The following is a 57,671-nucleotide window of genomic DNA, read 5'->3' as shown; positions in this document are numbered from 1 at the left end:
TTGTTAGCGCGTTTGCATGATGTGTCTCAACAAAGCGGACAGTTGCGGAATGCCTTGCTTAACAAGTTTGAAGGGCAGGCGCGGACCCAGTTTGAAACCGGCGCAATTCTGCTAAGCAAGGTGGTTAAGTCTCTGACTTTATGCCTGCGGTCGTTGCTGGTGGCCAGCGAACGCCGCCACAGTGATATCGGTAAACTGAATAAAGTCGAATTTTCCCGGGTATTTGACCCGGCCGTCTCTCTGCTCACCTTTGCGCGGACATTTATTATTACCGCCGCAGTGGGTTTGTTGTGGGTTAACAGTCATTGGCAGTCGGGCGCAACCGCCGTCTTCATCGTTGTGGCTTTAAGTATGATGATGGCGCCGCTGCCAAACCCTTTAGCGGCCATTAAAGTGGCGGTTCTCGGCCACAGCACAGCCCCGTTTATTGGCTTAATCTGTTTTATTTTATTACCCACTTTTACTACCTATCCCATGTTCGTGATTGGTACCGCGCCTTTCTTAATGGTGATGTTTTATATTGCCACTATTCCTGGCGGCATAGGGCTGGCTATTCCCACGTTAATGGGGTTTTTGGTGGTATTGAATATTGGCCCGGTGGTGAGTTTGGATTACACCCGCTTTTTTAACGAAATGATGGCGTCTATCGTTGGGGTAATTTCGGCTTTGAGTGGCTTTTTGCTGATGCCAAAAGTCTCTGGTACCGCCGCTCAGTTTAACCGTTATCAGGCAATGCTCGCAGACAGTGTGGTGATGGCAACCCGCGAAGCTGAGACGAGCCTGAGTCAGCGCTTACAGAGCCGGAATCGCGATATCACGGTGCAAATGACACAGAATTTTGCTCAGCAGCCTGAGGCGCTTGATCGCTTTTTAGCCTCGGCGTTGCTGACTAACGAGCTGTGCTATGTGGTATTAGCACTGCGGGAAGATCTGCGGTTAGCGAGCTTTACGGCTTCCCATCGGGACCAGGTTAAACAGATTCTATCCTTTATCAAAAGGCTACATAAGAAAAGTAAGTACTCACAAAGTGAGCTGGTTGCCTTGCAGCTGATGATTACGGATACGCTGAACAGTCTGCCGGATTCCACCGCAGGCAACGGGATTCGCGAGCATCTTTACTTACTGTCAGCCGCGGTTAAGGAACCGCTTTACGCAGAAGAGCATTCTTATCAAGGAGTCACCCAATGCCTTTAGCATTTTCTTTGGCCGGCGTTTATTTGCCCGGGGCGACGTTATTGCTACTCGCCCTGATCCCCGTTTACGTAGTGTTGGACCGAATCCTGGTTGTCACCGGGTTATATCGCTGGCTGTGGCACCCGTCGTTATTTCGGATGGCGTTAGTTATTAGTTTGTATGCCCTGGGCATTATCGTTTTTTTAGGTTAAGTAGTTATGAAACAGGTTTTATCAATGCGCGTTCTTTTAACATTACTCATGGTCATTGCTGCCGGATATGCTGCCTACAACGCCTGGCTGCACTTTACCACTCAGCCCTGGACCCGTGATGGCCGGGTACGGGCTGATATTGTAAAAGTGGCCGGGGATGTATCGGGGCTGGTTACCCAGGTTGCAGTTAAAGATAATCAGGTGGTTAAACAAGGCGATTTATTATTCGTGATCGATCCTGCCCGTTACGAACAGCGTGTGTTGGCTGCTAAAGCCGATCTCGCAAAGGCGCGCGCGGCGGTAAATGCCTCTAAAGCCAGCGAGGCCATCGCGGAGTCAGCTGTGACTGCCAGCCAGACCTATTACGACAATCTCCAGGAGCGCGCTGAGCGTCGGGCAAGATTAAACAAAGCGGTTTCCAGTGAGGAAATTCACGACAGCAAAGCGTCGGCCGACGAAGCCTTTGCGCAACTGCAACAGGCGCAGGCCGAAGCGAATCTGGCAATCGCCAATACCTTGCGCGCCGAAGCGGAAGTAAAACAAATAGAGAATCAACTGGCTCTGGCAGAGCTTGATTATGCCCGCACCGAAGTCCGCGCGGCGGCAGATGGTATTGTGACCAATCTGAATGTTAAACAAGGTGACTACGTCACCGCCGGCGTTGCCAGTCTGGCACTGGTAAAACGTGAGGGCATGTGGGTATACGGCTATTTTGAAGAAACCAAATTACCATCGATTCATGTGGGCGATAAAGCCGAGGTTATTCTGATGGCCGGTGATATTAAAATCCCCGGACGGGTAGATAGTATTGCCCGTGGTATCGCCGATAACGCGGCGGCAACCAGTAGTGATATGTTAAGTGATATTACGCCAACTTTCAGCTGGGTGCGTTTAGCGCAGCGGGTACCGGTGAGAATTCATCTGGATACCTCGGTATTACCAGCAGATTACACGCTGGTGTCGGGTATGACTGCAACCGTAACCATTATGGGTAATGGCGCTTAACCGTGCGTTAGTCCAGGTCTTCGCTGTCGTTAAGTTCGAGGACCGACATATCCTGATCGATGGCATTGGAAATATGCGTGTGCATGGCGTTTTTTGCGCGCTGAGGATCGCGGACTTTTAATGCATTTAATATCTTGCGGTGTTCATCAACATAGGGATGAACACCCAGCTCTCGCACGCGTTTGTGAAAGGTCGAACTGAGTACAGACTGATTGCGTAATTCCCACAGCCACTTAATGGTGGAAGCCAGGGCGCTGTTATTGGTGGCCTGGGCAATGGTGACATGAAACAGTTCGTCGGCTTTTTCTTTCTCCAGCTCTGTGGAGTCTGCCGCGCCCATCACCCTGACCGCCTGTTCAACTATTTTAAGCTGCTCTTTATTGATTCGGGCTGCCGCCAGACTGGCTGCCTCGGGTTCGATTAAAAGTCTGGCCTCAAGTACTTCAAAAGGGCCGGGCACATCATCAAGAGTGCCGGGGGAAAGCGCATCCGACTGGGCCAGCGCATAAATGCCAGAACCCGTCTTAATTTCAACTAAGCCTGCTATCTCAAGCGCAATCATGGCTTCGCGGATGGTTGGCCGGCTCACTTCAAAGCTGGCGGCAAGGTCGCGCTCAGAGGGCAGGCGATCGCCGGGTTTAATGTGTCCGTCACGGATCTGTTGCTCAATCTGGGTAGCAACCTCAAGGTACAGGCGACGAACTTTTACGGCATCCACTTTCATAACGGCTACAGACAGACCTTTGTTTTTGTGTTTTCAAACGACCTTCGAGAATATCGCCAACCACCGAATAGTCAAGCGCTTAGGGATTGCGACTGCTCCCGGTATTGCCGCGGAGCAATGCCGGTTTGTAGTTTAAATGCCTGACGAAAAGCGCGATCAGAGTGAAACCCTACCTGCTCGGCGATTTCGGCAATCGGTAGCTGGGTTTTGCTCAGTAATGCCTGGGCCTGATTGATTCGGTGACGGTTAAGATAAGCCATGGGGGATACGCCCACCAAACGCTTAAAGCGCGCCATAAAGTTACTGCGTGACATGTTGGCGACCTGAGCCAGATAGTCAACCGGGAGATCATGCTGGTAGCTGTCGTGGATTTCCTGTAATGCTTTGCGTAACTGGCGGTCAGTCAGGGCTTTCAGGGCCCCCGTCGGAAACTCATCCTGGTTGGTGATAAACGTGCGTAATGCACTGATAATAATGAGTTCTGCCAGTTGCGTCGCAACGGCAAAATAACCGGGTGCTTTGTCGGTAAAAATATGCGAAATCAACGGCTGGAACTGTTGTAACAGCAGGCTCTGCTGGGCTCGTATTGGTATGTAAGGCGGTAAACATTCGGCGATTAACGAGGCATGGGTTAATTCCAGTTCGAAGGCCACACCAGCGAGAATGCTGGGTCTGCCGCGACTACCCACGGTTACGGTCATAGCCTGACCCAGATGGGCATGAATATCATACTGGTCACTGTCCTGCCCCTGCCATTCCAGCGCCTCGATGGGGGCAAAGTTGCTGGCCCCGACAGAACAAATCTGACATTTTCCTCCGCGCGGAGCCAGTAAAGCATCGCCCTGGTTAAGCACTATCTGCTGGTTGTTAATATTGAGGTGTATGGGCGGGCCATCCAGCAGCGTTAAAAAATAGCCCGGCGCAAAGTCATCCACGTTGACGCCCCAGGGCGAATGAACCTGCCATTTTGAGATGGTGGCGGCATCAACGCTGACAGCCGAAAGGTAGTGACTAAACAGATCCATTAATAAAAACGCCCTAAATATTTAACTATTGTTAAAATAAGTTTAAATATTAGATTATTATTCCGCTTTTTAATAGTTTTGCGGATAACTAGTCTTATTGAAGAGCCCGTATGCTGTGCGTACTCAATAATAAAAAGGTGATCAGCATGGCATGGCAAAAAGGTAAACGAGTCGCAATCGTGGGCGCAGGCCCGGGCGGTATCTCGGCTGCGTTGGCATTTATTCAGCGCGGCTTTGATGTAAAAGTGTTTGAAAAGCGTGCAGAACCCAAAGCGCTGGGCGGGGCAGTTTTATTAAGTGTTCCGGTGCTTGCCGTACTGCGGGAGTATGGTATTTCGCTGGATAATTTTGGCAGTTACACTAAGGTTGAGTTTCATAACAATAAGGGTAAATGCCGGGCCAGTCTGCCGTTTAATCCTAATATTGAGAAGCTTTTTAATATCAAGGGCTGGCACTATGGCGTGTTGCGAAAAAGCGCCTTCGGTAAAATGCTCGATATTATGCCGGATGGCATTATAGAAGGTGATCGCGGATTTTCTCATTATGAAGAAACCAGCGATGGCGTAACGGTGCATTTTGACAAAGGTGAGCCGGTAGAAGCCGATTTGCTTATTGGTGCCGACGGCATCAATTCTAAAGTGTCGGCGCAGGCGTTTGGCGATCCGGGACTATTTCATGTGGGCCTGCGGGTGTGGCTGGCGTGGTGCGATCCTATCGATGGGATCCCGCCTAATTTTGGCGTTATTTCTCACTCCAATAAATATCAGGCAAGCTACTTTCCCATGCTGCACGATGGCAAGCCCGGATATGAGTGGTGGATTGTTGAGCCGGTAAAAGAGCATGCGCCGCAGCCGGATAACGTGCGTGAACATGTGCAGGGTATTCTGGACAAATTTGCCGATCCACTACCGAGATTTCCTGCGGCTACGGATTTTGATTCGCAGATATTTTGCTGGGATGTGTACAACCGGCCTTCGCTTGATAGCTGGTCTACCGGGCGCGTGGTGTGTTTGGGCGACGCGGTACATCCGGTTTCCCCCTATGCTGCCTACGGCATGGGCATGGCGATAGAAGACGGTTATCAGCTGGCTAAATTTATGGACGGCAGGGACCTGGCAAATCAGGCCGAACTGCAAATGGGCTTTGATCAGTATGAAAAAGACCGTGTGGCTTATGTTAACCACAATGTAGAGTTCGCCAGAAAGTTGGGTAATGTGTTTCATCAGCAGTCTGCGCCTATGGCAAAGCTGCGTGACTTTGTGTTTGATAACACATCGATTCTGCAAAAAATGATTAAGAAGGATTACCTTGAGACCCAGGAGATCATGTGTCTTTCACTTAAGGATCTTCACGTTTAACTCGTTTAGTACTGGTGTTTGTATTGAGGGGCTTGCCGTGTGGCAGGCCCTTTTTGTTTGCCGAAAAGCTATTTCAGAATCCCTGCAAGATAACTTAAACTGAACAATTCAGGTTTGCCAGTTAACTATCAGGATTGGTTGTGGATCACACTTCATTTAATGCCTTTTGCCGCAGCTTTAAAGCCACCAGTCACGTTGTCCAGTGGGGCAATTCTGAAGTGTGGAAAGTGGGCGGCAAAGTGTTTGCGCTGGGCAGTACCAGTAAGCAGGGCACACCTGCTTACACCTTTAAAACCTCACCGCTTAATTTTGAGTTTTTGTGCCAGGCCGACGGCTATATTCCGGCGCCTTATCTGGCCAGTCGCGGCATGAAGTGGATCCAGCAGGTGGATACTGCCGGCCATCTCGATGACGACCTAAAATACTATCTCAGCGAGTCCTATCGAATTGTTGCCCTGGGCTTGAGTAAGCGTAAAAGGGCCGAACTTGGCTTAGCGGATTTGGCCTGAATACCAACGCCGCCGTTAACCCGCCAGCCTAAAGCTTTTTCTCCAGTTCCAGAATACGGGCACCGGCACCGGTTTCGCCCAGCTTATCGTCGGGGTTTCGCAGCGGGCAATCCCGCAAAGACAAGCAGCCACAGCCAATACAGCTATCCAGCTTATCCCGCAGTTGGGTCAGGTTGGTAATGCGCTCATCAAGCATGGCCCGCCAGTCTGAACTCATTTGTTGCCAGTCGGCCGGCGACACCTCTTTGGTAGGGAATTTTTCCAGATGCGCTTTGATAAGTTGCAGTGAAATGCCAGCCTGTTTGGCGATGCGAATAATGGCCACCCGGCGCAGTATACTGCGGTGGTAGCGGCGCTGATTACCGCTGGTTCGCATACTTTTAATGAGCCCTTTTTCCTCGTAATAGTGCAAGGTTGATACGGCGATGCCACTGCGTTTGGCAACTTCTCCCACACTCAGCGTACTATCCATAAAAATCTCCGGAAGATAAAAATAAGCTATTGACCTCAAGTATACATGAGGTTTTAGTATTCGTGTCGGCTTGTTGTCACAAGCAAAGTATTTAGTCACTGTAATTCAGGAGCCGACATGAACCACACTTTCCGTCAGATGATGTTGAGTCGCACTATGGGTGCACTCGTCTGGGAGTCAGAATTCCCCATTCAGCGTGCCTTTGCTCAGCAGGGAGGTGCGCGATGAATCCATTCACCACAAAACAAGCCGGTGCAGTAAAGGTCGGTTCTTACCTGATTACCCTGGCCGCGCTGGCAGTTATACTGGGCGGCTTGTTTTTCTGGCGTAGCCAGACTGTCGCTCAGGCTCAGGGCTGGCCACAGCATGCGGTGCCGGTAACCGCCCTGGCAGTTACCGCGCAAACGCTGGCCGAAACCCAATCGGCCATGGGGACCTTAAGTGCAGTACAGGAAGTGGTGCTGGCACCGGAGGTCGCCGGGCGGGTTACCTCAATCAATTTTGCCTCGGGGGATAACGTCAGCGCCGGTAAATTACTGGTACAGCTTTATCAGCAAACCGAGCTGGCCAATTTAAATGCGGCAAAAGCCGATAAAAAGCTGGCGGATGCACAATTGGCTCGTACGCAAAAATTAGCGCCCTTGGGAGCCGAATCAAAAGAGTTGCTGACTCAGCGGGAAGCCGAGAGCGACCGCGCCGATGCTGCCGTAGAGCAAGCTCAGGCGCAGCTGCAATTGAAGAAAATCATTGCGCCCTTCTCAGGTCGTCTGGGTATTCGTCAAATCAACGAAGGGGAATACCTTAATCCCGGCGATAACGTGGTGACCTTAACCAACCTGAATCAGCTCTATGTTGACTTTGCCGTGCCGCAACAACAGCTGGCTAAACTGAAAGTGGGCGCGCCCGTTTCCGTGACCACCGATGCCTATCCGCAAAAGACCTTCAACGCCGTCATCGAAACCATCGAGCCACAAATCGACGCGGCTACCCGCAACGTGATTGTGCAGGCCAAACTGGATAACCCCGATGCACTGTTACGTCCTTCAATGTATGTAAATGTATCGGTAACCGTGGCTGAGTCTTCACAGGCCTTGTTAATTCCGGTCACCGCAGTGCTGACATCCGCTCAGGGTAGCAGCGTAGTCTTGGTACGTGGAGATAACCCAACGAAAGAAGGGCAGGCCGAATTTGTTGGCGTGACGCTGGGTAAACGGCTTGGTAATCAGATAGAAGTGGTTAGCGGTTTACACAGCGGCGACGTGGTTGTTACGGCTGGTCAGAACCGTATTCAGCCCGGTGCTGCACTGAGTGTCAGTGCCGATAGTACGGGGGCAATGTAATGGCATTCACCGACATTTTTATAAAGCGGCCAACCCTGGCCATTGTGGTGAGTCTGCTGATTTTGCTGATAGGCATCAGTGCCACCTACAATCTGCAAATTCGCCAGTATCCACAAATGCAAAGCGCCACCATTACGGTGTCTACGTCGTTACCGGGGGCAACCCAGGATATGATGCAAGGCTTTGTTACCACACCCATTGCGCAGGCTATTGCCACTGCCAGTGGCATTGAGTACCTCAAGTCTACGTCCACCCAGGGGCACAGTATGGTGGCGGCGAAACTGGTGTTAAATGCCGATGCCGATAAAGCCATGACCGAGATTTTAGCCAAGGTACAAACGGTAAAATATAAATTGCCGGAAGGGGTAACCGACCCGGTAATCAATAAGATTACCGACGGTGCTTCGGCTATCCAGTATGTGGCATTTGTCAGTGACACCCTGGCGCCATCACAAATTGTTGATTTTGCCACACGCGTTGCCCAGCCTCTGATGACCTCTGTTGAGGGCGTTGCCTCGGCAGATATCGCTGGTGGTGCGCCGCTGGCCATGCGGATCTGGCTTGACCCGCTAAAAATGGCGGCCCGCAATTTAACCGCGTCGGATATTACAGCCCGCTTACAGCAAAATAACGTGCAGGCAGCACCGGGCCAGCTCAAAGGCGGTGGTACGGCAATCAACATTACCGCGAATACCGATCTGCGCGATGTGGATGCCTTTCGTAATATTGTGATTAAGGAGAGTTCCCGTGGCGGCGTAAAACTTAAAGACATCGCAACGGTGGAACTGGGCGGGCAGAATTATGATTCGGCGGCGATGGCGTCGGGCCAGCCAGCGGTGTTCATCTCTATTACACCTACGCCAGATGGTAATCCACTCAATATTGTGGCTGATGTAAAAGGACTGCTGGAAGATATTCAGGACATTGCGCCACCCGGTTTAACGGTAATCAACCGTTTTGATGTGGCTCATTTTGTTGAGGCTTCCATTGAGGAAGTGAAAGCCACCCTGCTTGAAGCCGTACTGATTGTAGTTGCAGTGATCTTTTTATTCTTAGGTTCGTTTCGTGCCGTAATCATCCCGGTGGTAACTATTCCACTGTCGTTACTGGGTACCGCGGCGCTGATGATGGCAGCGGGATTTTCACTGAACCTGCTGACGTTGCTGGCCATGGTGCTGGCCATTGGGCTGGTGGTAGACGATGCCATTGTCGTGGTGGAAAACATTCACCGCCACATCGAAGAAGGCCTGCATCCGATTAAAGCCGCGCTGCTTGGTACCCGTGAAATTATCGGGCCGGTAATTGCCATGACCATTACCCTGGCCGCGGTGTACACGCCGATTGGCTTGATGGGCGGATTAACCGGCGCACTGTTCAAGGAATTTGCCTTTACGCTGGCCGGTTCGGTGATCGTATCGGGTATTGTGGCATTAACCCTGTCGCCCATGATGAGCAGCCGCTTACTGGATGAAAAGCAGGGTGAGTCTAAGCTGGCGAAAGCCGTAGAAGCGGTGATGACCGGTTTTACCCGGCGCTACAGTGCCATGCTGGATAAAACCCTGGCCGCGCGGGGCGCGGTATTAATGGTGGGTGTGGCTATTCTGGGGACCATTGTGGTGTTCTTCACTAGTGCGCAGCGTGAGTTAGCGCCGCAGGAAGACATGGGCTATGTGTTTGTGCAAACCAAAGCGCCACAATACGCCAGTGTCGATTACACCAAGCGTTATTCAGAACAGGTCGACGCGCTGTTTCAGACCATTCCTGAATTTGCCGGTAGCTTTTTTACCGTTGGTCTGGAGAACACCGCAAACGTTGGTTTTGGCGGCATGATCCTCACCGAATGGCAGGAGCGCGATCGCAGCGTAAACGACATTCAGGGCGAGCTGATGGCAAAAACAGCCGGGATCACCGGGGTCTATTCCACCGTATTTCAGGATAGTCCGTTACCGGCCAGCTCCGGCGGATTACCGTTTCAGATGGTGATCCGGTCGCCGGAGTCCTTCGATGCGATATTCGGTACCTTACAACAGCTTAAAGGCGCAGCCTGGGGCAGTGGTTTGTTCGCCTTTGTCGACAGCGACCTAGCTTTTGACAGCCCGGAAGTACACCTGACAGTCGACCGCGAAAAAGCCGGTGAGCTGGGCGTTAGCATGGGCGCTATTGCCGATACGCTGGCCGTGCTGGTGGGCGAAAACTACATTAGCCGGTTTAACTGGTTTGATCGCTCCTATGACGTTATAACCCAGGCCAATGATGGCCAGCGCCTGACCGAGTCAGATCTGACCGGTTATTATGTCCGTACGGCCGGTGGTGAGCTGGTGTCACTGGCAACCGTAGTGAACGTACAAAAACGTCAGCAAGCTAACCTGTTACCCCAGTTTAATCAGATGAACTCGGCTACGATCTCAGGTGTGTTGCTGCCGGGTGTCACCATGGGGCAGGCGGTCGACTTTATGCAGTCTCAGCCATTACCAGACAACATGTCGGTGGATTGGCTGTCTAACAGCCGTCAGTTTGTTAAAGAGGGCAACCGACTGACTACCTCATTTGCTTTTGCCATGATCGTTATCTTTCTGGTGCTGGCCGCGCAGTTTGAGAGCTTCCGCGACCCACTGGTGATTCTGATCACTGTGCCACTGGCGGTGTGTGGTGCGCTGGTGCCGCTGTATCTGGGCTACACCACGTTAAATATCTACACTCAGATTGGCCTGGTGACTCTGATTGGCCTGATCTCCAAGCACGGTATTCTGATGGTCTCCTTTGCCAATGATATTCAGCGTGACGAAGGGCTAAGCAAGCTGGAGGCAATCCGCCGTTCTGCCGCGGTGAGAATGCGCCCGGTATTAATGACGACCGCGGCCATGGTGGCCGGGCTTATTCCACTGCTATTTGCCGTTGGCGCAGGGGCGTCCAGCCGCTTCGCTCTGGGTATTGTAGTGGTAATGGGCATGCTGGTGGGCACGTTCTTTACCTTGTTTGTACTACCAACCTTATATGTGTTGCTGGCTGGCGATCACCGTCAGCATAACACTACCCAGGATGAAGTAGCGGTTACGGAGGCAGCGCACAATGTTTAAGTTAAGTCAGATTGTTATAGCCGGCCTGCTGGTTCAGCTGAGCGGATGCGCCGTGGACGTAACCCGGCAGGATGGGGAAAAGGCATTCGCTGCCATTCCCGCGTTATCCGCCGAGGAGGCCTATTTTGATACCAATACAGCGCCGCAGGGTAACTGGTGGCAGCTGTATAACGATGCTGCGCTTAATCAGATAGTGAGCGAAGCATTACAAGCAAACAAAGATTTAAGTGCTGCCGAGGCTAACCTGAAACGCTCGCGTAGCGTGTTACAGGAAGTCGACGCCAGACGGTTACCGGGTACGGATATCAACGGCGGAGTGTCTTATGGCGATGGCATTCCGGCCACCGGCATGAGTATTGGTGACACCCAACTGACCCAGTACGGCACATTCTCGGTGTCGTGGGAGGCGGACTTATTTGGTCGGGTCAGCGCTGCTATCAATGCCGCTAATGCCGATGTGGCCACCGTGCAGGCGGCGCGCGACAGTGTGCGTATTACCGTTGCAGCAGAAACCACCCGGGCTTATTTAAATGCCTGCTCTTATGCCTTTTCGCTGACGGTAGCAGAGCAGTCACTGGCAGCCAGTCAGGAGCAATTGTGGCTGGTTGCCGCCATGGAACAGGCCGGCAGCGCCGTGCAGGCAGATATTGAACGGGCTAAAGGCGTGGTTGCCAGCGCCCGGGCTGATATTCCGTTGCTTACCGCGCAGCACCGCAATGCGCTAATCCAGCTCGCTGCGCTCATGGGCCGCACGCCTGATAATATCCCGGCTGCCGCCAGTGAGTGTGAAGCGCCGCCGCAAATGAGTGCTGTGTTACCGGTAGGCGATGCACAGAGCATGTTACGCCGCCGCCCGGACCTACGGCAGGCCGAAATGCAGCTTAAAGCAGAAGCCGCCAGAATGGATATTGCTATTGCTGACATGTATCCGCAAATTTCACTGGGTGCAGGGCTTAATTATTTTAACAGTGAAGCCATCAGTACCAGCGACGCCTTTTCCTTTTCGCTGGGGCCGCTGATTTCCTGGCGTTTCCCCAATCAGCAGCAAACCAGAGCGCGCATTCGCCAGGCCGAAGCGCAGCAGGAAATGGTCTTTGCGCAATTAGAAGGCGCGGTGCTCAATGCATTAAGCGAAGTTGAACAGGCGCTGCAAAACGTGGTGGCGCAACGACAGCGCGAAGCCGCTTTGCAAAGCGCCATGGCGGCCTATGAACGGGCATTTGATATGACGCAGACCCGTTATCAGGCGGGGGCCAGTTCTTACCTTGATGTACTGACCGCGCAGCAGGACTGGCTCACAGCCCGGGCCAGCCATGCCGCCTCGTTACAACAACTTACCGCACAGCGCGTGACCTTGTTTAAAGCGCTGGGCGGCGGCTGGGAACAAGACAACACGCCGCAAAACGAATCAACCCTCTCATTAACAAGCTCACGTTGAGCGAGGAGATCACCATGAAAATTACGTTACCTGAATTACCTTATGCTATGGATGCACTGGCACCGCATATGTCACAGGAAACCCTCGAGTATCATTACGGTAAACATCACGCTACCTATGTGAACAAACTAAATGATCTGATTGCAGACACCGAGTTTGCGGATGCTGACCTTGAAACCATTATTGCCAATAGTTCAGGGCCGTTATTTAACAATGCTGCCCAGGTGTGGAATCACACGTTTTTCTGGCACTGCCTGACGCCCAATGGTGGTGGCGAGCCGCCGGCAGAAATTAAAGCCGTAATTGAAGAAAACTGGGAATCAGTAGAGGCATTCAAAGACGCCTTTACGCTGCAAGCTATTAACAATTTTGGTTCTGGCTGGACCTGGCTGGCGCTTAACGCCGCAGGCGAGCTGGTAATTGTGAATACCGCTAATGCCAACACGCCGATTGCCCATGAAGGCCTGAAGCCTTTACTTACCGTAGATGTCTGGGAGCACGCCTATTATATTGATCATCGAAATGCCAGACCGGCTTATCTGGATGCCTTCTGGCAACTGGTTAACTGGGATTTTGCGCTGACCAATCTTACTGGCGAATAAGTCTGTAATAGCAGCTTGAGTGAGCTTTGGCTTGCTTGAGTTGCTATTTAATCACCGTTTTCCCCATTGCCTTAAACTATTCCTCTAAGCCCGATTTCCTTGATCCAAATTAACCAAATACGAATTATTTAACAATCTAAATGAGAATTACTATCGTTTGCATTGACTTTGTGTTTTAGTTGGTTAGTATAAGCCACCATAACAACACACACTGAACAACGCATACACACATAGGAATCTCATGAAATCTCGTTTTGGATATTCTTGTTTGGCACTCGCCATCCAGTTAGGAATGATGCCCGCCGCTCTGGCTACTGCAGTACCAGATAGCGAAGATATTGAACACGTAGTGGTATCAGCGACCGGTTTTGAACAAAAAATTACCGAAGCCCCTGCCAGTATTTCTGTGATCACCGCAGAGGATCTTAAAACCCGCTCATTTACTTCTTTACTTGATGCGGTGCAGTTTCAGGAAGGTATTGATATCGGCACGAGCCGTGATAAAACCGGCAAAGGTAGCGTTAGTATGCGTGGGCTTACCGGTGAGTACACGTTACTACTGATCGATGGGCGTCGTCAGAACAACCATGGTGATATTTATCCTAACAACTTTGGTGGCAACGCATTCAATCATATGCCACCGCTGGATACCATTGAAAGAATCGAAGTTATTCGTGGACCGGCGTCTACTCTATACGGTGCGGATGCGCTGGGTGGTGTGATTAACGTAATCACCAAAAAGCATCGCAGTGAGTGGGGCGGCAATATTACCTTTGGTCGCAGCCTGCAAACGGATAATGACTTTGGTGATGACATCACTACCGATTTCTCAGTCACCGGCCCGCTGATTGAAAACCTACTTAGCCTGGGTATTCGCGGCAGTGTTTATGAGCAGCAGGCGTCTACGCCGCAACTGGCACCGGCAGTCGATCCCAATGGCGTTGTGCACATGCGCTCGCTTGGCTTTGGTGGCGGTGGTCGCACGGTCGATAACGATAGCAAACATTATGGATTCAGCCTGACCTATACGCCAGCGAGAGGCCACGAAATTGGCTTCGATTTTGATGACTCTCACCAGCAATACGACAACACGCCACAGTTTAACCTGGATACCGGCGAAATTATCTATCCGTTAGGGACTCGCGACAGCATTGAAAGTTTGTGGCAGGACCGCCGCGGTCGGGTAAATCCGCGTGCCGGTTATGCTGCAGAGCAGGAGTTTGATCGTCAGTGGTGGTCATTAACTTACGACGGCAAACTGGACTTTGGTACGGTTGCCGCTTCACTGGCCTACGTGGATACTCAGAACAATGGCCGTACCTTACCGCTGAGTGTGGCGGAACGTCAGCTGCTGCAAACCATGTACGACGGTACCGGTGAATATGAAGGTATGAGCGAAGAAGCCCGCCGCGATCTGGCCGAACAAACGTTTCTGCCGCGTCCGGCGCGTCCGCTCGACAGCAGTCAGTATACCTTCGACTTACGTTTTGATATTCCGGTTGAAGACTTAGCTGGCGACCATAACTTTGTACTGGGCGCGCAGGTTATCGACGGCGAGCTTAAAGACGGCGTATTTGGTCTGGAGTCCGGCCAACCCGGTGCTGTACAGGAACAAAAAATGTATTCCCTGTTTGCCGAGGATAACTGGGGCGTTATCGATAACATGACGCTGACCGCAGGTTTCCGTTACGACGAGCACGATGTGTTTGGTAGCCAGACCTCACCGCGAATTTATGCGGTGTATAACATCACCGATTACTGGACGGTTAAAGGCGGTGTGAGCACGGGTTACAAAACGCCGCAAACTACTGACTTGTATGACGGTATCATCGGTTTTGGTGGTCAGGGCACCAGCCCCTTCGCCGGTAACCCGGACCTGAAACCAGAAACCAGCGTTAACTCGGAAATCGCTGTGTACTGGAGTCGTGACGAGCACAACTTCAATATCACTTACTTTAAAACTGACTTTGAAGACAAGATTGCCCGGGGCGACACAGTACAAAGCTGTAACACTACCGGTGGTGTTCGCCCATGTGTAAACCTGGGTGAATATGACGAGCTCGGTTACGACACTTACAGCCAGCGCATTAACATCGATGAAGTTGAACTGCAGGGCATCGAAATGGCCGGCCGTTACGGTATTACCGAAGACTGGTCTGCTTACGTTAACTACACCTGGACCGACAGTGAACAGAAGAGCGGGCGTGAAGCAGGCTTACCTCTTACCAACACGGCAGAGCACATGGTTAATGGTAATATTACCTGGCAGGTGAATGCCGACTTAAACGTGTACCTGCAGGGTGAGTACCGCTCGGATCGCTACCGTGGTTATGATTCAACGCTTGAGCGTGAGCTGTATTTCAAAAACTTCGCCATGCTGCACTTAGGCGCGCGCTGGCAGTTAAACGACAGCGTGATCCTGAATTTACGGGTGAACAACTTGCTCGACAGAGACTTTACAACCTACACGGTAACCTATGACGATCTCAATGGTGATGGTCAGTACGAATACCTGACCGGTCGCGGTGTGGTAAGTGAAGTTAACTTTACCGACGATTACAACGTTAAAGACAGAGCCAGAAACTTCTGGGCCGGTGTAACCGTTAGCTTCTAATTACGCTAATCCGGATACTTCTGCATAAGCGGCCTGCGGGCCGCTTTTTTTGTGGCTGGGCGAGCGCATCCACTGGTGGTTGTTTAAAAAATAAACTGGCAGGCTAACCTAAAGGGTGTTACTATGCGCCCGCCTTTGAAAGGTACTATTTCAATTTGCTTCACGCTTCTTCCGTTAGTCCGAGTAAGTCCCCGTAGAGATTCACATTCTGACCGTCTGATATGAGCAAGGTAAACACCGATAGCCTTTTTCTTTCGTGCAACTGCGAGTCGTGCATGGACTCATTATTTCGTACTAACTAATACACCGAGGTATTATGTCTTTTAGTCAACTAGGGCTGTGTGACCCACTTCTTAAATCTATCAAAGAGAAGGGCTACAGCTCGCCTTCGCCGATTCAGCAAGAGGCGATCCCGGCTATTTTAACCGGCCGCGATGTGCTGGCTGCAGCACAAACCGGTACCGGTAAAACCGCAGGCTTCGCACTGCCTGTATTACAACGTTTGGCAGCAGGTCCGAAAACGAACGCTAACAATGTGCGCGCCTTAATTCTTACTCCCACGCGGGAGCTGGCGGCACAGGTAGAGACAAACATTCGCGAATATAAAACCCACTTACGCTTAAAAAGCGCCGTGGTATTCGGCGGTGTGGGTATTAACCCGCAAATGAAAATTCTGCGCTCTGGTGTGGATGTGCTGGTGGCCACGCCGGGTCGCTTGCTGGATCTGTATCAGCAAAATGCCGTGAAGTTTAATCAGCTGGAAATTCTGGTGCTGGACGAAGCCGATCGCATGTTGGACATGGGTTTTATTCACGACATAAAGCGTATTTTAAAACTGTTACCCGCACAGCGTCAGTCGTTATTGTTTTCCGCTACTTTTGCCCCGAATGTGATGGAACTGGCGGAATCGATTACGAACAACCCGATTAAACTGGCGGTAACGCCCGCCAATACCACGGTAGAAAAGATTGAGCAGCAGCTGGTTGCAGTGGATAAATCCCGCAAAATTGCGGCATTAATTGGCTTAATCAAACAGCAACAATGGCAGCAGGTGCTGGTATTCAGCCGCACCAAGCACGGTGCCAACCGCATTGCGGCTAAGCTGGAATCCGCTGGATTACCGAGCGCTGCAATTCATGGCAATAAAAGCCAGGGCGCGCGTACCTCAGCGCTTAAAGCGTTTAAAGACGGCTCGATTAAAGTACTGGTTGCTACCGATATTGCCGCCCGCGGCATTGATATCAGTGAGCTGCCGGTGGTGGTTAATCTGGATTTGCCCAATACCGCAGCTGATTATGTTCACCGTATCGGGCGCACTGGCCGTGCCGGTGCAGCCGGACAAGCCTGGTCTCTGGTGAGTGCTGATGAGTTGGAATCACTGCAGGACATCGAGCGTCTTATTCAACAGTTGATACCGCGTACCGTGCTGGCCGGATTTGAACCCAATCAGCCGCTGGCTGAAACCAAACTGCAGCCACCAAAGAAAATCAAAAAACCTAAGAAGCCAAAAGCTCAAGCGGCAGACAGTGCACCTCAGGGGCAGCGTAAAGACAATAAACCCAAAGCCAATGCGGGAGCGAACAGAAACAGTAAGCCCCGGCCACAACGCCGCCGCAATGGTAGTGGCAATGGCAATGCCAGCGGACGGAGCAGACAAAAAGCCCCGGCAGCGGCTGGCGTTTAATTCCAACACCCAGAAAAGCAGGCTCAAACGCCTGTTTTTAAGCTAAACGTGTGTGGCGCTATGTTGCGCCCACACGCACATTCTGAGTTCATCCCCCTTCTTTGTTCACGCCATTTTTACCACATGTACAGGTAAATACCGGCCTGAAATGTTTGGTAACAGTTGCAATTTGTCCAGCTTCTTTGGGCTCGTTAGGGTTATCAGCAATAATTAATGACAACGGAAGGAATCAAAAATATGCATCGTAAAACGGCTTACTGGGTTGGCGTGGTGTGCATCTTGCTGATTGTCGTATCATGGCTGGCCAGAGCGACCAGCATTTCTGAACAAACAGCCCTGGCGCTGGTGAATCAGCAGTTACAGGCCCAGGCTAACTTTGATGCCGGTGTGCTGGAACAAATCCTGGCTGACACCTACACGGAGGTGTCGCCGGTCGGAGAAATCGATCCCAGAGCGAAAGTCATCGGATTTTATGATGCCAGCAATAAGCGCCCGGGCCCTACCGTTGCGCTGGAGGATGTAAATGTCCGCTTGTTCGGTGATATAGCCGTAGTAATTGCCAGAGCCGTTTTTAGTTTAACCTTACCGGATAATGAACAGCGCGTTTTCAGTATGACCGGTACCTGGGTTGTACAGGCAGAAAAGCAAAAAGCCGTGATCCTGTCCTCGCAGTTTACCCCCGTGCGAAAGTAAGGCAAAAAAAAGCCCCGTCAGTGATTCACTGGCGGGGCTTACGCAAAGGTTAACGTTTAGCGTAAACGTAATTCAAAAGTATTGGAGTAGGCCGACAATGCCCCCTCTTTAAAAGCCTGTATACGATAAGCATAGGTGCCACTGGCGAGTGCGCCGGCATTATCTGTGGTGGCAGTGATATTCTGACCGACCACGCCAATGCGCTCAAACACAATTTTGCCTTTGCTTTTCATGCCGCGTTCAATATAGAAGCCGGATTCATCGTCACTGTTGTCATTCCAGCTCAGCGCCACAGTGTCGCCGTTCTGATTAACCGTGAGGCCATCAGGAGTTGCTAACAAGCCTGGTTGCGGATCCGGCTGGTCGCTGGTGTCACTAACCGAAACCTGGATGCTGGCAGAGGTTGCACTGTAAAGCGCGTTTACTGCCGTTACCTGATAGCGATAGTTGCCGGTAGCTGGAACCGTATCAGTGAAATTGCTGCTGCCTGCGGCGGCGGTGCCGACCTGTTCATAGCGGATTTTACCGCGCTGTTTTACTCCGCGCTCAATCACAAAGTAATCTTCGCTGCTGGTGTTGTTGGTCCAGCTTAAGGTTACCTCGCTGCCATTGGTTGTGGCGCTTAAGTCTGCTGGCGCACTCAACGCGAGTGGGTCTTGCACAACCAGGGCGATACTGGCGTTGTTCATTGAGCCGGCGTTATCGGTCACGGTTAATGAAACCGTATAATTACCACCTTCGGGATAGCTGTAACTCAGGGTTTGACCGCTGGCGCTCTGACCATTGCCTAAGTCCCACTCATAACTCACGATGCTGCCATCGTTATCAAATGAACCCGTCGCGCTAAATAACACGGTATCACCAATGTTATACACGGTGGGCATACTGTCGATCACCGCTACAGGCAGCTCATTGGTGACCTGTACAACGGTGGTCGCAGAGTTGGTTAATCCATCATTATCAGTGACAGTCAGGCTAACCTGATAGCTGCCCGCCGTAGCGTAGGTATGAGAGAGTTCAGCACTAGTAGCAGTGGTGCCATCTCCCAGATTCCATTGGTACGCCACCACAGAGCCATCGGCATCCGACGAATTTAATGCACTGAAAGTAATTGCTGAACCAAAAGGTACGGATGTTGCACTTGATGAAATGCTGGCCACTGGCGCAATAAAGCTACCCAGATTTAACGCGTAACTAACTGCGGCCTGAGCGTCTACCAGTCCGTGTCCGAATACGTTGTCATCACCACTGGCGCCGAGATCCCGGGCGGTTGAAAACAAACCGCTTTCAATCTCGTCAGCGGTGATCCCGGGATTGGCCGCTACCATCAGAGCCGCTACACCGGCGGCAACAGGCGATGAAAAAGAGGTGCCGCTGTAGTTAATATACTGACCATTAAGGTAGGTGGTACCAATACTAACGCCTGGCGCGGTGAGATCCACGTAGGTCCCCCAGTCGGAAAAATAGGCTTTGTTGTTGTTTTGATCGGTAGCGCCGACGCCAACAAAGCTGGTGTAGTCGGGATAGGTTGGATACTCAGAGCCTGAGTTGCCCGCCGACATAAACAGCAAGCCGTTGCGCTCACGCAAATATTTGGCTGCGGCATCGATAGTGGCAGACTGAATACCACCATAGCTTAAGTTTACTACCCGGGCACCGTTATCAGCCGCGTATTCAATACATCTGGCCATGGTAGAAATGTAAGCCGAACTGTTGGTGTCACTGATAGCAATGCGTACCGGAATAATATCCACATTCCAGTTAACGCCGCTGAGGCCGGTGGCGTTGTTACCCACCGCGCCAATGGTGCCTGCGGTACCTGTGCCGTGGCCATTGGCATCTTCGTAATTACTGCTGCCGTCTTGTGCGTTGTAACCCAGGTCGCCACGCAAATTACCGGCTAAATCAGGATGGTCGCTGTCAAAACCGGTATCACAAACGGCAACTAACACGCTGCTACTGCCGGTGGTGATATCCCAGGCTTGCCGACTGTTGATATTGTTATGATGCCACTGATTGCCAAATGCAGGATCGTTTGGTTGCACTGTGGGTGCCATGGCCGCATCCGCTTCGGCAAATTCAACCAGTCCGCTGCGGGCCAGCATTTTTGCAATGGCTCGCTCCCGTCCTTTCCCCTTAAAGGTAGCAATGGTGACCTGGGATTTAGGCAACGTTTTTTCAGACACCAGTCCCTGGCTGTGAAGTAAGGCATTCAAACCTTTTACTTCACTGGCTGATACGCCCTCCAGTTTTTTGTACAAAACGGTACCGGGGCGAACATCTTCCTTGGTTTGGGGGGCAGCCAGCGATAATACTGGTGTGCCAAACAGTAAAGCAGGGATCACGTATGAGTACGCGATTTTGTTACGGCGGTTGCGTTGCATAGCAAGCTCCTAAATACGGCTACAACATGAGTCTTGGTAAATGCATTCTAGCGTTTGAAAAACAAAATAGAGGATTAACCCTTATACCAGGGTATCTGAACCGTATATATCTTGTTCAACATGGCAGCGACTACTCAGGGTAAAGCTACTTTTATACTTTTTTATTATTAACCTAAAGGTATAGCATATCGTCAATAATTGTAAAATTTCTGTAAACTGGCCCGATTAGTCAAATGCATATTCAATATGCTGTGGGTCACCCGGTGAACGGGTTACCGATTCGCTTATCAGCATCAGCAACCGGCGCAGTTGTTGTGGCTCAGTAAAGGTTGTTGGGTTGCTACACTGCCGGGTAGAAAGTAATTCGGCCATCCTTAAATAAAAGGCCACAGGCAGGGAAAACGTTGCCATGGCACCGGCGTTGCGAGCACGATAAAAATCGTCGGCCAGATGCAGGGCGTTCATGGGCAGATAGGGCTGTAAATAATGTGAGCGTGACTCTTCAGCCAGTGAGCAGCCGGTACTAACGAGTACTTCATTAATGGTGTGCTGAGCAAACAAGGTAGCAATAGCTGCTGGCCATTCCCGTGGCAGATAGCGTTGGCGAATCACCTGGCGTAAATGAGCATCAGTAAAATCCCCATAGGACGTCACATCCAGAATGTCGGCGTGCCATGGACTTACTGAGCCAGCCCTGCGTGCTTGCCACTCCTTCTGATACAGCGCAAACCAACGGGTAAAGTCCGGGACATCATTAATTAAAACCGTATCTATCTGTGCTGTGTTTTGCTGTTGTGAAAGCGTGATAACCGTGTAACCGGGCTGATAGGCCGCCAGCGAGGGCACCTGCACATTTAGCAGGTTTTTGTGCCGGCTAACGGCGACATCGTATAAATGCATATGTCCGGCAAAGTGCAGTTTTACCCCTGTGGCAGCCAGTGCTGTGGTTGTATCTTCGCTGGGTATTCGAGCCATTTGCATGGCCCCGGGGCCAAATATCGCGGCCATTTCCTGCGCCTTGTGATCGTAAAAGTCAGCCATAGGAAAATGACTGAAGGCAATTAACTTTTTGTGTTGTTGACGGGCGCGTCTGGCAACATCGGTTATCCAGCTGAGTAAGCCGGGTTTAGCGTTGATTAAGGCGTTGTAACCGGCATTGCCGGACCCTTTAAACTGGCCATCGCTGAGTTTGCCTGTTGGTTCATAAACGTTAGCATCGATAGCCAGCAGCCATATTCCCTCAACAGGTTCTGCTACGTAGCTCATATCAGGCATGGCGATACAGCTATCAGAGACGTTGTCGTCATCACACCATTGCCAGTGTCGTTGGGTAAAGTCGGTGGTGCCAAAGGGGGTTTCAAACCACATATCGTCAGGATGAGGCAGAAAACCATGGGCAGAAAGTGTGTCGGCAATTTCAGCATAGCCCCATTCCTGCAATTCATCAGTGCAATAAGGCGTGCGCCGGGCAACACAGTCAGCATGGTGACGGCTGACAACCGCTAACTCGCTGCCACCTGCGGCCAGAAAGTCTTTTTTGCCGCCGGGCCGGCTAAACGGGCGAACGGGATCATGATTGCCGTTTATGGCGTAAAAGCGCATGCCATAACGCTCGGCATAATCATTGAGCAGTCGGTTTAACGCCTTTACGTTAGCCGGCTGGCCATCATCGGAAAAGTCGCCTGGCAACGCTACCAGTTTAATGCCGCGTCGGGCGATATCCGTCAGTGCCGCGCGTAAAACCCAGTAGTTTTCGTTAAACAGGCGGGTGGAGTGCAATTGAGCGTTCATGCTGCGCAATAATAAAGGCTGCTGTGTAACGGGGTCTCTGGGGAGCGATTCAGCATTCAGGCCCTCTGCTGCCTGATAGGGATCGTGGAGATGGATGTCGGCCAAAAACGCAATTTGCAGCGGGGATGCCGGAACGTCAGGAGCGCCGTTTGCGTTAACCATATTGGTTAAGCCGGTCAGCATTAACAGCGCATAGCAAAACCAGTTTTTCATCAGTTTACTCCCCCTTTTGATACGGGCTTTTCAGTTTAGTCAGCAGGTCAAAATCAACGGACCAAACAAGAAGACCTCGCCAGCGTAAAAGTGGGGACACACTATAGTGAATTGTCATAAAAACTTCACTAAGTATATGACATTTTTATTAAATCTGACGTTTTCTAAAATTTCTTCGTCCCCGTTTTCCGGTGTTTTTGCTCTCCCTTACATACTTGTCTGACGGAGTGTGAAAATGCGTATTATCAGTTTAATCGGTTGCCTGCTGATGCCGGCGATGGCCTCTGCGGCCACGTTGAGTGACTATCAGGTCATCGGTTCGCATAACAGTTATAAGCGCGCTTTACCGTCTTCAGTGCTGGCGTTTTTACAAGCTGAACATCCGCGTCTGGCACAGCAAATTAACTATAGCCATATACCACTCAAACAGCAGTTGGCGTTGGGTTTGCGTCAGCTGGAAATTGATGTGGTGAACGATCCACAAGGTAACCAGTACGACCAGATTGAGCTAGCCCAGCGATTTCACGAACAATGGTTCAGTGAGGCAGAGCTTAAGGCTCTGGCAAAGCCGGGTTTTAAAGTCATGCACATTCCCCATGTGGATGTGATGACTGATTGCATTAGCTTTGCCGATTGTCTGACCACACTGGTGGACTGGTCCCAGGCTAATCCAAAGCATTTTCCGGTCCTCGTCACCTTAAATGCCAAGGAAAACCAACCGGATTTTATCAGCCAAAAAGCCCCGGCACCCTTTACCGCTGAAAGTTACGCCGCACTGGATGCTGAGATTCGCGGGATATTGCAGGACAAGCTGATTACGCCGGATGCTATCCGCGGCGAACACAACACCCTGCGGGACGCGGTGCTGCACAATGGCTGGCCAGATATCGATGCATTACGCGGTAAATTCATCTTCTTGTTTGATGCGTCGGCTCACCAGCGCGAACTCTACGCAGACGATCATCCTTCGTTGCGTGGGCGCAGCATGTTTGCCGCCTATCCGGCAGATAAAGATGAAGCGGCCATTATGGTGCTCAATGAGCCTGCCCGACAACAAGCCGAGATACGAGAGCGGGTTAGCCAGGGCTTTTTAGTGCGCACCCGGGCTGATGCCGATTTTACCGCTACGCCGCAGCAAATGCAGGAGCAATTTGAGTACGCCCAGCGTAGCGGCGCACAGTTTATTTCTACCGATTTTTACCCCCACTCAGCCCAGGCCAGACACACCGGCTATCAGGTGCAGTTTGCTGACGGCGACTTTGTGCGGGCCAATCCATTAACCAAATAACTTAATTTAACTTAGTAAAGGAACCTTGCTATGCAACAGTCTTTTCGTAAGCGCTTAGTCGCGCTGTCGGTAATGAGCGTGATGGGCACGCTGCCAATGATTGCGACGGCACAACAAGCCGATGACAACGCCATTGAAGAAGTCGTGGTCAGCGGTTTCCGTGGTTCGCTGTTAAAAGCCATGGATAAGAAAAAAGAGGCACTGGGCTCACAGGATACAATTCTGGCTGAAGATATTGCTGATTTTCCCAGCCTTAACCTGGCCGAGTCGATTCAACGTATTCCGGGCGTGACTATTACCCGTGAAGCGGGTGAAGGTCGCCAGATTTCACTACGCGGTCTGAACGCCGATTTTACCCAGGTGCAGTTAAATGGCATGGAAGCACTGGGGACATCTTCGTCACCCATGGACAGCCGTGGCACAGTAAATACCTCGCGCTCTTTCGATTTCAACATTTTTGCCTCAGAGCTGTTTAACCAGATTGATGTGCAAAAGAGCTATTCAGCCGAAATGGACGAGGGCGGCATTGGTGGTACGGTTAAACTGTATACAGCTAAGCCTTTTGACTATGAAGGGTTTAAAAGTGTTATTAGTGCTCAGGCTGGCGACAACTCGTTAACCGATGATACCAGCCCGCGCATTGCCGCTCTGGTCTCTAACACCTGGGATAAATTTGGTGCTCTGGTGTCGATTGCTTACAGCAAGCGTGATACCAGCGAACAAGGTTACAACACCTATCGCTGGCGTCCGCGCGATGCCCAGGGTTCAGATATTTCAGCGTTATCTGCCGCTGATCAGGCTGCGGTAGAAAGTGGCGACCTGCGCTTCTCACGTGGTAGCCGTTACTCTTTATTTAACAGCGAACAAACTCGTATGGGCGCCACATTAGCCCTGCAATATCGTCCGAATGACGATTTGTCCTTCGATTTTGATGCGCTGTATGGTGAGCTGAAAAACGATCGTGGCGAGTTCCACCTGCAAAGCCGTGGTTCGAGCTCTACGGCGTTGGGTTGTACCGGTCCGGATTACGACAGCAACCGCTATTTTTGTTCCAGCCTGACAGCGCTGGAATATAACGCGAATAACGAAGTGATTTATTCGCAGTGGCAGGATACTGCTATTCACTCAGAAAGCCGTGATCAGGGTGCCAAAACCAAAGTGTCACAGCTTGTGCTAAGCGGTGAGTGGGATGTCAATTTTGACCTGAAACTGAGCGGCCTCGTGGGTCACATGAAAAGTGATTACGACAGCAACAGCGCCAAAGTGTATCTGGAATCTTTTGGTGATATGACCATCGATTATCGTCAGGACCGTTTCTACGGTACTAACACTTACCAGAATGGTTATGATCCCACTAACATCGACGAATTCCGCTATCACGAAATCGATCTGGCTGAAGATGAAGTGTCTAACAGTTTTGACACGGCCAAACTGGATGCTGACTATGCCATTAATAACAGCAGCAGTTTAAAAGTGGGGGTGTCTTACAAATCGTTTGAGCACGACAACAACAGCGTGCAGGCGGCCAATGAAATGCGTAGCGCCTGGCAGAGCGGTGCAGTGAGTGATGTTATCGACTCGCAGCTTACCTATACCAATACTGGTCATAAAAAACAGGACTGGATGAGTATAAATGTGAATGGCGTGCTGGATGAGTATGGTGTTAATCGCAACCTGACTATGAGCAATACTCCTAACGAAGTGACCGAAGATACGCAGTCGGCTTATGTGGTTTATGATCTGGACATGAAACTGGCAGACTCTGAACTAAGAGCCAGCGTAGGTTTGCGCTATTTTGATACCGATATCAAATCGACCGGGCTGGTAAATGGTTCAGATTATGTCACGGTTAAACGTGGTTACGATGGCTTCTTACCCACCCTTAACCTGGCCTGGTATGCCACCGAGAACCTGGTAATTCGTGGTAGCGCCGGTAAAAACGTGACCCGCCCAACGCTGGGCAGTCTGTCGGTATCAGGTACGGTAAATACGGATCCGCTGGTGGGCTCAAGTGGCCTGAACATCAGTGCCGGTAACCCTGCGCTGCAACCTTTTGAAACCATCAACATGGAAGCCGGTGTAGAGTATTACTTCGACGAAGTCGGTTACGCCTCTGTTACTTACTTCCGTAAGGACATTGATAACTTTATCGCGACTCGTGTAGCCCCTGTTGCCTACGGTGATACCGGTTATCCAATGGCGCTGATTGATGGCATGGCAGATGAAAATGGTAATCCGCAAACGGCGCAAACTATCTATACCTTCTCGCAGCCACAAAACCTGGAAGACAGTGATTTTTCTGGCTGGGAAGTGGCACTGCAGCGCGATTTTGACTTCCTGCCTGCACCGTTTGATAAGCTTGGCGCCATTGCTAACTATACTTACGCCGATGGTGAGTCATTGCACAATATTCTGGTCGATGGTGAGACGGTTTCGGTTTATCGTCCGTTTTATGGTTTGTCAGAAAACACCTATAACGCCACGCTGTATTACGAGACAGATGTTTGGGGTGCCCGTGTTTCACTGGCTCATCGGGATGACTACCTGACGCAGGTGGAAACATCCAGTAACGACCAGGATGAAGCCGGTTTCCATGGCACCACTTACTGGGATTTCTCAGCGTTTTATAACATTTCGGATAACTTAAAAGTGAGTCTGGAAGGGATTAACCTGAGTAACGAACGCGAAGAGCAGTACAGCGACTCGGATAACCGTTTGTACAACACGACGATCAGTGGACGTACTTTCTATCTGGGCGTGACTTACTCCATGTAAGTTTACGGTTTTATACCTGCTGGTGCTGTGCAATGCAGCACCAGCCTGTTCTGTTGTTTTAAACTGTTTTGCCTGAGTTTTGGGTGAAACGCTGTTTTATCAAATTAATGTCATAAAAGCCGCGTAATTTTATAAACATAATGGCTCATTTTTTAACAGCGACAAGGCATTACTTTGACCGGCTCAGCAAAAATTAACCTCGCTTTTGCGCTTATTCTGGCACTTACCACCGGCTACTTCATCGTGTGGGGATTAGGCTATACCCATCAGAATCACATGATGGTGTTTATTCTGGCAACCCTCTTTGGCGTGTTTATGGCGTTTAATATTGGTGGCAATGATGTGGCCAATTCCTTTGGTACCAGCGTTGGCGCGGGCACGCTTACCATTAAACAAGCATTGGCCGTGGCGGCAGTATTTGAGGTCAGCGGTGCGCTAATTGCTGGCGGCGAAGTGACTGATACCATTCGTAAAGGCATTGTGGATTTATCAGCGTTCAGTATCGAGCCCATGCAGTTTGTCTATATCATGATGTCGGCACTGCTGTCGGCGGCGATTTGGTTGTTATTTGCTACAAAAATGGGCTGGCCTGTGTCTACCACTCACTCCATTATTGGGGGCATAGTCGGAAGCTCAGTTACCTTAGGCCTGATGATAAGCGGGCAGGAACAGGCACTGGCGTTAGTGCAGTGGGGCGAAATAGGCACAATAGCGATTTCCTGGGTGGTTTCTCCGGTGCTCGGCGGCCTGGCTTCTTATGCGCTGTATTATCAAATTAAAAAACACATCCTGGACTACAACGACTATGCGAGCGATAAACTTAAACAGGTGCGCCAACAGCGGGTCCGGTTGAATGAGGAGCATAAAAAATCCTTTGAACGTCTCAGTGAACTTCAGCAGATATCCTACACCAACGCCATGGTCCGCGATGCTCAGGCTCTGCGTGAAAGCGATTTTGCGCCCTCTGATCTGGAGTCCGAATATTATCAAAGACTGTATAAAATAAACGCCAGAAAAAATGCTATCGGTGCTCACCGGGCTCTGGAGAACTGGGTGCCGGTTGTCGCCGCCTTAGGGGCCGCCATTATTTCTTCGATGCTGCTATTCAAAGGACTTAAGCATATGCATCTGGGCCTGAATACCCTGCATAATTATCTGATTATGGCGATGGTGGCTGCTGGCGTGTGGATGGCTATTTTTATTTTTGCCAAAAGCTTAAAGCGAAACTCACTGGAAAACGCCACGTTTTTGTTGTTTAGCTGGATGCAGGTGTTTACGGCTGCGGGCTTTGCATTTAGTCATGGTTCAAATGATATTGCTAATGCGATTGGTCCGTTCGCCGCTATTCTTGATGTGCTGCGCACCGGCGAAATCGGCTCTCAGGCGGCAGTACCCACGGCGACAATGTTTACCTTTGGGGTCGCGCTGATCGCAGGCCTTTGGTTTATCGGCAAAGAAGTTATTCAAACGGTTGGGCATAATCTCACTGCCATGCATCCGGCTTCGGGGTTCTCGGCAGAGTTAGCGGCGGCCGGGGTGGTGATGCTGGCCTCAACGCTGGGCATTCCGGTCTCGAGTACGCATATTCTGATCGGTGCGGTGCTTGGCATTGGCCTGGTGAATCATCAGACTAACTGGGGCTTAATGAAACCCATTGCCCTGGCCTGGGTTATTACCTTGCCTGCGGCAGCAGCGCTGAGCTCAGTTACGCTTATTGTTTTAAGCTATGTATTTTGATGGGGATATTCAATCTTTAGTGGTTCTTAAAGCTTTCATCTGCTGTCAAAATCGCGGAAAATAGCGTTTTTAAGATAGGGCCAGCGTGGCCAGTTTATGAGTGGAATACATCATGCCAAAGGCAAGTGAAATCAAAAAGAACAACACCATCGTGTTTAACGGCAAAACCTGTATTGTTCGCGATATCGAACGCTCGGTACCTCAGGGCCGTGCAGGCGGCAGCATTTACCGTATGCGTATGTACGATGTGGTCAGTGGCGCAAAATTTGATGAAACCTTTAAAGATTCAGACATGCTCGAAATGGCCGACCTGGTGCGTCGTCCGGCGATGTTCTCTTACATCGATGGCGAAGAGTATGTGTTTATGGACAAAGAAGACTACACGCCTTATCACCTGAATCAGGAAAGCATTGCCGACGAAATCCTGTTTATTAACGAAGAAACCGATGGCTTGCAGGTCGTTATCGTTAGTGACGTGCCGGTAGCACTGGATATTCCAATGAGTGTTGAGCTACAGGTAACTGAAACCGACCCGTCAATTAAAGGCGCATCAGCCACTTCACGCACCAAGCCGGCTACATTATCTACCGGGTTGGTAGTTCAGGTACCTGAGTATATCAGTACCGGCGAGTGGATTAAGGTCAACACCGAAGAACGTAAGTTCCAGAGCCGTGGCGACAAGCACTAAGGCTGAGCGATAATGACGGTTGACGTTAAGATTGAAGACCTTGTTGAAGGCGATGGCAAGGCCGCTGAAAAAAGTGCGCTGATCACCGCCCATTACCGGGGCTGGCTGGAAGATGGCAGCGAGTTTGATTCGTCCTACAGCAAAGGGCGGCCATTTCAGACCGTACTGTCTAAAACCAAGGTGATTCAGGGCTGGTTTATTGGCTTACAGGGCATGAAAGTTGGCGGCAAGCGCAAACTTTGGGTACCTGCTGAACTGGCCTACGGAGAACGTCAGATTGGCGATAAAATCCCGCCAAACAGTAATTTGATTTTTGAAATCGAATTGCTGGAAGTCCTTACCCGCGACGATTAATCGTCGCGACTAAAAACGGTAACTCAGGCCGAGATAGTAATTTCGGCCACTTACCGTTGTATTATAGGGGCGGCGGCTGGCATCGGAATACTGCATTTCCTGCTCGTTGGTCAGATTGGTCGCCTCCAGTCTTGTTTCCCAGTGATCGCTGATCTGATAAGCCAGCACGGCATCCAGATACAGGCTTTGTTCAAAGCCGGTTTCATCTTCATCCTGCTGGGTGTTGCCATCCACCCGGGCAATATAGCTGTCACGATAAGTCGCCGAAAACCGTAAACTCACTGCGTAGCCTTCAAGATAAACCGTAAGGTTAGCCAGCCAGGGCGATAAATAGGGCAGTTGCTTGGTTGAGAGCGCTTCACCGGTAATGTCGTTGTGATACCGAAGCGTCCCACGGGAATAACTCACATTGGCCGCAAAACCTAAATGATAAGCCCCGGTAGCAGGGACTAAGTGTGATAGCGGCACCTCAAACTGCAAGCTTGCCTCAAGCCCATAAAGTAACGCGCTTTCAGCATTGGTTGGCGTAACAACCTGAACCGTTGGAGCAGCCACAGTATCAGCCAATGCCAGAGGTGCTCTGGCTACGGTCATAGAATGGCTGGTAGAAACAATATAATCATCCAGCCATTTGCCAAACAGGGTCAGGGCATAGCGGTTGGTGTCACCAGGATAGCGCTCTACGGCTACATCGAGATTATAGGCAGAATAGGGTTTTAAATTAGGGTTAAACAGCCACAACAACTGATGTTGAGCATCATAGTGCGTCGGGGTGGCCAGAATTTCGAGTTCCGGTCGGCCAATATTTCGACTGGCGCTAAATCGGTAAACCGTGTCCTCTTGCCGGTAATTAATCGTCAGCGCTGGAAGCCAGTTCAGCTGTTGCAGCTTTGGTTTTGCGGTGGTCTGGTGATGGCGAATAGTGGTTTGGTCTGTCTCAAGGCGCAGGCCGCTCACGATTTGCCAGGCCGGTGATTGCCAGGCGTATTGTAAAAATCCTGCAACCCGCTGCTCCCGCACGCGGTTGTGCTCGGTAGTGCGGTTAAGTGGATCAACGTACTGAGAATAGTCCAGTCCGGCGGTGGTGACAGGCAGGTTAAAAGCGTTAAAAGTACTTACCGGATCCAGCGCCAGCCAGTCGACTCCGGGATGCGCTGTTAGCGGGAAGGCCGCCAGGCGCGGTATATCTGCGGGAATTGTGCCCTGTTGCCACTCGGTGAGCAGAATATCCTGTATATCCACATACGTCAGCGAGTTGTCAAAACTAGTAATATCCAAGCCCCAGCGCCAGCTTGACGTTGGTTGCCCGCTGTACTCAAGCTGATAACGGGCATTAAAAAAGGCCGTGGATGAGCGGTAGCTTTCGCTGTCCAGCTCATGCATTTGCCAAAAGTCTGCAGCCAACAGGGAGTCAGCGTAGTGCATATCGACAAAGTGGTAATCCCGGCGATAATCGATGCTGACATCTGTAGTGCCAAGCGTGTAAGCCTTTATGCTGCGCGGAATGTCATACCGTGCGTTCTCGACACCAAAAACACCGGTGCCGGTGAGTGCAGCAGAAAACTGATGCTCCGTGTTGACCACCCATTGCTGATAACGCGTAGCAACTTCCTGATAGCGACTTTCGGTTCCGACCCGGGCGTTTTCGTAGCGCGCAAATACCAGCTCGTTACGTTGGTTAATGGCGGCATCGGTGACGCGTGTTTCACCCTCGATTACCGGTGTGGAGTGGTAGCCGCGAGGGTATAAATGATTTTCTCGGCGCTCGCCGCTTAAACTACCATACAGCCAGTCGAGGGTGATATGACTGCTGTTGCCAAGGTATTCCAGCGAGGCTCCAATGCCAAGGCGCTCCATGTCACTGCGCCAGATAGAATAGCGGTTTCCTCGTGGTACCCATATCTGTTCTGCCTGCCAGTCTGCCTGCAGCGCTGGCGAAAGCCCGGTTATATCTGCGCCGTCGGGGGATATTTTACGCCACCTGAAGGTATTGGCGCCCATTTCCTGGGAGTCACGGCGACCATAAGAGGCCGAAAAAAGCGCCCCCCAGTTGCCCCGCGTTGATGACACCATGGTTGATAAGCGGTGTGACATATCCTCTGTGTACTGGTTGGTGCCTGCCTGTTGGGTCAGGGTCCATTGCAGTCCCGGCGTATCAAAGGGGTGGCTGGTTTTAAGCGCTGCGATACCGGCTAACCCCCCGGAAGGCTGATCCACTGAATAGCTTTTGATGACCTGAATCTCATTAAACAGATCGCTGGCAAACAGGTTCAGGTCAAACGAACGATCCCGGTGTTTTTGCAGGCGGCTGTCCATTGGCGAGTCATTATTGGCCAGTACCGGCATGCCGTTCAGAGTGACCAGAGTGAAATCCGGATTCAGGCCACGTAACACAATCTGACGCCCTTCACCGGCTTCCCGGGTTATCGACATACCGGCTATCCTTTGTAGGGATTCAGCCAGGTTGCGATCCGGATAAGAGGCCATATCCTGCGCCGCAATAAAATCGCTGAGCGATACGGATTGGCGTTTTTGTTGGCGGGAGCGATTCAGTGAGGCGCGAATGCCGTTTACCGCAACTTCTTCTATGATTGGCTGAACGTTGTCATCGGCGAGCGCTGAAATGACAATGCCCTGCTCAGTCAGCTGAAACGTCAGGCCTGTGTTATGGAGGGTTGCGGTTAATGCTTCGGCGAGGCTAAAAGTGCCGGAAAGTGGTGCGCTCTGGTATTTATCAATCCGTTTAACATTAATGATATAGGCTTTATTATACCGCTCGGCCAGCGATTTTAAGGCCTGCTTTAATGGTTGGGCTTTAAGATATAACGGATGACTAACCGTCGGTTGGCTGGCCCATGCAGAATCAGACGCCGACATCAGCAGAGCAACTGACCAGGCAATGCACGCCAGCCAACTCATTGCTTGTAGTGCCGTCTTCATGCTCAGTATCTGCGGCGTATTATAAAGTTACAGAGAGCTGATAATAGTCGTCCATCTCGGTCAGCGTTAAATCGTCCATGGCATTGAGTAACTGTAGAGCCTGCTCAGGCGCTTTAAGATTAAAGCGGCCTGATACGGGTAAGGTGGCATCGCCATTTATCCGAATCGGTTTTCGGATATGTCGGTTGAGGCGCATCACCAGCTCCATTAGCGCCTGATTGTTTACCTCTAACCAGCCGGTACGCCACTGCGGTAAGGCGGCATCGTCGAGCTTAAAGGTGCGTTGCCAGTGGCCGGCCTGTAATACTGCACCTTCACCTTTGTGCAGCATCAGGGTTTTACCCGCCCTTACGCTGACAATGCCTTCATAAACGCGGATCTCGGTTTTATCTGCCAGACGATCAATGTCAAACGCCGTACCCACAACCCTTACGCTGGCGTTACCCAGCTCCACGATAAAGGGGCGTTGGGGTTCGTGAGCAACATCGAAATAAGCCTGACCTGAGGTGAGACTGACTTCGCGTAAAGCCTCGTTGTGGTTGACCTCCAGCGTACTGTCGCCGTTCAGATAGACAATCGAGCCATCAACCAGATTAGCCGAACGGTTCTCGCCAATGGCGGTGCCAAAGTGTGCCTGCTGATTGTGCCAGCTTGCCGCCTGGGTTGGCACTGGCTGGGCCACAGGCGAGGAATTGTTAAGGCTGTCAGTTAAGGAGGGTAAAATTGCAAACATTGCCAGCGTAGCAGCGGTAGCCAGGGTGGCTTTGAGCCACACTGATTTTCGCAAACTCACTACGTTGGTTTGCGCCTGAATTTCTTGCTGGTGGAGTTGGCGGGCGGCCATTTGTATTTCGGGCTGACCAAGGGCTTTGGCCATACGATTAAACGCCTCGCGATTGTCGTTATCGTTTAACCAGCAGGCAAATGCCTGTTTATCCTGTTCGTTAAACTCATCAATGCGATCCAGCCAGTCGGCGGCTTGTTCTAATCGTTGCGACTCGGTCATGGTTGTGTGTGTGAGTGAGGCCATAATAAGTAGAATAGAATTTGTCGAAAACGGGGACATTAATTGTCCGGCGTCCAGCCTGCTTCTTCCAGTTTGAGGGTGAGTTCGGTCATGGCGCGGGTTAAATGTTTTTTAACCGCTTCCACACTTAGTCCAAGCTGAACGGCAATGTCATCGCGACTCAGACCTTCTACCCGGCGTAATAAAAAGACCTGCCGGCGCTGTGGTGACATCGACTCAATAATCGCGGCAATACAGCGGAGTTTTTGTTGCTGCTGATGGGCGTGCTCGGGGCCGTCATTAGCGGCTTCAAGATCGATAAGTTCGACCTCTACGGCATTGGGTGTGCGCTTGCGCTGAAAATCATACAGCACCGATTTGGCCACCGTAATCATATAGGCCAGCGGGCTTTCCAGCTCGGTAAAGCGTGCGCTTTTACCGGTACGCAGTAAGGTTTCCTGATAGATATCATCGGCCTGCGCTGCATCGTGGGTCAGACCATGAATAAAGGCTTTCAGCGATGCCTTTAATTGTTCTGAATCTGCAGTACTTAATCCCTGCCAGTTAATGTTCACACTGGATTGCATTACAACCGGTTCGTTTTTATGACAAAGGCGGCAAGATAACCTGTAATTGTGACACTACTATGGCAATGCGAAAACGGCATTTGCGATGGCGTCTAAGCTGAAAACCTTCGCGCTACGGCTGGATATGGCTGACCAGAAGATGTATTACAAGAAAGCGGCTCACTACCAGCAATCCGCTAACGGGTAGCAGATTCAGTCAGTTAAACGGGCGTTATGCAAACGGTGGCTAATCTGGCCCGCTCACTTACCATCGGCGAGAGATAACTGCTGCCGGCATATTTAGTGCGATAAGCGTTATCAATGCTGTCATTCATGTCTTCTGGGGCCGGTGCAAAATTAACATCGTAAACATTGCCCGCGGCATGGATCTGACCCGCCTTTTGTTGCAAGGCCGACTGATACCATCTTGAGCTGGTGCCACTGTATGCTCGCACATAAAGGTTTCCTTCTACCTGCACACACCAAATCCAGGTTGGCGTGCCAGTTGTCTTGCCATCGGCGCGAAAAGGGGCCACCTTCAAATCATCGGCCTCAACAATAGTGTCCAGCGTCGTTTTATCCCACATAAGTAAGCTCCTTTATCTTGTTTACTAACCATATTTGCGGGTGTTGTTAAAACCTATCAAGGTGACTGACGATGGTAAGCCGTAAATCAAAGATGAATGGAGCGAAGCCAGACTATAAACTAGCCGAATTGTCGATTGCGTTATAGATAATTATTAATAATATTTTAGAAATTATTTCTTTACCTTGGGTGGGATTAGCGATACAACTGCCCCGAAACTATCCCTTTATAAGGTAAATTATGGACGCCTTTATCGCCCAGTTTGAAAGTGCATTTCTAGCGGCTAAGCAAGCGGTATTAAGCCCGACCTTCATTTATCAGGTCATTGCTATTCTCTCTATTTACGTGCTGGCATGGCTGGTTTCGTCCAGTTTACGCAAGCAATTTAGCTGGACCAGAGAAGCGCCAGCAGAAGGCGCGCACGTTATCAAGCTCAAAATGTACCGGTTGGGCGGTACCTTATTTCCTATTTTTACCATTACGCTGCTTAAGCTGACTTCGGTGCTGGGTAAACAGTATCAGCTTGATGCCTGGTTGCTGGAAGTGGCCGTCGTAGTGGCCATCATGATTTTCCTTAATTCATTTATCCGTGCTTTTGTCGAAAGTAAGGGAATCGCTAATTTTTTACGCTGGGTGGGTTTGCCCATTGTCTTTCTGCATATGATAGACGTGCTACCCGCCGTTATAGATGCATTGGAAGCCATATCTATCAACATTGGTAATGTCAGTGTGTCGGCTTATGGCGTGGCAAGAGTAACTATATTTGGCATCCTGCTGTTTTGGCTGGGACGAGCCTCCAGTGTAATGGGTAAGGATATTATTCGTAATCACGAAAAGCTGGATGTCACCACCAAAGAGGTGTTCTCCAAGCTGTTTGAAGTGGTTTTATTCTGTGTGATATTCCTGCTTCTGCTGAATATTATGGGCATCAATCTTACTGCGCTGGCGGTATTTGGTGGTGCTCTGGGTGTGGGGCTTGGTCTGGGATTACAGTCCATTGCCTCTAACTTCATTTCAGGCATCATCATCCTGTTGGACCGTTCTTTAACCGTTGGCGATTTTGTAGAGCTTGATGACGGCAGCAAAGGCTTTGTGCGCGAATTTAAAATGCGCTACGCCGTACTGGAAACCTATGATGGTAAAGACATTCTGGTGCCCAATGAAAAGTTTATCAGTTCACTGCTGATTAACTGGACCCATAAGGATCCAAAGCAGCGTTATCGCATCGATTTTTCGGTGGCTTACAAAACCGATATTCGCGCCATGGTCGAAATACTAAAAGAGGCAGTCAGTGAGCATCCGCAGGTGATCAGCGGGCCGGACATTCCTTTTGAGGAGCGTCCGGATTGTGAAATAGACAGCTTTGGTGACTCGGGCGTTAACATGTTTGTCGAGTTTTGGATGGAAGGAATCGATGACGGTAAAAACCGCGTTGGCGGCGATTTATTGTTGATCGTTTTTGAAACCCTGCGGGAGCACAATATTGAGATTCCGTTCCCACAACGGGAGGTACGGGTGATCAACGAAGAAGCCATTTCATTGCGTAATACTACGCCATAGCTTTATGCGGCAAGGGGTTTACGCCCCTTTTTTGTTTTCAGCCCTAAACCACCTACTCCTGTATGTGGTTATCATTCATGGTAGGGCTTTGCCCGTACATGTAAGCTAGCAAAGTGGGATGTATATAGATTGTTGTCGGAGTCGCCGACACCGACCAGAGGGTGTGGTGCGACCCGGTGACTGTGAACCACTCTGGACTCCCCGCAGCCCTTATCAGTGAAAAGCGTCATCGTCCCTGGCAGAACAAACCAGACCGTCAATGACGGCACATCCCTGTGCCGCATCGACTGAATCCTCATCCATGATGATTCTTCTGGTTTGTTATGTATGCCAGCGACGACGACAGCACTGAAGAAGGGCACAAATATTGTCCTTTCTTCGATTGAGATAGAGCCCCTTTTAGGGGGGGAACGCAAAGCCACCTTCTTTATAAGGTGGATTCTTTACTAGTTAGTTTTAACGGGGGCCTGGTAGGCCGCCGTGCCCCAAAGGGGCACCGTGGATAAACTATGCTTGAAACTGCCGGAGGTTTCCTTGGTGGAATAAGCCAGATACATCAGGGTCTGATTCTGCGGATCAAAGATACGGCGGATTTTCATGTTTTTGAATAATACGCTTTTTGACTTTTTAAATACCACATCACCCGATTTGGATTTATCAATGGCGGCTATCATGGCGGCTGTGATATCGCCCGTTTGACGACAGGCAATAGAACTGTCTGAAGGATCGGCCAGACTTAGATCCGCTTCGATACTTGCTACATGGCAGGTGACGCCGGGGATCAGCGGGTCGCTGAACATGTCAATTTTGATGTCCTTGGTGGTAAATAACCCTAACGAGACGTCGCCGACTTCATTGCGGTCACAGCCGCTCAGCGCCAGTACACTCGTCACTATCAATAAGTACTTATTCATAAGATTCCTTAATCAGGTGCTCAATTGTTTACAGGGTACACCCTTGCGCAACGCTGCGGTATGTTTATCCCCGATACTTGATGTACAATAGTGTGATTAAACTTATTTATTATAACGCGCGTACTTAACCGCTCGTTATGGTTAGCAATCTAGGGATCCTTTATGCCATTACTCGACAGCTTCCGTGTTGATCACACTCGTATGCAGGCGCCAGCAGTGCGTATTGCAAAAAAAATGAATACGCCAAAGGGCGATCCGATTACGGTTTATGACCTGCGCTTTACCGTTCCAAATCAGGAAGCGTTGTCAGAAAAAGGCATCCACACACTGGAGCATTTATTTGCCGGCTTTATGCGCGATCACCTGAATGCGGCAGACGTAGAAATTATTGATATTTCGCCAATGGGCTGTCGAACCGGTTTTTACATGAGCCTGATTGGTACTCCGGAAGAAGAGCGCGTGGCTGCTGCCTGGGTGGCAGCAATGAACGACGTACTGAAGGTGCAGTCCGAGTCTGACATTCCAGAGCTTAACGAATACCAGTGTGGTACTTACAAAATGCACTCGCTGCAAGAAGCTCAGGAAATTGCCCAGAACGTACTGAATCGTAAGGTCGGTATTAACAGCAATGAAGAGCTCTATCTGAGTGATGAGTTCTTAGAACAATAAGCTAAACGAGACAGGGGCTGTGTTTTGATGAAGGCAGCCCTTATCTGACTTTTATCTTCCACCATTATCCGTTTTTTGCTCTTCATGCTTTGAGCCCATCAGGCGGCTCGCTATCAGACTACCCACCCCCAGTAAACCAGTTACCAAAGCAAATGATTGTGTTGGGTCATTAGTCTGCTCGGCAACCAGATAAGCCCCCAATGATGCGCCGGTTAAATGAAAAAAGCCTACCAGCGCGGCCAGAAAACCGGCTGAGGTTTTCGAAAACCCTAACATAATACTGACACTGCACGGCATGGCGACACCGATAACAAAAAACATCACATAGCTAAAGCACAGCAACAGTGGCAGAGTAGTAACGTTAAAATAGCCAATGGTAATAAACTGCAGGGCAGAGAGCATAAAAATCAGCAGACAGCTGACGCTAAACTTGCTGATGACAGAACTTGCCACCAGACGGATATTAACCAGGCTCCCCGCGACAAAGCAGGCTGTAGCTAACAGCGAATACACCGAAAAAACCGTTTTGCTCTGCTGGTGTTGACCAAGAATGATGGCCGGCGCCACAGTAACAAAGCAAAAAACGATGCCGTAAAGCAAACCACTGGCGACGCCAACCAGCAAGATTTTGTTGAACACGGACCTGATAAGCCCCAGTGTTTCGCCAAACACGTTTTGCTGTGTCGGCGCCACCTGTCTTACCGTAAACAGACTGAAAATTAATAGCAACAGAGTTAAAAACGCCAGCAAAGCGACAAAATAGAACAGGGCCGAAAGGCCAAAATAGTGCCCGATAACCGTTCCTATTACGGGTGATACCGCAGGGGCGATACCAAAGGCCACGTTAGTCAGGGAAAGAGAAATCGTCAGCTGTTGCTCACTAAACAGCTGCGTCGACAGCGCCCGGGTTACCGATACGCCCACACCGCCGCCAAGGCCCTGCACGATGCGTCCGAGCAGAAACTGCGACTCCGTCTGAGCCGTTGCAGCCAGCAGTGAACCAACGATAAAAACCAATAAGCCAACAACTAAAAAGGTGTGTTTTTTAAGGTAATCACAGCCCATACCTGAAAGTAGCTGAGAAATAGAAAAGGCGAGCAGAAAGGTCGCTACGCTCTTTTCTATAATTCGCAGTGACGTGTTGAACCCGTCGGCAAGGTCCGCAAAGAAAGGCGTGTAAATACTGGTTGAAATCTGCCCGAGTACAGACAGTAAAATAAATGTCAGCACTATCACGTAAAAACGATGAGTGGGCAATTCAGCGTGCATTATCTTGACCTGGGGCTTAGTTAACCGCGAATAAATAAACACTCAGCATATGCCTTGCGCATGACACTTCGGTGAAGGGCGTTGCTATTCATTAAAAAGCAATCAGCAAGGAATTTAAAAATATCGGTAGCAAGGGTTGCCAAATCATCTTAATCGTTTAAGATTGATTAAAGGTTAATTAAATGTTGTTTTTATGTGTGCGGTGTGAATTGGCGCTTTGGCGTTAAGTAAACCGGTATTACCAAGAATAAGAGTTGCATAAATGAAAGACTCACTAAAACCCCAGCTTAGTTTCTGGCAAATCTGGAACATGTGTTTCGGCTTTTTCGGTATTCAGTATGGCTTTGGCTTACAGCAAGCGAATTTAAGCCCGATATTCCGCTATCATGGCGCTGCAGAACACGAATTACCCATTCTCTGGTTAGCCGGTCCGGTAACCGGGTTATTAATTCAGCCGCTAATCGGGGCAATAAGCGATGGTACATGGACCCGCTTTGGTCGGCGAAAACCCTTCTTTTTGATGGGGGCGCTGGTAGGCTCGCTGGCGGTGATGTTTATGCCTTATGTGCCGGAATTATGGATGGTGGTAGGATTGTTCTGGATCCTTGATGCCGCCATGAACACAGCGATGGAACCCTACCGCGCACTGGTGGGTGACAAATTGAATCATCAGCAGCGTCCCTTTGGCTATGCTCTTCAGTCATTCATGATCGCTGCCGGGCAAATTCTGGCCGGATTAATGCCGTTAATTATGATAGCCGCTGGCGTATCGGCAGAAACGGACGGTAAAGCGATCCCTGAAATTGTTAAGTATTCCTTTGCCATTGGTGTGGTAGTGATCCTGCTTTCTGCCCTGTGGTCGTTTGCCCGAACGGAAGAGTACCCACCGGAAGATTTGGCAGCGTTTCATGCCAAACGGGAGCACAAAAGTCTTTCCCATGTGTTTACTGAACTGTGGGATGCTATCCGCGATATGCCAAAGTCACTGCGCGCCGCCTGGTGGGTAAAACTGGCCACCTGGTTTGGTTTACCTATGATGTGGCAGTACCTGGCGCTGTCGATAGCCCGCCATGTATACGATGCCCCTACGCCCGATAGCCCCGGATTTGCTGAAGGTACCGCACAGGTGGGTATGGCCTTCACTGTTATGAACGTGACCACCTTAATCATGGCCCTGTTTATCGCCAAAGTGGTGACCAGAATCGGTGATGCCAAAACCTATGCGCTGTTCTTATTGATTGGTGGTGTGGGCTATTTGTCTATGCAGCTGACCACCGACCTTTACACTACCTTTGTTTGTATGGCGCTGGTTGGGATTGGCTGGTCGGCGGTGATCACCGTGCCCTTTATTATTGCGGCTGATGTGACGCCAGCAGCAAGGGTTGGCGTGTATATGGGACTGCTGAATGCCATGATTTGTTTACCACAGATTATGGAAATGCTGTCAGTGGGGTATTTCTATGACTCATTGCTTGGCAGTGACCCCAGAAATGCGCTGGCGCTGACAGGTATTCTATTTGTGGTAGGGGCGGGTTTAGCCCTGCGGATTAACACCAAACCTGATCACCTGGCTAATCAGGAGAAGCAAGCATGAAATTAACAGAGATGAATCGTCAGTGGTGGAAAGAAGGGGTGGTTTATCAAATCTATCCTCGCAGTTTCCAGGACTCCAATGGTGATGGAATCGGTGATTTGCAGGGCATTATTCAGCGCCTTGATTACATTGCCTCTCTGGGCGTTGATATCGTCTGGTTAAATCCGGTTTACAAGTCGCCCAATAACGACAATGGCTACGATATCTCTGATTATCGCGACATAATGGATGAATTTGGCTCCATGTCGGATTTTGAGGAACTGCTGGCGGGGTTTCATGAACGTGGCATTAAAGTAGTTATGGATCTGGTGGTGAATCACTCCAGCAGCGAGCATGAGTGGTTTAAGCAGGCTCGTTCGTCACGGGACAATCCTTATCGCGATTACTATCACTGGTGGCCGGCAGAAAAAGGCACGCCGCCAGAGCGTTGGTCATTCTTTGATGAAGAGGGCAGTGCCTGGGCCTATGATGAGCAAACCGATGCTTACTATCTGCATTATTTTGATAAAACCCAGCCAGACCTGAACTGGGAAAACCCCAAATTGCGCGCAGAAATTTTCGACATGATGCACTTCTGGTTTAAAAAGGGTATCGACGGTTTCCGCATGGATGTCATCACGTTTATTTCTAAGCATGACGATTATCCGGTATTTCATGGCGTGCACGGCGACAAGATGATTGATGTTTACGCTCAGGGGCCACGCTTACACCAGTTCCTGCAAGAGATGAACCGCGAGGTACTGCAACACTATGACATCATGACCGTGGCCGAAGGGCCGGGCACCAACCTGAATAATATTCATGACCTGGTGGATGAAGACCGCCAGGAGCTCAACATGAACTATCACTTTGAGCATGTTGAGCTGGGCGTTGATCCGCGCAAGATTGTGAACCAGGACTTTCAGAATCTGGTGAAATACAAACAAATCATGAGTGCATGGGCTACTACCTTCGACGAAAAAGGCTGGGGAACACAATGGCATACCAACCATGATTTTCCGCGCCAGGTGACCTGGTTTGGCGATGATAGCCCGGAATATCGGGTCCAGTCATCCAAGTTGTTAAGCACCTTTTTGCTGACCATGCGCGGCACGCCCTATTACTACATGGGCGATGAGATTGGCATGACCAACGCGAAGTTTGACAGCATTGATGACTACGACGATTTGATGACCATCAACTGGTATAACTTAACCAAAGCCGAAGGCGGCGATGCCGAGGCGTTGTTAGAATCGCACAAGCTTAGTGGCCGGGATAATGCCCGCACGCCAATCCAGTGGGATAATACCGCTAATGCTGGCTTTACCACCGGTAAACCCTGGCTCAAAGTCACCAGCAACTACCCGGAAATAAACGTGGCGGCCCAGCAAAACGATCCGGACTCGCCATTAAATTACTTCCGCAAACTTACCCGTTTACGCAAGGAGCATTTAACCCTGGTATATGGTGCCTACGAGCTGCTATTGCCGGATGACAAGCATATTTATGCGTATACCCGTAAGCTGGACGATAATGTGATACTGGTGTTGCTCAACTATTCCAGTGAGCGTCAGGAAGTGGTTCTGAATGACGCTTTGATCAGCGGCGAGGTACTTATTAATAACTATGCAGCGCTTGAGTCGACAGCCTGCGGATATCAGCTTCAGCCCTGGCAAGCAGTGGTGTTGCAGATTAAATAGACGTAAAGCAACATCCTCAGTGGCATCAGGCTATTGGTGCATGCCGGTCCATAGGTTGACCGGCATGCCATAAAATTACCGGTATAACTGGATTAATTTGCCCTGGCCCCGCCGTTTACTGGTCGTCAGTTCAGGTTTGCCACAATCGTTCCCGGGTTATATTCAGGTTTTGCCCGAGAGGAAATAATGCGCAAGCAGCTCGTCTTTTTGGTGATTTTTATCACCCTGCAAATTATTTATGCAGTGAGGTCATATCCCTGGGATCTTACCAGTGGTCTGTTGTTGACGGCCGGTCTGATCATTGCTGTATTACAGCTGAAATATGGCGTTTTCAAGGTTAAGCACAGCGCCACCAGCTAGCAGCTTATGCGGGGGTGATATGACCAAGGAGTATTTGTGTGATACTGGCCAGCGTCTGCTTAAAAAAATCGGTATCGTTAAGATCTTTACCCGTTACTGCCTTAACCTGGACGCTGAAATCGGCGTAATGCTGGGTAACAGCCCAAATGCTGAATAGCAGGTGATAGGGGTCAGTCTCGTTAAGCTGGCCCTGAGCAACCCAGGCTTTGATCACCTGCACCTTATTCTCTACCAGCTGACAGAGCGGAGACTCCAGCTCGTTCAGCAACAGTGGTGCGCCCTGAACAACTTCCATACAGAACAACTTGGACTCGGCCGGTTTATCCCGCGACAAAGTGAGTTTGTATTCGATGTAGTGAGTCAGGGTCGCGATGGCATTCTTTTCTTCTGAAAAAGCATGCAATGGGGTTAACCAAACTTGCAGCAGGTGGTTGATGACATCCAGGTAAAGCTGCTCCTTACTGGCAAAATAGTAAAGCAAATTGGTTTTTGACACCTTTGCCAATTTGGCGATTTGCTCAACGCTGGTGCCGTTAACGCCGTGTTGGGAAAATAAAGTAATTGCCGCTGACATTACCCGGTCGCGTTTATCCTGCAGTGCCTTTTCGCGTTTTTTCCGCGTAGCCGGGCTAAATACTCGCGGTGTTTTGGCGGCGGCCCTGGGCTTACTTTCTGCTGGCGAATTCATGGCGATTAGTTCCCGTTAATGTTGTGTTACCCAATCCCTGCACTCTGGTGAATATTGCACCAGTTGAGTTCAATTCAGTCAATTTTCTCGCTCCAAATTAGACCAGTTAGTCCGATTTGAAAATGGCTTATTTTTTAACCTATTGAAATTGTTGATAAATAAATGTTGGCTCACTTTATGCCTGAGTGAATTGTAACCAACGTTAAAGCTGGGCTGAGCAACATTGCGTCAATACACCCGGTTTGCAACCTGACAAAATAGGGAGAAGTAACATGGATATTGGTGTTTTTATTCCAATTGGTAACAATGGCTGGCTGATTTCAAAAACCTCACCACAGTACAAACCCAGCTTCGACTTAAACAAAGAAATCGTGCTGAAAGCAGAAAGCTACGGCCTGGATTTTGCGCTCTCTATGATAAAGCTGCGAGGCTTCGGCGGTGAAACGGAGTTTTGGGATTACAACCTTGAATCATTTACCCTGATGGCCGGACTTGCCGCAGTGACGTCGAAAATTCAGCTGTATGCCACAGCCCCTACGCTGGTGTTGCCGCCTGCCATTATGGCGCGCATGGCCACTACCATTGATTCTATTTCCAATGGCCGTTTCGGAGTAAACCTGGTTACCGGCTGGCAACGGCCAGAGTATTCACAAATGGGTATGTGGCCGGGCGATCAGTTCTTTGGTAACCGCTATGAATACCTTGAAGAATACATCACGGTAGTTAAAGAACTGTGGGAAACCGGCCAGAGTGATTTTAAAGGTGAGCATTTCCAAATGGATGATTGCCGTATGTTGCCCAAGCCATCGCGGGATATTCCGATTATCTGCGCAGGTCAAAGTGCCGCTGGTATGGCATTCAGTGCCAAACATGCCGACTATAACTTCTGCTTTGGTAAAGGCGTGAATACCCCAACCGCGTTCGCGCCTACCGCTGAACGCTTAATTGAGGCGGCTGATCAAGCCGGTCGCAAGGTTGATTCTGCTGTGCTCATCATGGTTATTGCCGATGAAACCGACGACAAAGCCATGGCCAAATGGCAGCTGTATAAAGACGGCAAGGATCAGACCGCGCTCGACTGGATGACCGAGCAGGGCGCGGCGGATAAAACCTCCGGTAAAGACACCAACGTGCGTGATATGACCAATCCGACATCGGCGGTTAACCTGAATATGGGTACGCTGGTGGGCTCTTATGCCTCGGTTGCCGCCATGTTAGATGAGATTGCCACCGTACCAGGCTGTGGCGGTGTGTTACTTACCTTTGATGACTTCTTAAAAGGTATGGATGACTTTGGCACCAAAATTCAACCATTGATGAAATCCCGCGAGCATGTTGTCTCGGCAGCAGGAGCAGCATAATGGTAGCTAAAGAAACCTTTGCAGTCTCGGGTTACTTTCAATCTGTTGCCCCTGTTGACAGCCAGACGCCGGTATTACCGGCCAGGCCAGAACCCCTGGCGTTAGATCCAAGCAAAACCGCAGTCATTGTGGTGGATTTACAAAACGCTTACTCCAGCAAAGAAGGCTATCTGGATAAGGCCGGGTTTGATGTGTCCACTACCGGCCCGGTTATCGCCAACACCTTAAAAGTACTGAGCAGCGCGCGTAAAGCCGGGATGCCCGTGGTGTTTTTCCAGAACGGTTGGGACAGCGAATATAAAGAAGCCGGCGGCCCGGGTTCACCCAACTGGTATAAATCCAACGCCCTTAAAACCATGCGCAAGGAGCCCGAGTTAATGGGCACCATGCTGGCCAAAGGCACCTGGGACTATGATTTGGTGGACGAGCTTAAACCTCAGCCGGGCGACATCGTTATCCCCAAAACCCGCTACGGCGGCTTTTACAACACCAACCTCGACAGCATGTTGCGCAGCCGCGGTATTCGTAATCTGGTGTTTACCGGCATTGCTACCAATGTTTGCGTGGAGTCGACGCTGCGCGATGGCTTCTTTCTGGAATATTTTGGCGTGGTACTGGCTGATGCTACCCATCAGGCCGGCCCGCCGGAAATTCAGCAGGCATCGCTGTTTAATATCGAAACCTTTTTTGGCTGGGTATCCAGCGTTAACGAATTCTGTGAATTGTTTCCGTCCTAGCGGATATCACCACAACAATAAGGAAATTTATAATGGGTAAAAAAGCAATCATTCCAGCCGGCACCAGCGTGCCTATCGCTCCGTTTGTGCCCGGCACGGTAGGTGTTGGCGCTGATGTGCTCTACGTTTCCGGTACGCTGCCGTTCGATGAAAACAACGATGTGGTGCATGTGGGCGACGCCGAAGCGCAAACCCGCCATGTACTGGAAACTATTAAAAGCGTGGTGGAAGAAGCGGGCGGCACCATGGACGACGTGACCTTTAACTCCATTTTCATTACCGACTGGGATAATTATGCCGCGGTGAATAAAGTGTACGCCGAGTACTTTCCCGGTGAAAAGCCAGCGCGATATTGCATTAAGGTCAGCCTGGTTAAACCCGAAGCCCTGATTGAAATAGCCAGCGTCGCGCACATAGGTTAGCCCATGTATTTTGAATGGCATGGCAGTGCCAACCCCAATGCCCCCGTAGTGGTCTGCAGCTCTGGTCTTGGCGGCGCGGCGCAGTTCTGGTCGCCGCAGCTTAAGGCGCTGAGCGCTGACTATCGCGTTTTGCTCTACGACCATAAAGGCACCGGGCGCAGCCCCGCGCCTTTACCGGACGATTACACTATTGCGCAAATGGCAGAAGAGTTACTCAGCCTGCTGGTGAGTTTGGCGGTTTCGCGCTGCCACTTTATCGGCCATGCGCTTGGCGGGCTGGTGGGTTTACGTATGGCTTATGTTAAGCCATCCCTGTTCGATAGCCTGATACTGATTAATGCCTGGGCCAGCGCTAATCCGCATACGCTGCGTTGCTTTGCCATTCGTAAGTCAATTCTGGCTAACTGCGAGGCATCTGTCTTTCTGAAAATGCAGTCACTGCTGCTGTACCCGCCTGACTATATTGCAGAACATGCCGACTTACTGGAGCAGGAAGAAGCGCGGCATGAAGCGCACTTTCCGGACAAAACCAATCTGCTTGCACGCATCAGTGCACTGAGCATGTTTGATATGCAGGCGCAGTTACCAGAAATTAATACGCCAATTCTGGTGCTGGCCAATAAGGATGATGCGCTGGTGCCATGGCAACAATCAAAAGTGTTGGCAGACGGACTGCCACATGGCCAGCTTCATCTTTGTGATTATGGTGGTCATGCTTCAACGGTGACCACGCCCGACAAGATAAACACCATTTTACTGGACTACCTGAATCAAGCGACACGGAAGCATTAATATGACCAAACCCTTATCTGACGATGCCTTAGCCCAGCTTTTTACCGAGGCGCACACCCATACTACCTGGCTTGACAAAGCTATTCCCGACACACTGATAAAACAGCTTTATGAACTGACCAAATTAGGCCCGACGTCGGCTAACTGTTGCCCTGCGCGTTTTGTATTTGTGAGCTCGGAGGAAGGGAAGGCAAAACTCAAACCCTGCCTTTCCAGCGGTAATGTTGGCCAGACCATGAGTGCGCCCTGTACCGTGATCGTGGCTTACGATGCCGAGTTTTATGAGGAATTACCCACGTTGTTCCCCTATGCGGATGCGAAAAGCTGGTTTACCTCAAGCCCTGAGGCAGCCTATGAAACCGCCATGCGTAACAGTAGCTTACAAGGCGGATACCTGATGTATGCCGCCAGAGCATTAGGACTGGATACCGGTGCAATGTCGGGCTTTAACCCAGAGTTATTAAACGAAACCTTTTTTGCCGACACCACCTGGAGGGTGAATTTCCTGGTCAATATCGGCTACGGCGATGGTGAGAAAGTGCATAAACGCCTGCCACGCCTTAGTTTCGAAAAAGCCTGTTATGTCATGTAAGTGGGTAAATCAGTGCAATCACCTAATAAACCAATAACAAGGACAATTTTATGAGTTCATTGGCAATGGAGCAAAGCGCTAGCCAAAACAGTGCCAGTTGTGTATCCCCTGAAGCATTTCGTGAGGGGATGGCAGGCCTTGCCGGGGCGGTCAATATTGTGACTACCGTTGGCCCCGAGGGTTACGCTGGTTTTACGGCTACCGCAGTATGCAGTGTCAGCGATAATCCGGCAACGCTGCTGGTATGTTTAAACCGCAGTGCGTCGGTGCATAAGGTATTTAAGCAGGCTGATGTACTGGCTATCAACACGCTGCGAGATGGCCAGGATGGTTTATCCAATCTCTTTGGTGGCAAAGCGCCTATGGCTGACCGGTTTAGTCAGGGAGACTGGCAAACATTAACCACCGGCGCGCCGGTGCTGGCAGATGCCGCGGTTACCTTTGATTGCGTCATTAGCGAAATGAAAAGTGTGGCCACGCATGACGTAATTTTTTGTCAGGTGGTTGCCATTAAACAGCAACCCAACGCAGGCGCGCTGTTGTATCACCAGCGTGGTTACTATCAGGTAGCGGGAGCCACTTTAGCAGGAACCAGCGAATAATATGAACAATGGGAACACGATGAAGGTGGTTGGCCATTTTATTAATGGCGAAACCTGTATACCGGAAGGGCGTTTACAAGACGTATTTAATCCTTCCACAGGACAAGCTGAGAAACAGGTGTTACTGGCCAGTGAATTTACCGTAAAAGATGCCATCACCGTCGCCCAAAGCGCATTTTCAGCCTGGCGCAATACGCCGGTAAACAAGCGGGCACAGGTGATGTTTCGTTTTAAGGCTTTACTGGAAGAACACGCCGACACCATTATCGAATTAATCGGGCAGGAGCATGGCAAAATTGCCCACGACGCGGCCGGTGAATTGCAGCGCGGTATCGAAAATGTGGAATACGCCTGCGGCGCACCACAATTGCTAAAGGGCGAGCACAGCAAAAACGTCGGGCCGGGCATAGATGCCTGGAGTGAATTTCAACCGCTAGGGGTAGTGGCGGGTATCACGCCATTTAACTTTCCGGCCATGGTGCCGCTATGGATGTTTCCGCTGGCTATCGCCTGCGGCAATACCTTTATATTAAAACCTTCAGAACGAGCCCCCAGTTGTGCCATTTATCTGGCCAGTTTGCTTAAACAAGCCGGCTTGCCCGATGGTGTATTCAACGTGGTCAACGGCGATAAAGTCGCAGTGGATACGCTGTTATGTGATGAACGAATTAATGCTGTGAGCTTTGTGGGTTCTACGCCTGTTGCTGAATACATCTATGCCACCGCGAACCAGAATGGTAAGCGTTGCCAGGCGTTAGGCGGTGCGAAAAATCACGCCATTGTGATGCCGGATGCCGATGTGGATAACGCCGTTAATCAGCTGTTGGGGGCGGCTTTTGGTTCATCCGGCGAGCGCTGTATGGCCTTATCCGTGGTTGTTGCCGTTGGCGATAAGATAGCCGATCAACTGGTGGACAAACTGCAAACCGCCATGCTGGATCTTAAGGTTGGTGCCTTTGATAATCCTGAGAATGACTTTGGGCCGCTGATCAGCAAAGCGCATCAAAACAAAGTAGAAGGCCATATTACCCACGCCGGGCAACAAGGAGCCGCTATTGTGGTGGATGGTCGCGGTACCAGCGTTGCTGATCACGAACAAGGCTTTTACGTGGGCGCCACATTAATCGACCGGGTTACCCCTGATATGGACAGCTACAAAGAAGAAATATTTGGCCCCGTGCTACAGGTGCTGCGGGTGGAGAGTATGCAAGCGGCCATGGCGCTCATTAATGCTCATGAATATGGGAATGGTACCTGTATTTTTACCCGGGATGGCGAGGCGGCTAGGTACTTTTCTGATCATATTGAAGTGGGTATGGTAGGAATAAACGTCCCCTTGCCAGTTCCGGTTGCCTATCACAGCTTTGGTGGCTGGAAGCGTTCGTTATTTGGCGATTTGCATGCCTACGGCCCCGATGGGGTGCGGTTTTACACCAAACGCAAAACCATTACGCAGCGCTGGCCATCAAGCGGTGTACGCGAAGGCGTGAGTTTTTCGTTTCCAAGTTAACTAAACCTACACACCGGGAGAGCGGCTATGTCGGACACCAATAAACCTGCCACCTTTGATGTTGACTTATGGAATGAGGACTTAGCGCCAACCACAGCCGAACAGCGCACCTGGCGCTGGACCCATTATGCCTCGCTGTGGATTGCCATGGTGGTTTGCGTACCTACCTATATGCTGGCAGCCGGCCTTGTATCGGAAGGCATGAACTGGTGGCAGGCAGTAATAACGGTGCTGCTGGGTAATGTGATTGTGTTGCTGCCCATGCTGTTAATTGGCCATGCCGGGGCCAAATACGGCGTGCCCTTTCCGGTTTTACTGCGCTCGTCTTTTGGTACGGTAGGAGCGCGAATTCCGGCACTTGCCAGAGGGCTGGTGGCCTGTGGCTGGTTTGGCATTCAAACCTGGGTAGGCGGCTCGGCGATTTATGTGATACTGCGTTCTTTTATCGGCGACGACATCGCTTCAGCAGCGCTGCCGCTGCTGGGCATTGATATCATTCAAACCCTGTGCTTTGTGGCATTCTGGCTGCTTCATCTGGTATTTATTAAATTCGGGACTGAGTCAATTAAAGGGCTGGAAACCTACGCCGCCCCGTTTTTAATTGCGATGGGGTTAGCACTCCTGGCCTGGGCTTATGTGCAGGCGGGTGGTTGGGGGGAAATGCTCTCTGCTCCTTCTCAGTTTGCGGCAGGAGGCGAAAAAGCCGGGCAGTTTTTCTCTGTCTTTGTCGCCGGGCTTACGGCTATGGTGGGCTTTTGGGCGACCATGGCGTTAAACATTCCGGACTTCACCCGCTTTGCTCAATCGCAAAAAGACCAGATGCTGGGGCAGGCCATTGGCTTGCCGCTACCCATGGCTTTGTTTGCCTTTATTGGCGTAGCGGTAACCTCGTCAACAGTAACTATCTACGGTGAAGCGATTTGGGATCCGGTAGTATTGGCCGGCAAAATGGGCGGCGTAGGCATAGTGCTGGCCCTTGCGGCGCTTGCCCTGGCAACGCTCACCACCAATCTTGCCGCTAATCTGGTAGCGCCAGCCTATGGCTTTTCTAATCTCAGGCCGCAGTACATCAGTTTTAAGCAGGGCGGTTATATTACGGCAGGTATCGGTATTGCGATTTTCCCGTGGAAATTATTAGAAACCGCAGGCGGCTATTTGTTTACCTGGCTGTTAGGTTACTCTGCCTTGTTGGGGCCGATTGCCGGGATATTAATCTCCGATTATTTTCTGCTAAGAAAATGCCAGCTTGATGTGGCCACGCTCTTTCAGCATCAGGATAAAACGGGGCAGAGCCAGCGCTGGAATGTGGCTGGCATTGCAGCATTGATAGTAGGCATTTTGCCGAACCTACCTGGATTTCTGGTGGCGGTTGGGGCAATAAGCGATGTGCCGGCAATATTTAACACGCTTTATGCCTATGCATGGTTTGTGGGATTGTTGGTGGCTGCAGGTGTTTATTTGCTGTTAATGACTTTGCTGCGCCGTGTCGAACACACTAACGCTGATGCATTAAAACTGTAAACATCCCATTCGGCGGCCAAATAAAGTAAACTTGCGCCTGTTTCAGTTTTTACAGGACGGTTTCCGTGGCCTTACAGTGGTTTCCGGGGCATATGCACAAAGCCCTCAAAGAAATAAAAGAGTCGATCAGTCAGATTGATATTCTGATTGAAGTGCTTGATGCACGTATTCCTTATTCCAGCGAAAACCCGGAAATCGCAAAGATCAGAGGTGACAAGCCGGTTCTTAAAATCCTCAATAAGTTTGATTTGGCAGACCCCGAACTCACCGAGCGGTGGCAGGCTTATCTGGAAAGTGAGCGCGGTGTAAAAACGATTACTACCACTACTGACAACCCGGCAAACAGCAAACAAATTATTAAGATGATTCAGACGATTTGTGCGCAAAAGCATGCCTCGGTGAAGTCCATTAATGCCATGATTACGGGTATTCCTAATGTGGGGAAATCAACGCTGATCAATATTCTGGCTGAACGGGTTATCGCTAAAACCGGTAATGAACCGGCAGTGACGAAATCTCAACAGCGCATTAATCTGGGCGGCGGCGTAGTGCTGTTCGATACGCCAGGTGTATTGTGGCCTAAGCTGGAAAACCCCAATTCGATTTACCGGTTGGCTTCATCCGGTGCGGTAAAGAATACCGCCATGGAATACGACGATGTGGGCTTTTATGCCGCAGATTACCTTATAAAAGCTTACCCCGAAGCCATGAAAGCGCGCTTTAAGCTGGATGAGCTGCCGGATACTGAGCTGGAGTTTTTAGAAGCCGCGGCGAAAACCCGCGGGGCTAAAATGGCTGGTGGCAGAGTTAACCTGCATAAAATCTGCGAAATTCTGCTTAATGAATTGCAGTCCGGCAAATTAGGTCGCATTACCTTAGAAACGCCGGAAATGATCGAGCAGGAAAAAATCGAGATGGCAGAGGCTGCCGCTAAAAAAGCGGCCGATAAAGCTAAACGTAAACAGAAATTTAAAGAAGGTTCGCTTACCCCGGATAAAGTCGATCGCAAGGAAAAACGCGAAGAGAAACGTCAGGAACAAAGCCGCCGCATGAAGCAGCGTCGCCGCTAAAGGCTCAGTTTTACAAACTGGCCAGCGATAGCTGATAGGCGCAAATTCCCACTGCGCTGGCCAGGTTCAGCGATTCGATATTGCCGCTACCGTTAATGGTAAAAGCATCCGCATTGGTGTTTTTCAACGCCTCAATGGGCACGCCGCGGGCCTCATTGCCAAACAAATAGCAGGGATAGGCTGCAAAAGCGCTGTCAGTAATGCTGTTGCCATTTAAATCCAGATAGGCAAATCGGTCATAGCGCGCTTCCAGTTGCGCTAGTGAGACATCGAGTTCAATGGGTAAATGAAAAATTGCCCCCATGCTGGCGCGCACTGCTTTAGAGTTAAATGGGTCGACGCTGTTTGGGCTTAGTAACAGGCGGAAGCCGTTAAACCAGGCTAGCGAGCGCAAAATAGTCCCCAGATTCCCGGGGTCCTGCACTTCATGCAGGTAGATGCTGCGCACCGGTGAGTCGGCAGGCTGGTCTATCGTCGCGGCGGGTATCGGCACTTTGGCAATCACTCCTTGTGGGGTTTTGGTGTCACTCAGCAAGGCCATTTGCCGTTCCGACACCGTGATAACCTCAAAGCGCTTGTCCAGCTCAATACCCCGGGCCTGCCATGCATCGGTAACGTAAACCGTGATGGCCTGATGCATTAGCGGTGAGCGTTGTAATTCCTGGATAAGATGTTCGCCTTCCACTAAATAAAAGCCAAACTGCGATCGGTATTTTTTTTGATGCAGTTTTTTTACGTCATCTAATTTCATGGTGCAGGCGGTTCCGGAATTTAAGGGGCTATAAGTGCTAATCAGATGCGCATTGTAGCTTGTAAATGCCACGAAGTCAGGTGAGCCGTGAAGTTTGTTAGCGGCTCAGATTTGCAAATATGGCGCGCCGGATTACAATGGACGCCGATTTTGAACCAGCAACATAAGAGTAGATATGGCCCGCTCGAAAACCAGCAAAAAATGGATGGAAGAACACGTCAACGATCCTTACGTGAAAAAGGCGCAGTCTGACGGTTACCGTTCGCGGGCCAGCTATAAGCTGATCGAAATTAACGAAAAGGACAAACTGTTTCGCGCAGGCAGTGTGGTGATGGATTTGGGCTCGGCGCCGGGGGGCTGGTCGCAGATCGTTGCGCCGGTGGTGGGTGAACGTGGTCGGGTGATTGCCTCGGATATTCTGCCCATGGACAGCATCATTGGTGTTGATTTTATTCAGGGCGACTTTACCGATGAGGCGGTGTACAACCAAATTTTAGCGGTGCTGGGGGATGATCGCGTCGATGTGGTGATTTCAGATATGGCCCCTAACATGAGTGGTGTTAATACCACTGATCAGTATGCGTCGATGTATCTGGTAGAACTGGCGCTGGATATGGCGCGTAACGTACTGCAACCGGGCGGAAGCTTTTGCGCGAAGGTGTTCCAGGGCGTCGGCTACGAAGAGTATGTCAAAGACGTGCGCTCGTCATTTAACAAGGTTATTGTAAGAAAACCTGCTGCATCACGCCCCCGTTCACGGGAAGTTTATCTGGTGGCGACCGGATTTAAGGGCTGATACCTGCCCTTAGCGTTCCAGCAACGGCAGTTTATCGGGTACGCCGTTCCAGCTGTCAGCATCTTCTGGTGGCGCAATCACTTCGGTAATATTGGGCCACTGCTGGCACAGTTCGGCATTAATCGCCAGATAAGGCTGTTGCTCTTCGGTTAACTGCGTGTCCTGAAATATGGCCTCAGCCGGACACTCTGGCACACATAACGCGCAATCAATACACAGCGCGGGATCAATAGCCAGAAAGTTTGGCCCCTCAAAAAATGCATCTACCGGACAGACTGCCACACAGTCGGTATATTTACATTTTACGCAGTTGTCAGTTACTACAAAGGTCATGGTTAGCCCGGCATTGAATGAAATTAGTCGGATTATAAGGGTTATGACGCCCGATCAAAAGACAAATACCGGTGAATAACTACCGGATTTAAAGCAACTGCATTACACTATACGCCGCTTTGACAGACAGGCTGTCCAGCCAATCAGGATCCTCACTTATGCTTCGTTTAACTGATATAAAACTCCCTCTTGACCATGATGATTCAGCGCTTCCCCAGGCTATTTTACAAAAGCTTGGTGTTCCGGCTGAACAGTTGCTTGATATTAGTGTGTTTAAGCGTGGTTACGATGCCCGCAATAAACGGGATATACAGTTAATTTACACGGTTGATGTCGAGGTGAACGGGCAGGATGAACTGCTTGAGAAGTTTGCTAAAGATACACAGGTTAGGTTAACGCCGGACATGACTTATAAGTTTGTAGCCCAGGCTCCGGAAAACTTAAATCATCGCCCGGTAGTGGTGGGCCTTGGTCCTTGCGGTATATTTGCAGCGTTGATACTGGCCCAGATGGGTTATAAACCTATTGTGCTGGAACGGGGTAAAGCGGTACGTGAACGCACTAAGGATACCTTCGGCTTCTGGCGGAAGCAGCCCCTTAACCCCGAATCCAACGTACAGTTTGGTGAAGGCGGAGCCGGGACCTTTTCTGACGGCAAGCTTTACAGTCAGGTAAAAGATCGCAAGCACTACGGGCGTAAAGTGCTGCATGAGTTTGTTGCCGCCGGTGCTCCAGAAGAAATTCTGTATGTCAGCAAGCCGCACATCGGCACCTTTAAACTGGTCAGTATGGTTGAAAAAATGCGCCAGCAGATTATCGACCTTGGTGGCGAAATTCGCTTTTCTACCCGGGTCGAAAAGCTCGACCTGGAAGGTGAAAACGGCGAATTTACCCTAAAGGGACTGTATTTATCGGACGGTGAATATCTGGCCTGTAAGCAGGTTATTCTGGCATTGGGGCACAGCGCCCGTGATACTTTCCAGAGTCTCTACGATCAAGGCGTCTACATCGAAGCAAAACCCTTTTCCATCGGTTTTCGCATCGAGCACGAACAGAGCATGATTGACCAGTGCCGGTTTGGCGATAACGCGGGCAATCCTATTCTTGGTGCGGCGGATTACAAATTAGTTCACCACTGCAAAAATGGGCGCACGGTATACAGTTTCTGTATGTGCCCCGGCGGGACCGTGGTGGCCGCAGCATCAGAACCAGGCCGGGTAGTAACCAATGGCATGAGTCAGTATTCCCGTCATGAGCGCAATGCTAACAGCGCTATTGTGGTAGGTATTACGCCTGAACAGGATTATCCGGGGCATCCGCTGGCAGGCATCGAATTACAACGTCGTCTGGAAGAAATGGCCTATCAGGCCGGGGGTGAAAACTATAATGCACCGGGTCAGTTGATTGGCGATTTTCTTGCCGGTAAACCCAGCCATGAACTGGGCGAAGTCACACCGTCTTATACCCCGGGCGTTACCCTGACAGACCTGAGTAAAGTCGTGCCTGATTATGTAAGCGAAGCTATTCGCGAGGCGATTCCCGCGTTTGATCGTCAGATTAAAGGGTTTGCCAAAGCGGATGGTACGCTTACTGGCGTAGAAACCCGAACTTCGTCGCCGGTTTGTATTAAGCGCGGTAAAGATTATCAAAGCATCAATGTTAAAGGGCTCTATCCGGCGGGAGAAGGGGCGGGTTATGCCGGTGGTATCTGGTCAGCCGGGATTGACGGGATCCGCGTAGCCGAAGCCTTAGCCATGGCTTTTGATAACCAGGCCTGATGCATGGTTATCGCTTTAGAGCCGGGCAGCTGAAACCCTTGTAGCTACATGCCTTTGGTGTGTAGCCAAAGGGTAAACTGCTCAAGTAAGCCTACCGAGGTAGTGCCTTTTCGGCCTGTTGCAAAGCCATGCTCGCCTTTTTCGTAAGCATGCAACTCTACGGGTATCGCCTGATTTTTCCACGCCTCCACAATACCAAAGCCATTAGTACTGAATAGCCCGTTGTCCATTGCTATCGCGGTAAAAAGTGGTGGCGCATTGGCTGGGACTTCCATAGTGTCCATAGGGCCGTAAATATAGCCCAGAAAGGCCGGACGGTTGTCAGTATTGGCGACAGAGGCTGCCAGAGTAGTCATTGCACCGGCTGAAAATCCCAGCCTGCAACAGCAGCCACGGCAATAATAATCAGAAGGGGGACAAGCAGCATCTTCTTGTTCATATAAGCTCCGAAAAATTCAGCGGGCAGGTCTTAACCGATGATCTCACTCGTTGATAGCAGAGAGATATAAAAGGTAAATTTCCCTCGTGGCAGCAATTATAGCGACCATAAGCGCAGTACCGTGAAGGGTATTGTTTTTTATTTTAATAAATATTGATATAGGTTAAAGCTGAGCGTGCTGGAATTTGGAGTAAATTTCAGGGGAGGATTCAAACCGCAAATAACCGGAAGAGATCGTATCGGTTGCTATTTATCTTTATGAAATTAAAACAAATAAAGACTGGTGAATCGTTCGGTTTGTTTCTACACTGGCGATGAATCAATCAGACTCGTAGTAAACAAGGAAGTAAAAAAATGAAACTCATTATCACACCATGCTCCACGTTTTTGTTGTTTAGCGCTGCCTCTTTTTCAACGCTTGTGAATGCCAGTGTGGAATCCAACCATATGTTTGCTGACAAGGTTGTTTATGTTCCACAAGAGCAGATTGTTGTGACGCTAAAAGCAAACTTGCCAGAGATTGCCGCTAATGCGTGGATTGGCATCATCCCTGCCGACATTGCACACGGCGATGAAGCAACTAACGATAGCCATGATTTGCAATACCGCTACGTGCGCGACCAGAAAGACCATGTTTTGTTTTTTACTGCACCGGAAAACGACGGAATTTATACACTACGGTTTAATGACACAGACACCAATGGTAAAGAAATCGATTACCTTACATTTGAAGTTAACCGCCAGTCCTGGATTGAAAACAGCCAGCTAAAAACGGATAAGCGTATTTACCATCCTGATGAGCCTGTGGTTGTCTCTTTTGGTGTGCCAGGGAATTTTACAGAACGTGGATGGGTTGGCTTGATCCCAAGCGCTGTAGAGCATGGTTCTTCCAGTGTAAATGACCAGCACGATTTAGCTTACCAATATACCCGTAAGGAAAAATCCGGCGAGTTTACCTTTGCCGCGCCTTACAAAACTGGTAAGTATGACTTTCGCTTAAATGACAAGGAAGGCGCTGCCGGAATAGAAGTCGCCAGTGTTACATTTACCGTTTCTGTGGATCCCTGGCTTGAACAGATCCGGTTCAAAGCGGACAAAGCATTTTATTCTCCTGGCGAACCCGTCCTGATTTCCTACTCGGTACCCGATACAGTGAAAGATTCGGCCTACTTTGCTATCGTCCCCTCAGATGTACCTCACGTAGATGAGCGAACGGTAGATAGTCATGATGTCAGTTATAAGAAAATCGACCGTAAGTATCAGTCTACATTGCAAATGTCGGCCCCATCCAAGCCCGGTACGTATGATGTGAGGTTTCAGGACAACGATAGCAATGGCTACGAGTTAGGCTATGTGTCCTTTACTGTCAGGGCCATTGAAAAATAAGTCCTAAAAAATAATCCCTAAAAACACCTAAGCCCGATAGCGATCGGGCTTTATGTGACCGGTCGCGAAGCGACAGAACACCACGGGTTTACCCGTGGATGAATGAGTCCGAGGCCTGTATGCTACGAAGATGGAAGTTCGAGTCTCATCACATGGTCTATATAGACTTCAATATCACGTCGTCTGGGTAACCAAATACAGGCGTCGGATACTGAAGCCTTTCGTCGTGGAGTATTTGCGCAAAGTGTTGCCGAAGCTGCTTCGAAGTATGCCCGGCGTAACGATAGAGCGAATGGGCTTTGATAATGACCATATGCACATGTTGATGGTCATTCCACCGAAATACTCGATAGCAGAAGTGATGGGTAAACTCAAAGCCCAGTCAGCGTCAAACATGAGAAAGACATTCAAATGGCTAGGAAAGGTCTATTGGAATGAAAATATTGTTTGGTCGCCGGGTTACTTTGTAAGCAGCGTAGGCTTAGACGAGCACACAATACGGAACTACGTTGAGCATCAAGGTCGGAAGGATTCAGATCAGCTCCGAATGGAGCTGTAACAGAAAGAACCCCGGGCATGCCCGGGGGAATCTAT

The 57,671-nt window shown here is 50.3% G+C and carries 50 protein-coding genes (1 of these 50 running past the window's edge); 35 read left to right on the top strand and 15 right to left on the bottom strand.

The features are described from left to right. The 3 genes in view from BFC17_RS21285 to BFC17_RS21275 are tightly spaced (at most 24 nt apart) and all read left to right on the top strand, a layout consistent with a single transcriptional unit that may run on beyond the window. Window positions 1–1,194: the 3' portion of an FUSC family protein gene (locus BFC17_RS21285; protein WP_070178545.1), read on the top strand. 894 nt of this gene lie to the left of the window's left edge; 1,194 of the gene's 2,088 nt are visible here — the last part of the coding sequence; the start codon falls outside the window, past its left edge; it ends in the stop codon at window positions 1,192–1,194. Then, complete coding sequence (locus BFC17_RS21280; RefSeq protein ID WP_070178544.1) at window positions 1,185–1,385, top strand: DUF1656 domain-containing protein; 201 nt, start codon at window positions 1,185–1,187, stop codon at window positions 1,383–1,385. The genes BFC17_RS21285 and BFC17_RS21280 overlap by 10 nt, the downstream gene beginning before the upstream one ends. 24 nt (window positions 1,386–1,409) lie before the next feature. Next, window positions 1,410–2,390, top strand: coding sequence for an HlyD family secretion protein (locus BFC17_RS21275; RefSeq protein ID WP_217494050.1), 981 nt, complete (start codon window positions 1,410–1,412; stop codon window positions 2,388–2,390). Window positions 2,391–2,397: 7 nt separating this feature from the next. Here BFC17_RS21275 and BFC17_RS21270 read toward each other — a convergent pair whose 3' ends face one another. Then, window positions 2,398–3,114: a FadR/GntR family transcriptional regulator gene (locus BFC17_RS21270; RefSeq protein WP_070178542.1), complete on the bottom strand. Its 717-nt coding sequence runs from the start codon at window positions 3,112–3,114 to the stop codon at window positions 2,398–2,400. A 71-nt stretch (window positions 3,115–3,185) separates the two neighbouring features. Then, window positions 3,186–4,139, bottom strand: a complete 954-nt coding sequence (locus BFC17_RS21265; RefSeq protein WP_070178541.1) for a helix-turn-helix domain-containing protein — start codon at window positions 4,137–4,139, stop codon at window positions 3,186–3,188. Between the two features lie 146 nt (window positions 4,140–4,285). On the opposite strand from BFC17_RS21265, the gene BFC17_RS21260 reads away from it, so the two are divergent. Further along, window positions 4,286–5,497 carry an FAD-dependent oxidoreductase gene (locus tag BFC17_RS21260; protein ID WP_217494049.1) on the top strand — a complete coding sequence of 404 codons (1,212 nt, stop codon included), beginning with the start codon at window positions 4,286–4,288 and terminating at the stop codon, window positions 5,495–5,497. A 140-nt stretch (window positions 5,498–5,637) separates the two neighbouring features. Continuing rightward, window positions 5,638–6,006, top strand: coding sequence for an MmcQ/YjbR family DNA-binding protein (locus tag BFC17_RS21255; protein ID WP_070178539.1), 369 nt, complete (start codon window positions 5,638–5,640; stop codon window positions 6,004–6,006). Window positions 6,007–6,034: 28 nt separating this feature from the next. Here BFC17_RS21255 and soxR read toward each other — a convergent pair whose 3' ends face one another. Next, entirely contained in the window at window positions 6,035–6,478 is a 444-nt protein-coding gene (gene soxR / locus BFC17_RS21250; RefSeq protein ID WP_070178538.1) for a redox-sensitive transcriptional activator SoxR, read from the bottom strand. Between the two features lie 224 nt (window positions 6,479–6,702). Here soxR and BFC17_RS21245 point away from each other — a divergent pair, with 224 nt between their 5' ends. The 7 genes from BFC17_RS21245 to BFC17_RS21215 all read left to right on the top strand — a co-directional run bounded on the left by BFC17_RS21245 (window position 6,703) and on the right by BFC17_RS21215 (window position 17,926). After that, complete coding sequence (locus BFC17_RS21245) at window positions 6,703–7,818, top strand: efflux RND transporter periplasmic adaptor subunit (RefSeq protein ID WP_070178537.1); 1,116 nt, start codon at window positions 6,703–6,705, stop codon at window positions 7,816–7,818. Next, on the top strand, window positions 7,818–10,895 hold the full coding sequence (locus tag BFC17_RS21240) for an efflux RND transporter permease subunit (RefSeq protein WP_070178536.1): 3,078 nt from the start codon (window positions 7,818–7,820) through the stop codon (window positions 10,893–10,895). The genes BFC17_RS21245 and BFC17_RS21240 overlap by 1 nt, the downstream gene beginning before the upstream one ends. Beyond that, complete coding sequence (locus BFC17_RS21235) at window positions 10,888–12,333, top strand: TolC family protein (protein ID WP_070178535.1); 1,446 nt, start codon at window positions 10,888–10,890, stop codon at window positions 12,331–12,333. Before BFC17_RS21240 ends, BFC17_RS21235 begins: the two co-directional genes overlap by 8 nt. Window positions 12,334–12,347: 14 nt before the next feature. After that, entirely contained in the window at window positions 12,348–12,935 is a 588-nt protein-coding gene (locus BFC17_RS21230; protein WP_070178534.1) for a superoxide dismutase, read from the top strand. Window positions 12,936–13,176: 241 nt separating this feature from the next. Continuing rightward, window positions 13,177–15,549 carry a TonB-dependent receptor domain-containing protein gene (locus BFC17_RS21225; protein ID WP_070178533.1) on the top strand — a complete coding sequence of 791 codons (2,373 nt, stop codon included), beginning with the start codon at window positions 13,177–13,179 and terminating at the stop codon, window positions 15,547–15,549. Between the two features lie 316 nt (window positions 15,550–15,865). After that, window positions 15,866–17,233, top strand: coding sequence for a DEAD/DEAH box helicase (locus BFC17_RS21220; protein WP_070178532.1), 1,368 nt, complete (start codon window positions 15,866–15,868; stop codon window positions 17,231–17,233). Window positions 17,234–17,470: 237 nt separating this feature from the next. Continuing rightward, the gene (locus BFC17_RS21215; RefSeq protein WP_175439613.1) at window positions 17,471–17,926 is read left to right on the top strand and encodes a nuclear transport factor 2 family protein; all 456 of its coding nucleotides are present in this window, start codon (window positions 17,471–17,473) and stop codon (window positions 17,924–17,926) included. 56 nt (window positions 17,927–17,982) lie between these two features. On the opposite strand, the gene BFC17_RS21210 is transcribed toward BFC17_RS21215, so the two are convergent. Continuing rightward, complete coding sequence (locus BFC17_RS21210) at window positions 17,983–20,310, bottom strand: S8 family serine peptidase (RefSeq protein ID WP_070178530.1); 2,328 nt, start codon at window positions 20,308–20,310, stop codon at window positions 17,983–17,985. A gap of 225 nt (window positions 20,311–20,535) precedes the next feature. Continuing rightward, window positions 20,536–22,314: a metallophosphoesterase family protein gene (locus BFC17_RS21205; RefSeq protein ID WP_070178529.1), complete on the bottom strand. Its 1,779-nt coding sequence runs from the start codon at window positions 22,312–22,314 to the stop codon at window positions 20,536–20,538. 235 nt (window positions 22,315–22,549) lie between these two features. Here BFC17_RS21205 and BFC17_RS21200 point away from each other — a divergent pair, with 235 nt between their 5' ends. The 5 genes from BFC17_RS21200 to BFC17_RS21180 all read left to right on the top strand — a co-directional run bounded on the left by BFC17_RS21200 (window position 22,550) and on the right by BFC17_RS21180 (window position 29,156). Continuing rightward, complete coding sequence (locus tag BFC17_RS21200; RefSeq protein ID WP_070178528.1) at window positions 22,550–23,602, top strand: Ca2+-dependent phosphoinositide-specific phospholipase C; 1,053 nt, start codon at window positions 22,550–22,552, stop codon at window positions 23,600–23,602. A 30-nt stretch (window positions 23,603–23,632) separates the two neighbouring features. Next, complete coding sequence (locus BFC17_RS21195; protein WP_070178527.1) at window positions 23,633–26,377, top strand: TonB-dependent receptor; 2,745 nt, start codon at window positions 23,633–23,635, stop codon at window positions 26,375–26,377. 174 nt (window positions 26,378–26,551) lie between these two features. After that, window positions 26,552–28,114 (top strand): inorganic phosphate transporter, encoded by a 1,563-nt coding sequence (locus BFC17_RS21190; RefSeq protein WP_217494048.1) that lies wholly within the window; start codon window positions 26,552–26,554, stop codon window positions 28,112–28,114. A gap of 112 nt (window positions 28,115–28,226) precedes the next feature. Continuing rightward, window positions 28,227–28,802, top strand: coding sequence for an elongation factor P-like protein EfpL (gene efpL / locus BFC17_RS21185; protein WP_070178525.1), 576 nt, complete (start codon window positions 28,227–28,229; stop codon window positions 28,800–28,802). 12 nt (window positions 28,803–28,814) lie between these two features. Beyond that, on the top strand, window positions 28,815–29,156 hold the full coding sequence (locus BFC17_RS21180) for an FKBP-type peptidyl-prolyl cis-trans isomerase (protein WP_070178524.1): 342 nt from the start codon (window positions 28,815–28,817) through the stop codon (window positions 29,154–29,156). A 9-nt stretch (window positions 29,157–29,165) separates the two neighbouring features. Here BFC17_RS21180 and BFC17_RS21175 read toward each other — a convergent pair whose 3' ends face one another. The 4 genes from BFC17_RS21175 to BFC17_RS21160 form a co-directional block, all read right to left on the bottom strand. Continuing rightward, on the bottom strand, window positions 29,166–32,096 hold the full coding sequence (locus BFC17_RS21175; protein WP_083271887.1) for a TonB-dependent receptor: 2,931 nt from the start codon (window positions 32,094–32,096) through the stop codon (window positions 29,166–29,168). Between the two features lie 19 nt (window positions 32,097–32,115). Continuing rightward, window positions 32,116–33,162: a FecR family protein gene (locus BFC17_RS21170; protein ID WP_070178522.1), complete on the bottom strand. Its 1,047-nt coding sequence runs from the start codon at window positions 33,160–33,162 to the stop codon at window positions 32,116–32,118. Continuing rightward, window positions 33,162–33,689: an RNA polymerase sigma factor gene (locus BFC17_RS21165; RefSeq protein ID WP_083271886.1), complete on the bottom strand. Its 528-nt coding sequence runs from the start codon at window positions 33,687–33,689 to the stop codon at window positions 33,162–33,164. The genes BFC17_RS21170 and BFC17_RS21165 overlap by 1 nt, the downstream gene beginning before the upstream one ends. Before the next feature lie 200 nt (window positions 33,690–33,889). Beyond that, a complete protein-coding gene (locus BFC17_RS21160; protein WP_070178521.1) occupies window positions 33,890–34,255 on the bottom strand; it encodes a DUF2255 family protein in 366 nt (121 codons plus the stop codon). Window positions 34,256–34,494: 239 nt separating this feature from the next. Between BFC17_RS21160 and BFC17_RS21155 the strand changes: the two genes are divergently transcribed. After that, complete coding sequence (locus BFC17_RS21155) at window positions 34,495–35,814, top strand: mechanosensitive ion channel family protein (protein WP_070178520.1); 1,320 nt, start codon at window positions 34,495–34,497, stop codon at window positions 35,812–35,814. Between the two features lie 446 nt (window positions 35,815–36,260). On the opposite strand, the gene BFC17_RS21150 is transcribed toward BFC17_RS21155, so the two are convergent. Next, window positions 36,261–36,728, bottom strand: coding sequence for a CreA family protein (locus BFC17_RS21150; RefSeq protein WP_070178519.1), 468 nt, complete (start codon window positions 36,726–36,728; stop codon window positions 36,261–36,263). Between the two features lie 162 nt (window positions 36,729–36,890). On the opposite strand from BFC17_RS21150, the gene luxS reads away from it, so the two are divergent. Beyond that, a complete protein-coding gene (gene luxS / locus BFC17_RS21145) occupies window positions 36,891–37,397 on the top strand; it encodes an S-ribosylhomocysteine lyase (protein WP_070178518.1) in 507 nt (168 codons plus the stop codon). 51 nt (window positions 37,398–37,448) lie between these two features. On the opposite strand, the gene BFC17_RS21140 is transcribed toward luxS, so the two are convergent. Continuing rightward, entirely contained in the window at window positions 37,449–38,666 is a 1,218-nt protein-coding gene (locus BFC17_RS21140) for an MFS transporter (RefSeq protein WP_070178517.1), read from the bottom strand. 262 nt (window positions 38,667–38,928) lie between these two features. Between BFC17_RS21140 and BFC17_RS21135 the strand changes: the two genes are divergently transcribed. From BFC17_RS21135 to BFC17_RS22680, 3 genes are all read left to right on the top strand, one after another. Next, on the top strand, window positions 38,929–40,260 hold the full coding sequence (locus BFC17_RS21135; RefSeq protein WP_070178516.1) for an MFS transporter: 1,332 nt from the start codon (window positions 38,929–38,931) through the stop codon (window positions 40,258–40,260). After that, on the top strand, window positions 40,257–41,939 hold the full coding sequence (locus BFC17_RS21130; RefSeq protein WP_070178515.1) for a glycoside hydrolase family 13 protein: 1,683 nt from the start codon (window positions 40,257–40,259) through the stop codon (window positions 41,937–41,939). Before BFC17_RS21135 ends, BFC17_RS21130 begins: the two co-directional genes overlap by 4 nt. 186 nt (window positions 41,940–42,125) lie before the next feature. Further along, window positions 42,126–42,299, top strand: a complete 174-nt coding sequence (locus tag BFC17_RS22680) for a hypothetical protein (protein ID WP_175439612.1) — start codon at window positions 42,126–42,128, stop codon at window positions 42,297–42,299. Between the two features lie 4 nt (window positions 42,300–42,303). Here the strand turns inward: BFC17_RS22680 and rutR are convergent, their stop codons facing one another. Beyond that, window positions 42,304–42,987: an HTH-type transcriptional regulator RutR gene (gene rutR / locus BFC17_RS21125; protein ID WP_070178514.1), complete on the bottom strand. Its 684-nt coding sequence runs from the start codon at window positions 42,985–42,987 to the stop codon at window positions 42,304–42,306. A gap of 272 nt (window positions 42,988–43,259) precedes the next feature. Here rutR and rutA point away from each other — a divergent pair, with 272 nt between their 5' ends. From rutA to ylqF, 9 genes are all read left to right on the top strand, one after another. After that, the gene (rutA, locus tag BFC17_RS21120) at window positions 43,260–44,348 is read left to right on the top strand and encodes a pyrimidine utilization protein A (protein ID WP_070178513.1); all 1,089 of its coding nucleotides are present in this window, start codon (window positions 43,260–43,262) and stop codon (window positions 44,346–44,348) included. After that, complete coding sequence (rutB, locus tag BFC17_RS21115; protein ID WP_070178512.1) at window positions 44,348–45,085, top strand: pyrimidine utilization protein B; 738 nt, start codon at window positions 44,348–44,350, stop codon at window positions 45,083–45,085. The genes rutA and rutB overlap by 1 nt, the downstream gene beginning before the upstream one ends. A gap of 32 nt (window positions 45,086–45,117) precedes the next feature. After that, entirely contained in the window at window positions 45,118–45,507 is a 390-nt protein-coding gene (gene rutC / locus BFC17_RS21110) for a pyrimidine utilization protein C (RefSeq protein ID WP_070178511.1), read from the top strand. A gap of 3 nt (window positions 45,508–45,510) precedes the next feature. After that, entirely contained in the window at window positions 45,511–46,299 is a 789-nt protein-coding gene (rutD, locus tag BFC17_RS21105) for a pyrimidine utilization protein D (protein WP_070178510.1), read from the top strand. A 1-nt stretch (window position 46,300) separates the two neighbouring features. After that, window positions 46,301–46,891, top strand: coding sequence for a malonic semialdehyde reductase (locus BFC17_RS21100; protein ID WP_070178509.1), 591 nt, complete (start codon window positions 46,301–46,303; stop codon window positions 46,889–46,891). Between the two features lie 50 nt (window positions 46,892–46,941). Next, window positions 46,942–47,493 (top strand): flavin reductase, encoded by a 552-nt coding sequence (locus tag BFC17_RS21095; protein ID WP_229681117.1) that lies wholly within the window; start codon window positions 46,942–46,944, stop codon window positions 47,491–47,493. Between the two features lie 19 nt (window positions 47,494–47,512). Next, the gene (locus BFC17_RS21090) at window positions 47,513–49,003 is read left to right on the top strand and encodes a CoA-acylating methylmalonate-semialdehyde dehydrogenase (protein WP_070178508.1); all 1,491 of its coding nucleotides are present in this window, start codon (window positions 47,513–47,515) and stop codon (window positions 49,001–49,003) included. Window positions 49,004–49,030: 27 nt separating this feature from the next. Further along, a complete protein-coding gene (locus BFC17_RS21085) occupies window positions 49,031–50,524 on the top strand; it encodes an NCS1 family nucleobase:cation symporter-1 (RefSeq protein ID WP_070178507.1) in 1,494 nt (497 codons plus the stop codon). 65 nt (window positions 50,525–50,589) lie between these two features. Beyond that, window positions 50,590–51,594, top strand: coding sequence for a ribosome biogenesis GTPase YlqF (ylqF, locus tag BFC17_RS21080; RefSeq protein ID WP_070178506.1), 1,005 nt, complete (start codon window positions 50,590–50,592; stop codon window positions 51,592–51,594). 10 nt (window positions 51,595–51,604) lie between these two features. On the opposite strand, the gene BFC17_RS21075 is transcribed toward ylqF, so the two are convergent. Beyond that, entirely contained in the window at window positions 51,605–52,345 is a 741-nt protein-coding gene (locus BFC17_RS21075) for a TrmH family RNA methyltransferase (RefSeq protein WP_070178505.1), read from the bottom strand. A 175-nt stretch (window positions 52,346–52,520) separates the two neighbouring features. Here BFC17_RS21075 and rlmE point away from each other — a divergent pair, with 175 nt between their 5' ends. Then, on the top strand, window positions 52,521–53,141 hold the full coding sequence (gene rlmE / locus BFC17_RS21070) for a 23S rRNA (uridine(2552)-2'-O)-methyltransferase RlmE (RefSeq protein ID WP_070178504.1): 621 nt from the start codon (window positions 52,521–52,523) through the stop codon (window positions 53,139–53,141). A 9-nt stretch (window positions 53,142–53,150) separates the two neighbouring features. Here the strand turns inward: rlmE and fdxA are convergent, their stop codons facing one another. Further along, window positions 53,151–53,474: a ferredoxin FdxA gene (fdxA, locus tag BFC17_RS21065; protein WP_070178503.1), complete on the bottom strand. Its 324-nt coding sequence runs from the start codon at window positions 53,472–53,474 to the stop codon at window positions 53,151–53,153. Between the two features lie 158 nt (window positions 53,475–53,632). Here fdxA and BFC17_RS21060 point away from each other — a divergent pair, with 158 nt between their 5' ends. Beyond that, on the top strand, window positions 53,633–55,252 hold the full coding sequence (locus tag BFC17_RS21060; RefSeq protein WP_070178502.1) for an NAD(P)/FAD-dependent oxidoreductase: 1,620 nt from the start codon (window positions 53,633–53,635) through the stop codon (window positions 55,250–55,252). A 44-nt stretch (window positions 55,253–55,296) separates the two neighbouring features. On the opposite strand, the gene BFC17_RS21055 is transcribed toward BFC17_RS21060, so the two are convergent. Further along, window positions 55,297–55,608 carry an alpha/beta hydrolase family protein gene (locus tag BFC17_RS21055; protein WP_070178501.1) on the bottom strand — a complete coding sequence of 104 codons (312 nt, stop codon included), beginning with the start codon at window positions 55,606–55,608 and terminating at the stop codon, window positions 55,297–55,299. 437 nt (window positions 55,609–56,045) lie between these two features. Here BFC17_RS21055 and BFC17_RS21050 point away from each other — a divergent pair, with 437 nt between their 5' ends. Together BFC17_RS21050 and tnpA are read left to right on the top strand one after the other, a co-directional pair. Continuing rightward, window positions 56,046–57,077, top strand: coding sequence for a hypothetical protein (locus tag BFC17_RS21050; RefSeq protein WP_070178500.1), 1,032 nt, complete (start codon window positions 56,046–56,048; stop codon window positions 57,075–57,077). A gap of 130 nt (window positions 57,078–57,207) precedes the next feature. Next, the gene (gene tnpA, locus BFC17_RS21045) at window positions 57,208–57,636 is read left to right on the top strand and encodes an IS200/IS605 family transposase (RefSeq protein WP_070174559.1); all 429 of its coding nucleotides are present in this window, start codon (window positions 57,208–57,210) and stop codon (window positions 57,634–57,636) included. Window positions 57,637–57,671 lie beyond the last annotated feature (35 nt).

The sequence above is a fragment of the Marisediminitalea lipolytica genome, assembly GCF_001758465.1.
GTDB classification, from domain to species: domain Bacteria; phylum Pseudomonadota; class Gammaproteobacteria; order Enterobacterales; family Alteromonadaceae; genus Alteromonas; species Alteromonas lipolytica.
Note: the sequence above shows the minus strand (reverse complement) of the source record. Positions and strands in the feature narration are given on the sequence as shown.

Excerpts from the sequence above, each read along its gene's own strand:
- BFC17_RS21280 (WP_070178544.1), top strand. The coding sequence starts at position 1,185 with ATGCCTTTAGCATTTTCTTTGGCCGGCGTTTATTTGCCCGGGGCGACG.
- BFC17_RS21275 (WP_217494050.1), top strand. The coding sequence starts at position 1,410 with ATGCGCGTTCTTTTAACATTACTCATGGTCATTGCTGCCGGATATGCT.
- BFC17_RS21270 (WP_070178542.1), bottom strand. The coding sequence starts at position 3,114 with ATGAAAGTGGATGCCGTAAAAGTTCGTCGCCTGTACCTTGAGGTTGCT.
- BFC17_RS21265 (WP_070178541.1), bottom strand. The coding sequence starts at position 4,139 with ATGGATCTGTTTAGTCACTACCTTTCGGCTGTCAGCGTTGATGCCGCC.
- BFC17_RS21260 (WP_217494049.1), top strand. The coding sequence starts at position 4,286 with ATGGCATGGCAAAAAGGTAAACGAGTCGCAATCGTGGGCGCAGGCCCG.
- soxR (WP_070178538.1), bottom strand. The coding sequence starts at position 6,478 with ATGGATAGTACGCTGAGTGTGGGAGAAGTTGCCAAACGCAGTGGCATC.
- BFC17_RS21245 (WP_070178537.1), top strand. The coding sequence starts at position 6,703 with ATGAATCCATTCACCACAAAACAAGCCGGTGCAGTAAAGGTCGGTTCT.
- BFC17_RS21240 (WP_070178536.1), top strand. The coding sequence starts at position 7,818 with ATGGCATTCACCGACATTTTTATAAAGCGGCCAACCCTGGCCATTGTG.
- BFC17_RS21235 (WP_070178535.1), top strand. The coding sequence starts at position 10,888 with ATGTTTAAGTTAAGTCAGATTGTTATAGCCGGCCTGCTGGTTCAGCTG.
- BFC17_RS21230 (WP_070178534.1), top strand. The coding sequence starts at position 12,348 with ATGAAAATTACGTTACCTGAATTACCTTATGCTATGGATGCACTGGCA.
- BFC17_RS21225 (WP_070178533.1), top strand. The coding sequence starts at position 13,177 with ATGAAATCTCGTTTTGGATATTCTTGTTTGGCACTCGCCATCCAGTTA.
- BFC17_RS21220 (WP_070178532.1), top strand. The coding sequence starts at position 15,866 with ATGTCTTTTAGTCAACTAGGGCTGTGTGACCCACTTCTTAAATCTATC.
- BFC17_RS21215 (WP_175439613.1), top strand. The coding sequence starts at position 17,471 with ATGCATCGTAAAACGGCTTACTGGGTTGGCGTGGTGTGCATCTTGCTG.
- BFC17_RS21210 (WP_070178530.1), bottom strand. The coding sequence starts at position 20,310 with ATGCAACGCAACCGCCGTAACAAAATCGCGTACTCATACGTGATCCCT.
- BFC17_RS21205 (WP_070178529.1), bottom strand. The coding sequence starts at position 22,314 with ATGAAAAACTGGTTTTGCTATGCGCTGTTAATGCTGACCGGCTTAACC.
- BFC17_RS21200 (WP_070178528.1), top strand. The coding sequence starts at position 22,550 with ATGCGTATTATCAGTTTAATCGGTTGCCTGCTGATGCCGGCGATGGCC.
- BFC17_RS21195 (WP_070178527.1), top strand. The coding sequence starts at position 23,633 with ATGCAACAGTCTTTTCGTAAGCGCTTAGTCGCGCTGTCGGTAATGAGC.
- efpL (WP_070178525.1), top strand. The coding sequence starts at position 28,227 with ATGCCAAAGGCAAGTGAAATCAAAAAGAACAACACCATCGTGTTTAAC.
- BFC17_RS21180 (WP_070178524.1), top strand. The coding sequence starts at position 28,815 with ATGACGGTTGACGTTAAGATTGAAGACCTTGTTGAAGGCGATGGCAAG.
- BFC17_RS21175 (WP_083271887.1), bottom strand. The coding sequence starts at position 32,096 with ATGAAGACGGCACTACAAGCAATGAGTTGGCTGGCGTGCATTGCCTGG.
- BFC17_RS21170 (WP_070178522.1), bottom strand. The coding sequence starts at position 33,162 with ATGTCCCCGTTTTCGACAAATTCTATTCTACTTATTATGGCCTCACTC.
- BFC17_RS21165 (WP_083271886.1), bottom strand. The coding sequence starts at position 33,689 with ATGCAATCCAGTGTGAACATTAACTGGCAGGGATTAAGTACTGCAGAT.
- BFC17_RS21160 (WP_070178521.1), bottom strand. The coding sequence starts at position 34,255 with ATGTGGGATAAAACGACGCTGGACACTATTGTTGAGGCCGATGATTTG.
- BFC17_RS21155 (WP_070178520.1), top strand. The coding sequence starts at position 34,495 with ATGGACGCCTTTATCGCCCAGTTTGAAAGTGCATTTCTAGCGGCTAAG.
- BFC17_RS21150 (WP_070178519.1), bottom strand. The coding sequence starts at position 36,728 with ATGAATAAGTACTTATTGATAGTGACGAGTGTACTGGCGCTGAGCGGC.
- luxS (WP_070178518.1), top strand. The coding sequence starts at position 36,891 with ATGCCATTACTCGACAGCTTCCGTGTTGATCACACTCGTATGCAGGCG.
- BFC17_RS21140 (WP_070178517.1), bottom strand. The coding sequence starts at position 38,666 with ATGCACGCTGAATTGCCCACTCATCGTTTTTACGTGATAGTGCTGACA.
- BFC17_RS21135 (WP_070178516.1), top strand. The coding sequence starts at position 38,929 with ATGAAAGACTCACTAAAACCCCAGCTTAGTTTCTGGCAAATCTGGAAC.
- BFC17_RS21130 (WP_070178515.1), top strand. The coding sequence starts at position 40,257 with ATGAAATTAACAGAGATGAATCGTCAGTGGTGGAAAGAAGGGGTGGTT.
- BFC17_RS22680 (WP_175439612.1), top strand. The coding sequence starts at position 42,126 with ATGCGCAAGCAGCTCGTCTTTTTGGTGATTTTTATCACCCTGCAAATT.
- rutR (WP_070178514.1), bottom strand. The coding sequence starts at position 42,987 with ATGAATTCGCCAGCAGAAAGTAAGCCCAGGGCCGCCGCCAAAACACCG.
- rutA (WP_070178513.1), top strand. The coding sequence starts at position 43,260 with ATGGATATTGGTGTTTTTATTCCAATTGGTAACAATGGCTGGCTGATT.
- rutB (WP_070178512.1), top strand. The coding sequence starts at position 44,348 with ATGGTAGCTAAAGAAACCTTTGCAGTCTCGGGTTACTTTCAATCTGTT.
- rutC (WP_070178511.1), top strand. The coding sequence starts at position 45,118 with ATGGGTAAAAAAGCAATCATTCCAGCCGGCACCAGCGTGCCTATCGCT.
- rutD (WP_070178510.1), top strand. The coding sequence starts at position 45,511 with ATGTATTTTGAATGGCATGGCAGTGCCAACCCCAATGCCCCCGTAGTG.
- BFC17_RS21100 (WP_070178509.1), top strand. The coding sequence starts at position 46,301 with ATGACCAAACCCTTATCTGACGATGCCTTAGCCCAGCTTTTTACCGAG.
- BFC17_RS21095 (WP_229681117.1), top strand. The coding sequence starts at position 46,942 with ATGAGTTCATTGGCAATGGAGCAAAGCGCTAGCCAAAACAGTGCCAGT.
- BFC17_RS21090 (WP_070178508.1), top strand. The coding sequence starts at position 47,513 with ATGAAGGTGGTTGGCCATTTTATTAATGGCGAAACCTGTATACCGGAA.
- BFC17_RS21085 (WP_070178507.1), top strand. The coding sequence starts at position 49,031 with ATGTCGGACACCAATAAACCTGCCACCTTTGATGTTGACTTATGGAAT.
- BFC17_RS21075 (WP_070178505.1), bottom strand. The coding sequence starts at position 52,345 with ATGAAATTAGATGACGTAAAAAAACTGCATCAAAAAAAATACCGATCG.
- rlmE (WP_070178504.1), top strand. The coding sequence starts at position 52,521 with ATGGCCCGCTCGAAAACCAGCAAAAAATGGATGGAAGAACACGTCAAC.
- fdxA (WP_070178503.1), bottom strand. The coding sequence starts at position 53,474 with ATGACCTTTGTAGTAACTGACAACTGCGTAAAATGTAAATATACCGAC.
- BFC17_RS21060 (WP_070178502.1), top strand. The coding sequence starts at position 53,633 with ATGCTTCGTTTAACTGATATAAAACTCCCTCTTGACCATGATGATTCA.
- BFC17_RS21055 (WP_070178501.1), bottom strand. The coding sequence starts at position 55,608 with ATGACTACTCTGGCAGCCTCTGTCGCCAATACTGACAACCGTCCGGCC.
- BFC17_RS21050 (WP_070178500.1), top strand. The coding sequence starts at position 56,046 with ATGAAACTCATTATCACACCATGCTCCACGTTTTTGTTGTTTAGCGCT.
- tnpA (WP_070174559.1), top strand. The coding sequence starts at position 57,208 with ATGGAAGTTCGAGTCTCATCACATGGTCTATATAGACTTCAATATCAC.